Below are 57,671 nucleotides of genomic sequence, written 5' to 3'. Positions count from 1 at the left end.
ATTGGCTCACAGGTAGACCTTGCATTTGCCGCTGAACTTGCGGATATGTCACTAAAAGAGCTTCATGGACTCAATCCAGGTTTCAATCGCTGGGCTACATCGCCAGATGGCCCCCATCGCTTAGTGTTACCCGTTGAAAAAGCAGCCTCTTTTTCACAGGCACTAGCAAAAATAGATAGAAAGGAGCGCCTTAACTGGGTTCGACATACAGTTAAAAGCGGAGATAGCCTTGGCAAAATTGCCAATCAGTACCACACTACCATCAAGGTAATTCAGCAGGTTAATGAACTCGATTCATCGATGATCCGCATTGGTCAGGCTATCATGGTACCCGTTGCATTAAAGGCATTAGACGATTACGCCCTTTCGAAAGAACAGCGCCTTGCCAGCATACAAAGTAGCAACAAGTCGAAGCAAAAAGTACGTCATACGGTTCAATCTGGCGATACGCTTTGGGACATTGCACGTAAATTTAAAGTGTCAACCAGACAATTGGCAAAATGGAATGGCATGGCACCGGGCGATATGCTTAAACCGGGCAAGACCCTTGTTATTTGGCTTGAAGGCAAAAGTGATGCTGGTGTGACGAAAAAACTTACCTATACCGTAAGAAGTGGAGACTCGCTTTCTCGCATAGCAAGCAAATTCAATGTTAAAGTGAGTGACATTAGCAAATGGAATAGCCTTAACGCTAAACAGTATTTACAGCCTGGGCAAAAGCTTAAGCTATACGTTGACGTAACTAGGCTGACATCGACAGGATAGAGGTATGTTAAAAATTAACCGGGAAAACCTGCGTAACAGCCACGAAACGCCTTGGTTAATTTTAGATTTAGTCATGCTGGGCTTGTTGTTTATAAACCTAGCATGGCTAATTTTTGATGCTCTTTATGCTACTAACTTTGTCTATCAGCAACTAGGTGTACATTTTCCTGCCGTCATAGACGCCTACGACCCCATACACAACAACTTTCTACTCGTCGACTTAGTCTTTATTGGAATATTCTTTACTGAGTTTTGTTTCCGCTGGGCAGTGGCCATAGTACGAAAAGAGCACCTTCGCTGGTACTTCTTTCCATTCTTACACTGGTACGATTTAGTGGGTCTTATCCCAACTGGCGGCACCAGACTATTTCGCTTTCTTCGTATTCTTTCTATTTTGCATCGCCTGCATAAATACGAAATTATCGACCTTAATCAAACGGCCATCTTCCGCTTCTTTGCCTTCTACTACGACGTTTTTGTAGAAGAGTTGAGCGACAGAATAGTAGTAAAGGTTTTAAGCGATGCACAAAAAGATATTTCAGCTGGCTCACCTCTTCTAGATGATATTACCAACCAAGTGCTTGCACCTCGACGCCCCGTTCTCACTCAATGGATGGCGGGAATTATCAATCATCTAGGCCAGTCGATTAGCAATGACGAACATGGCGACGTTATTCGTGAACACGTTCGAAAAAGCGTTGGCAAAGCCGTTCGGGGCAACGCCCAAGTGTCTACGCTCAATTACCTACCTGTTATCGGTAAAACCATTGAAAACACGTTAGAACAGTCTGTTACCGACATTGTCACATCGTCGCTGGTGAATTTGTTGAGTGATTTAGATTCAGAGCGCATAGACCACTTTATATCTGTTGGTTTGCATGACTACACGCCTACTGCTGATGCCCTCGATGAAGAAGTGCTTAATGTGGTTAACGAGTGCCTAGAACTTGTTAAAGCACACGTGTCGCAGCAGCGCTGGAAATCGCAGTTAATGGAAAAAGAGTCGAGTGTTCCGCCACCGGTTGACCCTAAATAGACTTTTATCTTATCGACACGAGAAAGAACGCGCCTTGCAGACATCAAGTGTTAGACTATTAATAAAGCCACCTTAAAACATTTATTCACAGAAAGAAGATTACTAATGAAGTTTATTATTTTAGCCATCGTTATTGGTTTAGCCATTTTCTTATTTACCCGCCACACAGCTAACAAGAAAGTAGCGACTGAAAACATTGAGGCAGGCAAAGTATTTCTAGCAGAAAATAAAGCGAATATTGCAGTAAAAGAGACACCGTCAGGACTTCAGTACGAAGTGCTTCAAGAAGGGCAAGGTACAAAGCACCCTACCCCATCATCAACCGTAAAAGTGCATTATCACGGTACATTACTTGATGGCACTGTTTTCGACAGCTCGGTAGCCCGCGGTGAACCCATTAGCTTTCCACTAAACCGTGTAATCGCAGGCTGGACAGAAGGCCTTCAGCTTATGGTTGAAGGCGATAAATATAAATTCTTTATACCATCACACCTTGCCTATGGCGACAGCGCTGCCGGAAAAATATCACCGGGTTCGACGCTGATATTCGAAGTGGAATTGCTTGAAGTAAAATAAATTAGCACCCATTAAAAAGCCTGCTTAAGCAGGCTTTTTAAGTGTGTTTCGGTTTTATTTTTAAAACTAACTTCTACGCCAAGTGGTGCCACCAGCGCCATCTTCTAGCACTACGCCCATCGCTGTTAATGCATCGCGCGCTGCGTCGGCAGCTGCCCAGTCTTTGGCGGCTCTTGCGTCATTACGTTGCTTTATCAGCGCCTCAATCTCAGCGGCTTCATCGTCGTTATCGTTAGCGCCTTTTAAATACGCATCTGGGTCGCTTTGCAGCATACCTAAAATAGCGCCCAAGCCTTTTAGCACGAAGGCTAGCTTGCCGGCTTCAGCAGCATTATCTTTATTACGATTTATTTCGCGGGCAACATCAAACAGTACTGAGAATGCCTCTGGTACGTTAAGATCATCGTTCATAGCAGCTTCAAAACGCGCTAAATAACCACCGTGCCCTAGGTCTGCTGAATGATCAACTTCTACACCGCGAAGCGCGGTATACAAACGCTCTAGTGCTGCTTTAGCTTGAGTAATATTATCTTGAGAGTAGCTGAGCTGACTGCGGTAATGGGCAGACATCAAGAAAAAGCGTAAGGTTTCTGAGTCATGCTCTTTTAGCACATCGCGAAGAGTAAAAAAATTACCTAGCGACTTAGACATTTTCTCATCATCAACCTGCACCATCCCCGTATGCATCCATACGTTTACGTACGGGCTATCGTGGGCGCAGCACGACTGTGCAATTTCGTTTTCATGGTGAGGAAAGGTTAAATCTGAGCCACCACCATGAATGTCAAAATGTGCGCCTAGGTGCTTGTAGTTCATTGCAGAACATTCTATATGCCAACCAGGACGTCCCTCTCCCCATGGAGATGGCCACGCTGGTTCGTCGGGCTTGGTGGTTTTCCACAATACAAAGTCGAGGGGATCGTCTTTACCCTGCGCCACTTCAACACGGGCACCGGCTTTAAGTTGATCTAGGTCTTGCTTGCTTAGCTTGCCATAGTCTTCATATTTACTCACATCAAATAACACGTCGCCGCTTTGTGCTTGGTAGGCGTAGCCTTTTTCCACTAGGCGCTCAATGATATCGATTATTTCTGGCATATGCCCACTTACGGTGGGTTCTACATCGGGCTCTAGCAAATTAATTGCCGCAAAGTCTTCGTGCATCATGCCGATAGTGCGCTTGGTTAGCACTTCAAAGCTTTCATTATTTTCGTTTGCACGATTAATGATTTTGTCGTCAATATCTGTGATATTTCGTACATATTTCACACCATAGCCAAGGTGGCGCAAATAGCGAACTAGCACGTCGAAGCTTAGGTAAGTGCGCGCATGCCCCATGTGGCTGAGGTCGTATACAGTAATACCACACACATACAGACCCACTTTCCCTTCTTCAAGCGGCACAAACTTCGCTTTTTCACGGGTTCGGGTATTGTAAAGATGTAGCATAGCAAGTCTTCCTGTATATCAATTTGGGCGCAAAGTTTAGCACTGTATAAAAATAATGGTAGGGCTTTTACCCCCTATTTCGCCTGTCTAAAAAGCCAAAATAGAAGTACAAGAGTAATAACATGTTAAGACCGTCTATTTATGCGTCGGTATTTCCCCAAACTTCGCTTTTGCGCTACCATTAGCGCACTTTTTTAAAGAAAATACATAGGACCCCATAATGGTTACGTTAAAAACAAATTTTGGTGATATCACAATTGAACTGTTTGAAGATAAAGCGCCTAACACTGTCGCTAATTTTCTCTCTTATGTGCAAGACGGTTTCTTCGATAACACAATCTTTCACCGTGTAATTAATAACTTCATGGTGCAAGGCGGTGGCTTCACTGAAGATATGGAGCAAAAAGAAACCAAAGCGCCAATTGAAAACGAAGCCAACAATGGTGTAGCAAACGAGGTAGGTACTATTGCTATGGCTCGTACTCAAGACCCCCACTCTGCAACGTCACAATTTTTCATTAACGTTAACAATAACGACTTCCTAAACCACACTAGCGAAAGCGCTAATGGCTGGGGGTATTGTGCGTTTGGTAAAGTTACAGAAGGCATGGACGTAGTAGAGAAAATAAAAGCAGTTAAAACGGGCAACCATGGTTATCACCAAGATGTACCTGTAGAGCCTGTTATCATTGAGAAAGCGGTAGTTGTATAATTGCTATTGTGCCTTGGCGTTGTGACAGTCAAACTTATCTTCCAATAGGTACTCTATTACTTCGCCATACGCTTATTCGCTGGTTACGAAAAGATCAGCAATAAATGTTTTAGCCGTACCTAACCAGTACGGCTTTTCACTTTTAGATAAGATGTTTTATGCCTTTTACTTACTTCATTGCAGACCTTCACCTAAGTGCCGAGAGAGAGGACATTACTCAATGCCTGATGCGCTTTTTAAAGGAAGAAGCACCAAAAGCAGATGCCCTATATGTATTAGGCGATTTGTTTGAAGTTTGGATAGGCGACGACAACGTAACGCCTTTTAATACCTTTATTGCCGACGCTTTTAAGCGCGTTAGCCAACACTGCCCCATCTACTTTATCCATGGTAACCGTGACTTTGCAATAAGACAAACATGGCTAGATAAAGCGGGCATGACGCTGCTGAACGAGCAAGAGGTTGTAGACTTATACGGAACGTCTACACTACTTACCCATGGTGACGAGCTATGTACAAAAGATGTTGCCTATCAGAAGTTTCGTAAAAAATCACGAGGATGGTGGTGGCCGAGACTAATGCTTGCCCTTCCCTTGTGGTACAGACGCCGAGTCGCGGAAAACGGGCGCGCCGAAAGTAAAGCTAATCAACAAAACCTTAAACCCGAGATTATGGACGTTACCCCCGAAGAAGTGGTGAAAACCATGGAGAAATGGGGCGTTCAACGCATGATCCACGGGCATACCCACCGCCCTAATATTCATTCCCTTACAGCGAATAACAAGCCCGCAACCCGAATTGTGCTGGGCGATTGGTACGATCAAGGAAGTATACTGAAGGTCACGCCCTCAGAAGTAATGTTACAACATCACAATTTTTTGTAATCAATTCCGGCACTTATAATCTGGTCAGTCCACTTATTTGATAATTAATCTTTTTCTTTTTTTACCGCTCATCTTTAGGTAACCGACTCATTACTTTATAAAAAATCCTTCGCCAAGGTTAAATCTATCCTACGAAAACTCTTGAATATGACAAATGTGACAATCTTGCAATATATATGTCAAATAATTGTCACCAAGCATGCCTAACCTCCAGTCTGCGTTTCAGCACTAGCACAAAGGAAAAACCGCTTTTGCTTTGGGAACGCCCACACATACCCAAAAACCGATTTTAATAATACGTTTAGGAAACAATCATGAATCGTAACTGGAAAGCAGCATGCACTGCAGTGGCACTGGCGGTATCCGCTGGGCTACAAGCAGCAGTCTTGCCCGAGCATCAAACAAATAGCGCTTGGTTTACCGATGCGCAATCGAAATTGACTGAGAAACTAGCAACTAATAATAAATTCAAAGCCAAGAACGTCATTCTTTTTGTTGGTGACGGTATGGGTATTTCTACACTTACCTCTGCACGTATCCACAAGGGACAGTTAGCGGGTAACCCAGGCGAGGAAGGTTATTTAAGCTTTGAATCTTTCCCTCACACGGCGCTGGTTAAAACTTACAATGTAAATGCACAAACACCGGATTCAGCAGGAACAATGACTGCCATGATGTCTGGTCTTAAAACCGACGTAGGCGTTATTGGTGTCGATGAAGACATCGAACGTGGCGACTGCTCTACTGTAGCGGGCAACGAAGTGATTACTGCACTTGAGCTTGCAGAAATTAAAGGTCTTTCTACTGGTGTCGTGTCCACTGCGCGTATTACTCACGCAACACCAGCAGCAACGTATTCAAAATCAGCCGATCGCAACTGGGAAGACAACTCAGATATGCCTGAAGACGCCATCGCTGCTGGATGTGTTGATGTAGCCGATCAGCTTGTAAATTTCGAAACTTATCTTGAAAGCCGTTACAGCGGAATTGATGTTGACGGTATTGAAGTAGCAATGGGCGGTGGACGACGTCATTTCCTACCAAAAGACGCTGCGTTTAACAGCCCAGATGCGCAAAGCGACGTAGAAGGCGATCGCACTGACGAGCGCGACTTAACCGCAGAATGGCAGCAGAAATACGAAAACGGTGTTTATGTTTTCGACCAAACTGGTTTTGACGCGATTGATACAGAAACTACAGAGCGGGTTTTCGCTTTGTTTAACGAATCTCACATGCAGTACGAAGCAGACCGCAGCAACGATATTGCCGGCGAGCCTTCAGTTTCTGAAATGACAGAAGCGGCTATTAACATTCTTGATAATAACGAAAAAGGCTTTTTCCTAATGGTTGAGTCTGGTCGTATCGACCATGCTCACCACGCAGGCAACGCTGCTGGCGCACTTACCGATACACTTGCGTTTGAAGAAGCAGTAATGACAGCGGTTGAAAATACTAACCCTGAAGAAACGCTTATTCTTGTGACTGCCGACCATGGTCATGTATTCACAATTGCGGGCTATCCTAAACGCGGCAACCCTATTTTAGGAAAAGTTGTGAACGTGGGCTCTGAAGAGCCAGCAACAGCATCTGACGGTACCCCTTACACTACGCTTGGGTATACAAACGGGAGAGGCTTTTATGACCTAGGCGATGAAACAAATTCAGATGTCTCTTACGGATTAGATATTGCGGCAGGACGCGTAGACCTCACCAATATCGATACCACTACTCCAGGCTATCACCAAGAAGCACTTATCCCACTGAGCTCTGAAACCCACTCTGGGGAAGATATTTCTTTGCATGCAACTGGTCCTGGAAGTCAACTCGCGCAAGGTGTGGTAGAGCAAAATGTTGTTTTCCACTTAATAAACCAAGCCCTTGGCCTTGTTAACGAATAAGTGGAGATAAGAAAATGAATTTATTTAAATTAAGTTTAATTGCAGTAGCAATAGCTGGGCTTTCAGCCTGCTCGTTAGAGGGTGATGATGGCCAAGACGGATTAGATGGGGCAGACGGCGTTGCTGGCGTAGACGGTTCAAATGGTGCCGATGGCGCTAACGGTTCTAATAGCCTTACCGTGCAAACGCAGCTACCAGAAGGCGATGTAAACTGCCCTAACAGCGGCGTTCGTATCGACTCTGGCCTAGATACAGACAACGATGGCACATTGTCTGAAAGCGAAATCACGTCAACAAGCTACGTATGTGTGCCCGGCGCAAGCTCAGTGGACAACAGCGAAATTCTAACTAGCTTAAACAACGAATGGTTCGTTGATGGGCAAACAGAAGTAGAAAATAATAAGCAAGTTTGGATGAATGCTACTTCAGGTAATGCTGCAGCATCTTCTAATGTGAGCGTTGCTACCGTAAGTTCACAAGAAGAACTTGATGCAATGGTTCAGAACCTGCGCGGCACGGCGAAAAACGTTATTTTATTCGTTGGTGACGGTATGGGTGTTTCAACCGTTACCGCGGCTCGTATTCTAGACGGTCAGATGAAAGGTTTGGAAGGTGAGGAAAATCAACTAAGCTTCGACCGTTTCCCATTCTCTGGTTTGTCAAAAACCTACAACGTTGACGCTCAAACGCCTGATTCTGCAGGCACCATGACTGCGATGATGAGCGGTATCAAAACTGATGTGGGCGTTATAGGCGTTGATGAAGATATCGAGCGCGGCGATTGCTCTACAGTAGCAGGTAACGAGCTGGTTACTGCACTAGAGCTTGCTGAAATTGCAGGTAAATCTACCGGTATCATTTCAACAGCACGTATAACCCACGCTACACCAGCTGCCACTTATGCAAAATCTGCCGACCGAAACTGGGAAGATATCTCAGATATGCCAGAAGCAGCCGTTACTGCTGGCTGTACTGATATTGCAGACCAACTAATCAACTTTGAGAGCAATCTTGAAGCGAAATTTGATGGTGTAGACGTTGACGGTATTGAAGTGGTAATGGGTGGAGGCCGTCGTCACTTCCTACCAAGAGATCCGGCGTTTAACAGCCCTGATGCAGCCAGCAGCACAGAAGGCGATCGCACAGATGGTCGTGACTTAACAGCAGAATGGCAAGATCTCTACACCAACGGTATTTACGTGTTTGACCAGTCTGGTTTTGATGGTTTAGACACAGAAACCACCGAGCGTGTTTTTGCATTGTTTAACGAGTCACACATGCAATACGAAGCAGACCGTGCGAACGATATTGCCGGTGAGCCATCGGTTGCCGAAATGACCAGCGCTGCTATCAAAGTACTCGATAACAACGATGAAGGCTTTTTCTTAATGGTAGAGTCTGGCCGTATAGACCATGCTCACCACGCAGGAAACGCCTACGGCGCATTGCACGACACCATTGCATTTGCTGAAGCCGTAACCGCGGCAGATGAGCTAACTAACGATGAAGATACACTTATCATTGTTACCGCTGACCACGGCCATGTATTTACTATTGCGGGCTATCCTAAGCGCGGTAACCCAATTCTGGGTAAAGTGGTTAATGTAGGCGCTGAAGACGCAGCAACGGCTGCCGATGGCACGCCTTACACAACCCTTGGTTACACTAACGGTCTTGGTTTTAGAAACTTAGGTGATGTGACTAACTCAGATGCGTCTTATCTTGCTGGCCCAGACACTGGCCGTAAAGATATTACCGATGTTGATACCACTACACCAGGCTATCACCAAGAAGCTTTGGTACCGCTTGGTTCTGAAACTCACTCGGGTGAAGACGTTGGCATTTACGCTAAAGGCCCAGGTGCCTTCTTAGTGAATGGTACTAACGAACAAAGCGTCATTTTCCATGTAATGGACTTTGCTGGTGATTTCGTATCACAAGCAGAGAGCGCAATGGAATAATTGTTAGGATATAAGTACAGTAACTCAGGTCTGCTGGTAAACACGGCAGGCCAGTTTAATATGCAAAGGGAGCTGGCTCACCAGCTCCCTTTGGTATTGGAGCAAAAATGAAAAAATCACTATTACTTTTTTGTGTACTAGGGCTAGCACCGGTATTAAATAGCGTACATGCAAATGAAGTATGCGACGAAAACAGCAAGCGCTTAAAAGCTGATTACTCAATAAGTATTACCAAACACACCACCATGGGTGACAGTACACGCACCACTAACATGTCGCTTTGGCGTATGGATAATAAGGTAGCGCATCAGTACCCTGAAACAAAAATCACCGAAGAGTACACTTTGGTGCGTAACAAATTTATTAAGCCAGTACGGTATTTTGATGGCCATCAGCGAGCCATTGAGTATCAGCCTGGTGAAACCATTCACGGTAAAAAAGAAACTGACTTTTCTTATCGCTACCAACTTGTTAGTGACACCTTTCTCGATTCGATGACGCTAGTAAGTTCAACGGGAAGCGGATGTGAAAAAACAGAGACATACGAACTTAAAAACTCAGCCGGCTCATTTACGTTAACATGGCTAGTGCACCAGCAATTAATTGCCAGCTTTGAAGTAGAAAGTGGAAAAGTTCATCGAAATTGGACGTTAACTTCGACCGATTACAACGCAGACGTGAATTCGTTCTTTGCGAAGCGAGCAGACTATCAAGCCACCGATTACGCCGATATTGGCGACGACCACACCGATCCTTTTCTTACAAAGATGGTGACTCAAGGCTTCATAGAAGCTGGAGCAAGCGGCTTTTACAATGACAAAGGCCATGCTTTAGAGGGCGAACACAGCCATTAATAGTCGCTAATAAGTACTCACAATAAAGCATTTATAATGAGGCAATTATAATAAGTATTTAGTATAGAGTGCCCTGCCATTACTAGAACGGTTAGCAAGTGTTTCACAACAACTTGCTAACCCAATCTTCTCAATTTATTTAGAACTAAGGGCTTCAAAGAAAAATCGGGCCTCTCTCCCGTTGAACTTTTGTTTGAATTTACAGCACTATCACCTCATACTAATTAGTAGTATATAAGGTAAATTCAATGGATAAGGCAAACCAAAATACTGCTCAATTCGAGTTACCTCCTGAGCCCGAGAAACCACTGCGTGACGATTGCTGCGGCGGAGGCTCGTGTTGCCCTTGCATTTGGGACGTCTATTTCGAGAAGCTAGATAAGTGGCGGGAGCAAGTTCGCGCAATAGAGCAAAAGCAAAATGAGTGAGATATTAGTCTACGCTCTCACTGTTATGCTCTCGACACAATATAATAGAAATACGATAGATAAGAAAAATACATTCTCGCCGTAGCGAATTACAGGCCCTAAATACAGAGACAATAATGAAAAAATGGGGAAATATCGCCTTAGTTAAATTTGTATTGCATTGGACAAGGTACTTTACAAGGAGTCTTGTATCATGCCTCGCGTTTTGCACTCTCTTTGCAAACGCCAGTGTTGCTGCCGAACAAGAGTTAATGCAACAGCAAATCTATCGAGTGGGTGTGGAAGACATAGATTACTACCCCATGTATTCGAATAAAAGCGCTATTGATAACCCCGGCTTTTTAATTGACGTTCTCGAGATATTTGCTAAGCAGCACAACATCAAATTCGAATATATACATTTACCGACAACCCGATTTCACGAATGGTATCAAAAGGAAGATATCGACTTTCGCCTTCCCGACCACTCCCTTTGGAATAGCGGCAATGAGGGCTTAGTGTTTAGTGAGGATATAATTAACCTTCGCGCAGACACTGTTGTGTTAAAAGAAAACCGAAAGCTTCCAGAAAGTGAAATAAGAACGATTGGCACTTTATACGGTTTCATCCCAGGCCCACAGTGGGCCTCTCGCATCGAAGAAAACAATATTGAATTTGTTTATGAAGGCTCTACTCGCATTTTAATTCGCATGCTTAAAAAGGGCTTGATAGACGGGCTAGACCTTAACATTCATGTTGTAAAACACTATGCAACAGAGTTAGGTTATGATGCCAACGACTTTGCTTTAGCAAAACACGCTCCAAGCACTCAATTCAGCTATCAACTCTCTACCACTTCTCACCCAGATATTATCCGTCAGTTCGATGCGTTTCTTGAAAATGCTAAGAACGAAATCGCGGCACTGAAAAGAGCGAATAATATATACAATTAAGCTTATGCATGGCGTAGGAATAATGACTTAACACGTTAATGCCTTTTTGCATTCCTTAGTGAGTTACTGCACCTGCTGGATCATAGTATCGTGCCTGCATATAAAATAATCGGAAATACGAACCAGACTACGTTCTTGTGGAAAAACAAGTGGTTCGCTTATGGAGAGAGCAATTCGTCCTTGGCTGCTTTTAAAAGATCATCCCATCCCTCGGGAGGATAACCTGACTTTAACATTTTTTCGAATACTTTGTAAGCATCGGTCTTGCTACCGTATGCGCGTTTATTGTTTTCATCATTTACCCAAGCATAAACGATGACTTTTGACTCTAGGTGATAACGAAAAAACAAATGGTATTGCTGGAAAAACTTTGCCCGAAACCAATGCTTGTTATCATTACCTAATGTGCTTCCTTGGCGAAATTCAGCACTGGTAGGGTCATGTGGTATTAATTCAAAGATTAGCCTTTGAATAGCGGCTAATCGTTTCGTGGCGTTCTTTTTAAGGTAACCTTTTGGATCTTTTTCACGTAAAGCCTCAACTTGTGATTTCAGATTAAGGTACTGCTCTTTAAACAATGGATGAGTGTAAAGTGTCCAACCATTTACGACCATTGGTATCGTTTTTTGCAAACTTACTCGTCCTCATCCGATAACGGAGCATCTAAATCAATTTCAACGCCTTCAACCAACGCATCAACGCTTTCTCGCATACTTGCTGATAACGGCTCTAGTCTTTCAGGATGAGCCTTCATATCACGCGCTATGAATGATAAAAACTCGCTAAGTACAGGGTCACTTTCTTGCGCTGCTGCACGCGAGATAACAACGCTGCCATCAGACTGTATCGCGTATTTAATTTTGTCTTTCTTGCCTAACTGCAACGCCTGACGAACAGGACTAGGCACTGTGGTTTGAAAGCGGTCTGTAAGTGTTGATTCAGTTTCTAAAGCAACCCGTGCCATAATAGCCTCTATCTTCTTCTAGTTTCATTAGCTTTGATTTTAGTATTAACCAAGAGGTAATGCAAATGCATTACCTCTTGACTAGCTAGGAATTGCTTAAGTTGCTTAACGCCGAGAGAAGGGACTTGCAGTAGATCTCAGCAAACTAAGTGAGTGAAATACGAATATAATATCGTGCCTGTATATAAAATAAGCCCGTCGGATCGTCCGAAACATACCCTGTGAATCCTTAGTCGTTTTTATTTTCACTAGGATTGTCCAGCTTCTTACCGTAAGGAGTATAACGTTCATTCCGTCCAATGATGAACAACTGAGACTAAAGTCATCATCCCTACGAGATCAGCAAAATAAAATTGTATAAATAAACATCTCATTTACATTTGCGATAACTATTGCTACCATTTCTTAATCGATTAAGAAGCGATACTGTACTGGAGATGGAAAGCTTCCACATATCGCAGCGTATCTATACTTAAGCTAAGCCTCTACTATATTGAAAGTGACTTTAATAAAGCGGTCCATGCTTAATGGTATTTATCGTATACCAAGGCGCTTTTTTGCTCCTATCGTAAAAACCGTATTTTTGGAGAGTTTCAATGTCTATAAGCAACGGCGTTCAATTAATTACCTACGCAGACAGATTGGGTGATGGCAGTATCGAAAGCCTAAATACCCTTCTCAATGGTCCGCTCGCTGGTTTGTTTAAGGGTGTGCACCTTCTGCCATTTTATTATCCTTACGATGGCGAAGATGCTGGATTCGACCCTATCGATCACACGAGTGTCGATACGCGTTTGGGTGATTGGAGCCATGTTAAAAAAATGGGCGAATCTGTCGACATTATGGCTGATCTTATTGTTAATCACATGTCGGCGCAGAGTAGGCAGTTTCGCGACGTGCTTGAAAAAGGCCGAGAGTCAGCGTATTGGCCGCTATTTTTAACTAAGCAAGATGTGTTTACCGACACTGATGAGACAAAAACTAACGAGCAAATTGCCAACGTTTTTCGTCCAAGACCCACGCCATTTTTCAGCGATTATGAAGTTGCAGGCAGTGAAACTGTACCTTTTTGGACTACATTTACCTCGAACCAAATTGATATTGACGTTGAGTCTGAGCTTGGAAAGGAATATTTATCGTCTATTCTCACATCGTTCACTGAAAGTAACGTCGACCTCATTCGCCTTGATGCGGCAGGCTATGCCATTAAACGGGCGGGTTCCAACTGCTTTATGCTTGAAGAGACTTTTGCCTTTATTGAAGAGCTTAGTAAACGAGCTCGCTCTATGGACATGCAGTGTCTGGTTGAAATTCACAGCCATTATCAAACTCAAATTGATATTGCAGAACGCTGTGACAGTGTGTACGACTTTGCTCTACCGCCATTAGTTCTGCATACTCTTTTCACGCAAGATGCCAGCGCGTTAGCACATTGGCTATCAATTTCACCACGTAACTGTTTTACGGTATTAGACACCCACGACGGCATTGGGATTGTTGATGTTGGCCCAAGCGGCGACAAGCCAGGCTTACTTGATAACGCATCAATTGATGCTCTTGTCGAGCAGATTCACGTTAACTCCAAAGAAGAGTCGAGAAAAGCGACGGGGGCAGCAGCCAACAATGTCGACCTTTATCAGGTAAACTGCACTTACTACGACGCACTAGGAAAAGATGATTTAAACTATCTCCTTGCTCGCGCCATTCAATTCTTTAGCCCAGGCATCCCTCAAGTTTACTACGGGGGCCTACTCGCAGCCGATAACGATATGGAGTTGTTAGCTAAAACAAATGTAGGGAGAGATATAAACCGGCCTTACCTTTCAACTGCCGACGTAGAAGCAGCCATTGAGAAACCTGTGGTAAAAGGGCTTATTGAGTTAATCAAGATAAGAAACGACAGCAATGCTTTTAATGGCGATTTTTCAGTGTCGTATAACGATAAACTGCTTGCTCTTAATTGGGCCCATCATTCAGACACAGCTTGCCTTGAAATCGACTTTAACACGATGAGTGCTGTTATCGATATCACTGATGCAGGCAAGTCGACGACGATAACAATAAGTGAATTGCTAGGATAAAAACTATAGCAGCCACCTGTTGTTTAGAAGTTCAGAAGATATTAAATAGCTTAGGCCCGGAATGGTAATTTCGGGCCATTTTTACATCTGGCGCTGGTATTACTAATACGCTGATAACAGCTCTTATAGAATAACCCCATCGATGATAAAACACGCATTGATAAACAATCGCTCACGGAGCCTTAACTTTACCTTTTCATAAAATACTAACTATGTTGGTCACTAACGATGCTGGTCGTGGAAGTTTTTTCCCCAGTCGCATAGCTGTCGCAATGTAGGCTCTAACGTTCTGCCAAGGTCTGTTAATGAATACTCTACCCGAGGCGGCACTTCTGCGTAAACTTTACGATTGACAAGCTGATCACGCTCCAGCTCTCTTAATTGTTGCGTTAGCATCTTTTGCGTAACTCCCTGCAAACGGCGTCTCAGTTGACTAAATCGTAACGTCTTGTGGCACAAATGCCATAAAATGACTCCCTTCCACTTACCACCAATAATCTCAAGGGAAACCGCTACGCCGCATATATAATTCGGTGTCTGCTGCTCTAGCACGTCATTGCTGTCTTTTTTTACTGCCTCAGTCATGGCTGTTTTCTCATTTATCTGGTGTGTATTTATCTAGCGTGTATTCATCTAGCGTGGGCTGAGCTCGCATTTAGCTTTTTCTCAACTCGAACTAAGCGAACAGTTGATTTAATTCCATATTAGCTAAACTTTCCCATTAGTATCATTTTGGATACTACCCTACTAAAAAGTGCATACTTGCACAAAATAAATATACGGTCAGAATGGAAGAAACTCAGATATCAATACGGAGAGTAGAATGACTACATTTAAAGCATTATTGGTAGAAAAAGCCGAAGACAAAACGTTTACACGTTCTGTCGTTGAAAGAAATATAGATGAATTACCTGAAGGTAATCTACTGATAAGAGTGAGCTACTCTTCGTTAAACTATAAAGATGCTCTGTCTGCTTCAGGAAATCCAGGAGTGAGTAGAAACTTTCCACATACCCCCGGCATTGATGCGGCGGGTACGGTTGTATCTTGCGACGACAATACATTTAGTCAAGGCGATGAAGTTATTGTTACAGGCTACGACCTCGGCATGAACACTGCTGGCGGATTTGCTCAATACATACGTATCCCTTCAAAGTGGGCGGTGGCAAAACCAGAAGGGCTCACTCTTAAAGAAGCCATGATATTGGGCACGGCGGGATTTACTGCCGGGCTCTCTGTTCAAGCGATTGTTGAGAACAACGTGTCGCCAGAAGACGGAGAGATTTTGGTAACAGGAGCCACCGGCGGTGTAGGAAGCGTGGCGGTTGCCCTGCTTACACAAGCAGGTTTTAATGTGGTTGCCTGCACCGGAAAAGATTCAGAGGCTGATTTTCTTAAATCGTTGGGCGCTTCTCGTGTCATTACTCGAGACACTATGCTTGAAAATAAAGAACTTCCCATGCTTAAAGAGCAGTACGCCGGAGTAGTAGACACAGTGGGTGGAGAATTTTTGGCCCAAGCAATTAAGTCTACTCAGTATGGCGGCGTAGTTACCTGCTGTGGGCTTACTGCTTCTGCTCAGCTAGATGTGAGTGTATTTCCTTTCATCTTGCGTGGAGTTTCATTACTGGGGATCGATTCTGTTGAATGCCCCATGGCGCCACGTTTAAGGCTATGGGATAAACTAGCAGGTGACTGGAAGCTGAATATGCTTGATTCACTGACAACCGAAGTTGGTTTAGACGCATTAGATGAAAAAATAAATGACATATTAAAAGGTCAATTATTTGGTCGCACCATTGTAAATGTAAACCTTTAGCATTTCAGATACGGGCACAATGATTGTGTTGTGCCCTCATCAATTCAACACCAGTAGAGAGGTCTTTAGTGGCCGTATTGCTTTAACATGCCAAACAAATGATTCATGTCTACGGGCTTGCCTAGGTGACTGACAAAACCTTGTTGTAAATAGAACGCCACATCGTCGGCCATTACATTAGCCGTAAGCGCTATTATGGGTATATGCTTTTTCATCTGGCTAATTTGGCGCTGAGCTTCTACGCCATCCATTTCAGGCATATGAATGTCCATAAGAATAACGTCAAAGTCTTCTTTCTCTACCGCCTCAACTGCTTGTTTTCCGTTATCTACAATGGTTATCTCTGCCTTTGTATCTTCCAGCATGGTTTGAATAACAACTTGATTAATAGCGTTATCTTCTGCGATGAGGATTTTTTTATTCGACATCATTGGTGCTGCAAGCGACTTTTTCACACTTTTCTGTTTTTCGAGCTTTGCAGGCGCAAGGGGCAATAAAACGGTGATTGTTGTTCCCTCACCTTCAACACTATCGACTTTAATATCACCCCGCATCATCTCAACTAAGCTGAGAGTTATGGCCATTCCTAAACCGGTGCCACCGTATTTTCGCGTAGTCGTTGCATCGGCTTGTGAAAAGCGTTCGAATAACCTGTTTTGGGCCTCTTCGCTCATGCCGATACCAGAGTCGATAACGCTTATAGCGATTGCGTTTTCTCCTTTGTACTCGTGGCAAGAAACATCAACTTTTACCATTCCTTTGCTGGTAAACTTTACGGCGTTTGAAACGAGGTTTAGCAATATTTGTTTTACCCTAACTACATCACCAATCCAGCCATCTTCAAATTTGTCATCTATATCTACAGAGTAAACAATGCCCTTACTACTGAGCATTTCATCCATATCGTATTTAACAGCATTAAGTACTTCTATAAGTGAAAACGGTGCAAACTCCATACTGAGCTTATTCGACTCTATTTTTGAATAATCGAGAATATCGTTGATGATGGTTAACAAGCTCTGGGCTGAAAACGCTGAATTGTTGAGTATTGTACGTAAATTTCCCTTTATATCTGAATTTCTTAAAAGCTGAAGGCCGCCAAGGATAGCATTCATGGGAGTGCGTATTTCATGGCTCATATTGGCAAGAAAATCACTTTTTGCTTTCGCTGCTGCCTCTGCTCTTTCTTTTTCCTGCTCAAGCACCGCCATTGTTTCTACTTTATCGGTAATATCGTAGTTTACACCGATAGCTTTCACGGCTTCACCAACGTCGTTACGGAGAATAACAGCGTTGGCTTTAAGGTGTTTTATCTTCCCACTGGGCATAACCACGCGAAATTCAGTGTCGTAATTTATGTTTTTTTCGATAGCTTCATCAAGCAACTGTTTAGCTCGTTCTAAGTCATCTGGATGAAGGCTTCGTTCCCAAGCTTCGAATGCACCGGTGAATTGTTCTTTCGATACGCCGTAGAGGGAATACATCCACTTGTCCCACAGCACCTCACCTGTGACCAAATCATATTCCCACACCCCCATGCCAAGCGCATCATTAGCTACCTGCAAGCGTATCGATTCGGCAACGGCTCGCTCGCGAATCTTTTGTTTTTGGGCTTCTACTTGCTTTTGAGGCGTTATATCTTGGAAAACGCCAAACAGGCCTACGCATTCACCGTTAACAAACTGAGCCTTACCCTGTGCGCGAACCCAAATATCCCGCCCTGTTGCAGTGACAAGTTCTAACTCCAGATTCCAAGGAGTGCCATCGGCTATACTCTCTGATACCGCTCTAGTAATAAGTTCTCGACTTTCACCTTCTTTGTAAAAATTAATTCCCTGCTCAAGCGTTGGCTCGTAATTAAGTGGCACTTCGTGAATTCGTTTTGTTTGATCGCTCCAAACTACCTTGCTACTAATTAAGTCTACTTCCCAGGTCCCAATATTGGCGGTTTTTTCCAGTTCGTCCAAAAGAAAGGCTTGTTTTTTAAACGCCAGTTTTTGTTGCTTTTCTTGCTCTAGACGCGATAACTCTTGTAGTTTTAGCTCTGTTACATCTGTCTGTGCGCCCAGCATTCTTATTGGTTTTCCATTACTATCTCGAATTGCTACACCACGGCAACGTACCCAAACAGTATGTCCATTTTTGTGAGTATATCGGATGATTTGATCGAACATTGATGATGGGTTTGCATAATGCTGTTCAAGATTATCTAAAGCATCTTTCAAGTCTTCGCGGTTAACTAAATGTTGCCACTCAGAACGTAAATGACGCTTTGAGACGGGGTCGAAACCGAGTATTTTCCAGAACGTTGGGCTCATCCATCCATTTTCTGGCTCTTCTAAATCCCAAAACCAAACGCCATCGAGCGCAGAACTCTCAAGAAAATTAAATAAGCTTTCATCAGTATTCAGTAAGTTTTTTAACTCTGAAAACAGATAATGTTCGCCGTTGGTATTGGATATAGTCAAACTGTACTCACTTTTTGAAAGACACTATTGACAGCACAAGAAAACTGCTATGGATAGAGCATAGCAGTATAAAGGTACTTGTGAAAACAACCGTTTAAAACCCCTCTAGCACCAGCTTACCAACGGCTGTGCCTGCTTCAAGCTCTTTATGAGCCGCAATAAGGTTTGCGGCATTTATTTTACCGAGGTGCCTGCCCACAGTGGTCTTAATCTTGTTCTCATCCACTAAGTCAGCAACGTGAGACAGTAATTTCTGCTGCTCAATCATATCGTCAGTTTTAAACATAGAGCGAGTAAACATAAACTCCCAGTGTAAAGACAAACTTTTTTGCTTTAATTTTGAAATATCCACATGCTCAGGATCGTCAATCAGCGCTAATTTACCTTTTGGCTTCATCACTTCAACAAACGTTTCAATGTTTTCACCTGTATTAGTCAAGCTAGCGACATGAGTTACGGGGCCGATATTAAGCGCCCTAATTTGCTCCGCCATGGGCTGACTGTGATCTATAACAAAATCTGCGCCTAGAGATGATACCCAGGCTTTTGTCTTGTCGCGGGATGCCGTAGCAATAACCGTTGCGCCGGTTAATACATTAAGCAGCTGCAGCATAATAGAACCCACTCCACCAGCTGCACCAACAACAAGTATCACTTCGTCGCTTTTTTCGCTCTGCTGTTTAATTTCTAAATGATCAAACAACAGCTCGTAGGCAGTTATAGAGGTAAGCGGCAATGCAGCCGCTTCACTATCCGTTAATGAAGTAGGTGCCTTTGCTACAATACGTTCATCTACTGCTTGATATTGTGCATTAGTTCCTTGACGAGTTAGGTCTCCCGCGTAATAAACGCGGTCGCCTACGTTGAAAGCCGTAACGTCACTTCCTGTTTCAACCACTTCTCCAACGGCATCCCAGCCTAAAATTTTTGGTTGACCTTCTGGCTCTACTCGTTGACGAATTTTGCAATCTACAGGGTTAACAGCGATAGCGCTTATTTTAATAAGTAAATCTCGCCCTGTAGCAGTTGGTTTATCTACTTCAATATCTTCTAGCGCATTCTCTTCGCTAATTGCTAACGAGCGTTTGTAACCTACGGCTTTCATGTTTTGCTTCCTTAATTAACGCTTGTACATGGCAGGTTGACCTTCAAGAGGCGTGCTGCCTTTGATAAATTCGCGTAAATCTTGATTAGACTGCTTTAGGTCATCACGACGTAGATACATCATGTGCCCGCTGCGATAACCTTTAAAACTCAAGCGATCTTTCATCGCTCCGCTTTGGTCTAGCTGCCACATCGTGTATTTGGCATCAAAGTAATTTGTTGCTCCATCGTAATAACCAGCCTGAACCATTACATTTAAATAAGGGTTTTGGGCCATAGCCAGGCGCAAATTACGGCCTGTATTGTTATTGCTTCTGTCCCATGGACGCACAGGCCCGAACATGTTGTATTTAATGTCAGTTTTATAATTTAGTTCTTCACGCAGGTAATAGTTTATCGCAGGCGTAAATGAATGTAGCCAAGATGTGAGTTCAGCCCAATAGTCTGGTCTATCACCGCTTTGTTTAGCATCGATACCCAGATAGCGACTGTCTAACCGCCCCAGGGTTTTGCCTTCATCTCGCAATAACTCTTTCCAGAAAAATGCCGTGGAAACATCTAAGTTGTTTTGAGCAACAGCCTCTTCACTTAAGCCAGAGTAGCGAGCCATTTTAGCAAGCACTTGGCGTTTCTCAGCCGGATCAATAAAACCGCCCTTTGCCAAAGCAGGAATGAGTTCGTTAATAGTGAAGTCTTCTACTTCAGGTAATAGTTCGGTTAAGTCTTTGCTTTGCAGGTCTGAATCAAGTTTATTGTGATACCAGGCAGCCGCTGCAAAGTAAGGCAGGCGATTCGCAGCTTTCACCGGACCATTGCGTTCAATACCTATGTCGGTAGGTGACACTAAGATTACACCGTTTAAGTACATCCACTGACTGTTCTGGAGTTCAAGTGCAAGACCTGACACTCGAGTAGTACCGTAGCTCTCACCAATAAGGTATTTAGGAGAGCGCCAGCGATTATTTCTGGTCACAAACGTGTTCACCCATTCAGCTAGGTAGCTGATATCTGCATTTACACCGAAGAACATTTTTTTCTGCTCTTCCTGAGACGGCATTTTACCCTCGGCGTTTGGTAGAACTCGGCTGTAGCCGGTGTTTACTGGGTTCACAAATACAATATCTGCGGTATCGAGTATTGAATACGGGTTAGTTTGAACACCGTACGGTTGAACGGGGTAACCTTCATCATCAATATTGAGTATACGAGGGCCGGTATACGCCACATGCATCCATACCGAGGCAGATCCTGGACCGCCATTAAATGAGATAATAAGTGGTCTTTTCGTATCGTCTTTAACATCTGTACGCTTATAGTATGTGTAAAAAAGCGTAGCAACGGCCTCGTCTTTGGTATTCCACACAGGCTGAGTGCCCGTAGTGGCACTGTATTTAACGCGTTTACCTAAAATTTTGGTCTCGTGTTCAGTAACGACTTTACTGTCTATTTCTATGGCACGGTCATGCTCTTGGGCCACTGCATTGATGGTAAAAAGAGAAAGTAATAACAAACAATGGGCAGCAGCCCATTTGCGGGGAGTTCTGTAGGAGTTCATCATTTTCATACCGAGTTCTTTTTGTTTAGATTGTTGGCACATCCACTATAACCCCCTCGAAGCATTCTCTCTATACAGAACGACAAGTTAACGAAATTAGTCGATATATCTCTGTAAAGCTTCGCACTTTAATGAGACAGGATAAGTTTCCCATACATAGCCTACTTGCTTGTGATATAAGGTTTTTATAGACTTACTGCACTCTTTTAACGTCTGGTTTAATGGATCTTTCAAGCTTTTTTTACTGTCCTTCTATATGCTCTGCTGAATACTATTCTGTGCGCTCTTCTATACCCCTTTCATGCACATGCTCTATTAGTTGAGGGAAAAACGATAAGAACAGGCTTTCCAACTCTTCTTTGTTGCAAACAATGTCATTAACGCTTTTGTGAAACTCATTTTTAAAGCGAATTCGTTTCGCCACTACAGCAATCGCCTTTGCAATTCCCTCTTCTTTTGCATAATCATTAAACCAATTGTGAGTAATTAAGTGACCTACACTGTGCTGCATATTTCGAGGCATAACAGGCAACCGCCTTTCTAAAAGCGCAAATCGCTCGTCACAAAACAGCGAGAACGGGGTATCCGTAAAAGCGGACCAGTGTTTAATTAACAAATGATCGAAATAGATATCGATAGCAACGGGGGCAAACCTGCGGCGACTTGGGTGAAAAAGTAGCTTCGCCTGTCTCACTAACTCATGCTGATCGGTAAACTTATCGACAGTATGATGATTTTCAAGACCACGCTGTACGTTGAGAGAATATGAGGCCACATTTACACCGCGGCGAAAATCTCCCAGTAAGTTACCAAACTGAGAGTCTGCGGTAGGTTTTGCTAAAAAAAGATGCGCCAAATAATTCATGTTTTAGTTTTATAACTTATTTAAGTTGTTTCTACGGCGGCCCTTCGGGTAGTATTGCCGCCGTCAAAAACGTTGTCTTACACAGATAGCGAATCGTATCAGTTTTTAAGCTATTTCATTAGGTAAGTATCACAATGTCTGCTATTTCATCTTCAGAAATTTCATCACTTCTCACGCCCGTTACTGCTTTTTTGCAATGCAGTACACCAGATGCATGGGTAGATGAAGCAACAAAAGAAGAGAATTTGAAGATACTGCTTACAGACCATCTTATCTGCGAGTTAAAAGCAGCACAAAGCGCCATGTATTTATTGCGACGCTATGTGGCAGATGAAAAGACAAGTAAAATATTACTTGGCTGGCTTAAACCTTACGAAGACTTTACATATAGACATGAAGGTGACTGGCAATCACTCAATACCAAACATTTATCGAAAAGCGTATTTAACGTAAGCGGATTAGATACTGTTAAAAAAGACATGTTAGATAAAATGGTAATGCTTATAAAAGAAGAGTTGCACCACTTTTATCAAGTGCTGGAGATAATGCATCGCTTGGGTTTTGAGTATAAATCGGTAACCTCTAGTCGCTATGCAAACGGATTACTTCGTCAAGTTCGCACTTACGAGCCAGAAAAGTTGGTGGACAAGCTTATTTGCGGTGCCTACATTGAAGCGCGCTCGTGTGAACGATTTGCAAAGCTAGCTCCCCATGTGTCTGACGAACTAGGCAAGTTTTATATGTCGCTACTGCGCTCTGAAGCCCGTCATTTCGAAGATTATCTTACGCTTGCGGCTAATATTTCCTCCACTGATATTACAGAGCGTGTAGCACTGTTTGGTGAAGTGGAAAAACAACTTATCGTCAGCGAGGATATCGAGTTTCGGTTCCATTCTGGAATACCAAGCGCAGCGTAAGGTAATCCATCTTTTCCTAACAACCGCTTTTAATTCAAAGGCTCAATTTAGCCGTTTTAAATAGACGATTAATTAGACAATATTCATTGACGCAGGAGTGATCTTACTGCACACTGAAATTGTAAAAATATTGTTAACGGCAGTTAAACGCGCGTCCTAGTAGCGTGTAACAAACACTTTTACTTTGCTACAGCAAACAACCAGCAGTGGTAAACGCGCTACTTAATCTCCACTGCGCCTAATTAGTATTTAGGGCCAATTTTTTAGAATCACACTGCCAATAAAACAATACTCTTTTATTTTTAATAACTTAACTCTAAAAACTAGAACGTTAGTTAAAAGGCAGGGACTATGATTTTAAATCACCTCGTTGGTATTTACACTCATCCGAAAGAAGAGTGGCAAACAATTGATACAAAGCATGAAAACTATTTTTATGCACTCACACATATAGCCTTTATCGCGCTTATTCCCTCTGTAGTAGCCTATTATTCAAGTGCACATACTGGGTGGAGCATTGGGGCCGGCGATATTATCCGCCTCAGCGAAAATAGTGCAATTATGATGGGCATGGGCATGTATTTCGGTTTAATAGCGGGTGTTATTGGACTAGCTATATTGATACACGAGCTAGCCAAAGCATTCGATGCCACACCTACCTACACACAATCGCTTGAGTTAGCTGCATATACGGCCACACCTTTATTTATGGTTGGATTTGCGGGTCTTTACCCAGAGCTGTGGGTTGTTATGACCGCCCTGTTGGTTGGTATCAGCTATTCGGTTTATCTTCTTTATTCTGGTGTCCCTATTCTTATGCATATGCATGAGGACAAAGGGTTTATCTACTCGAGTTCAGTTGTAACCTGCGGATTGGTACTTCTGGTTATTCTGATGACAGGCTCAGTGCTAGTTTGGGGCATGTTTGGCGGGCCGGTATTTATTCACTAACGTCTGGGTTTGAATAAAGCTTTCTAGCAGAGCTAAGCTTACAAACAGACAAAAGCCTCTATTATACAGATACAGATACAGATATGGGTACAGATACATAAAAGGCCGCTTTGAGCGGCCTTTTATTTGGGTTAATATTTCATGTAGCTGCGATGCTATTTAGTTAGAACCCATGTTATGCACATCTAAATTACTCAATTCAGCCTGCATAGTAGGTGCCTGATTCGACTTTTCACCTCTAGACATATCTATGCGCTCTAAATACTCTTGGTCGATATCTGCCGTTATGTAGTTTCCATCAAACACAGAAGTTTCAAAGCGCTGAATACTGTCGTTTTCCTCACGAACAGCTTCAACAAGATCAGATATGTCTTGGAAAATAAGGCCGTCAGCTTGGATAAGATCGGCAATTTGATCAATTTCGCGGCCGTAGGCAATCAGTTCATTTGCCGATGGCATATCTATGCCATATACATTTGGAAAACGAATTTCAGGCGCAGCAGACGCAAAGTAAACTTTCTTAGCGCCAGACTCTCTTGCCATTTCAATAATTTGTCCTGACGTTGTACCTCGAACGATAGAATCGTCGACTAGTAGAACACTCTTACCTTTAAATTCAGAAGATATAGCGTTGAGCTTACGGCGTACTGATTTTTTACGCAGTGTTTGTCCCGGCATTATAAAGGTGCGACCAATATAGCGGTTTTTCACAAAGCCCTGACGGTAAGGCAGGTCTAGCGTTGTCGCAATTTGTAGTGCCACATCCATAGAGGTTTCAGGAATGGGGATAACGACATCAATATCTAAATCTGACCACTCGCGCTTAATTTTTTCACCGAGCTTTCTTCCCATGTTTACCCGTGAGGCGTAAACAGAAATACCATCGATAAAGCTATCTGGGCGCGCGAAATAAACAAACTCAAAAATACACGGAGACGTAATTGGATTATCGGCACACTGGCGAGTATGCAGCTGACCTTCTTCAGTAATAAATACAGCTTCACCTGGCGCTACATCGCGCACAAACTGGAAGCCCACAGCATCGATAGCAACACTTTCTGATGCTACCATCCACTCTTCCCCCAGCTCTGTCATGCGCTTACCTAAGGCAAGAGGACGAATACCATGAGGGTCGCGAAATGCAACAATACCTTGACCAATTATAGCGGCAACAACAGCGTAAGCACCGCGAATTTTTTTGTGTACTTTTGTTACTACTTCAAAAATATGCTCTGCGCTAACGCTAAGCCCAGCCACTTGCTGAAGCTCATGGGCCAGAATATTAAGCAGTAACTCAGAGTCTGAAGTGGTATTGATATGGCGACGAGCAATGCGGAACACTTCCTCTTGAAGGTCGTGAGCATTGGTTAAGTTACCATTGTGGGCAAAAGCAATACCGAAGGGAGAGTTAACATAGAAAGGCTGTGCTTCTGCAGAACTCGACGTACCAGCAGTTGGGTATCTCACGTGTCCTATACCCATATTACCGGTTAAACGCTTCATGTGGCGAGTGTGAAAAACATCTCTCACTAAGCCATTTGCCTTGCGCAGGTTAAACATATTTTGATCGATAGTCATTATACCCGCAGCGTCCTGCCCACGGTGTTGAATAACCGTTAGACCGTCGTAAAGAGACTGAGCTACGGGGGTTTTACCAACTATTCCGACAATACCACACATGTGCGTTACCTATTTTATACGGGATTTAAAAAACTGGAGGAGTCTTTAACATACGTAAAAAACCACTCAATAATGACACCAAACTCTGGTATGAGAATAGATGACTGCCACCATAATGCGGCGGCGGCACCTGTAAAGGTATCCATAAAAAAGAGTAAAGCGCTCACGATGAGTACACCGCGCAAAGCGCCGAATACGATACCAAGCGCACGATCAGTGCCCGACAATCCTGTTGCTTGGACTAGTTGACCAAATACAAAGTTCACCATGCCGCCGAGTATAAGTGTAGATACAAATAATGCCGCAATTGCAGCGCCATTTTTAATGTAGGTATCGTCGATGGCGGTGAAGTAAATAGCAAGGTCTGCATAGAAATTGCTGGAAATAAAGAGTGCAGAAAACCAAACCACAAGCGAAATGGCTTCTTTAACAAACCCTCTTATAAGGCTTATTAAGGTTGATACCGCAATGATACCCAGTATGGAGAAGTCAACCCAGTTCATCGTCTCTTTATTGCGTTGATGTTGCCTAAACTCATGCTAGACAAGATGCCGTTGGCGAGATGGCGCGCATTCTAACAGAAGCCAAAAATATTACCAGTATGTAATAAAATAGCCTTTTGTATAACATCTAGAACGCAGCCAAAATATTTACAGGTTAATTAACACTAAAGGTAGTAACTTTGCCTTTAAGCCCCGTAAGCTCTTTTAAGTGCGGGAGCGCCGAATCGAGTTTCTTTTTGTCTAGATCTGGGCCAACAAACACTTTATTGAGCAAACCTGAACTAGTTTGGATTTTTCGACTGAAGGCTCGATACCCTGCTTTTTCTAACTTACCGAGTAATGTTTTGACATTCTTTTCATGTCTGAAACTACCTAACTGAATTACCCAGCCCGCATCTTCCTCAACAAGTCGGTTGGTACTTTCAACAACTGTTTGGTTGGCAAGTTCATCGTCCTCTTGTACGGCAGGCTGCGATACTTTTGATGCGGTATCAGATGCTCCCTCGCCCTCTGCGTTAATGCTTGCGGCTTCCTGATTTTCAAAAACATCGTCAAGCGCTTCGGCTTCTTCTATGTCAACCGCAGGCACAGCGGCTCTAGCCACACGCTCTGAAGGAAATGGCTCTGGCTCTACAATGGGTTTAAGAGGTGGGTTTGCAGGCACCGAAACGAAAGGCTCACGGTTTTGCTGCTTTTTTCCATCGAGAAAGTCGGGTAGGAAAATAACGGCAAGCGCCACAACGATAATGGTTCCTACCAACCTATTCTTTAATGCCGATGTCACTGATATCTCCTGGCTGAATGCCTTCACGCTTATACCTTGTTAGAAACAAGCGGATTGTTAGTTGGTTTTTACGAGTACGTCTGCCACGGTAACAAAAGACCCAAACACTAAAATGAGTTCATCGGGTTGATAATTTAACAGCGCACTCTCATACGCCAAGGTAACATTGTCGTATGTGCTGATATTCTCTATGGTTGTGCCTGCATTAACAAGTGCATTTTTAAGCACATCGGCATCACAACCTCTCGCGCCTTGCGTACTTGCCACATACCATGTCGCTGGTAACGACGCTAGCGGTGAAAGCGTTTCAGCAATTGACTTATCCTTTAGCATTCCTACCACAATACGGTATTTATCAACCTTGTAACGCCTTAACCATTCACGCATAGAGGTCGTCGCTTGGGGATTATGAGCAACATCGACCACAACGAGAGGCGAATCGCTTATTTTTTGCTGCCGTCCTGGCATGGTAGTTTTACAAAGTACTTCTTTAAGCGCATTGTGCTGAGGCAATAAATTTAGCGCCTCTAGCGCAGCGAGTGCCGTGCTTGCATTTTGCAGCGGTATATTGGGGTAAGGAAGGTCACTGAAAGATATCGTCTTCCCTTTCCACTCCCATTCACTTTGGTCTGAACTGACAACACTCGTGAAATCTTTTGTCGCCCAGCATGCGTTTACATTTAGTTCGTTAACCACGTCGTATAGCGAAGAAGGCGGAAACAAGTCACCAATTACCGCGTTACCGCCCAAGCGCATAATACCCGCTTTTTCCCGCGCTATTTTCTCACGCGTATTGCCTAACCAATCTTGATGATCTAAATCGATTGTGGTGATAACTGCCAAATCAGGGTCAATGATATTGGTTGCATCTAGTCTGCCACCCAGCCCAACTTCTAAAATAGCAATTTCGACCTGCCAATCTTGCATCATTTTCATTGCGGCAAGTGTACTAAACTCGAAATACGTAAGAGAGATATCTCCTCTTGCTCTCTCGATACATTCAAATGCGTCAACAAAAGTATCGGGCGCTGCAAGGTCGCCGTTGAAGCGAACCCGTTCACAATAGTCGATGAGATGAGGAGAGCTATAAACCGCGACGGTTTTGCCTTGCGCAAGCAGCGACTGCTCTAGCAGGCGACAGGTCGTTCCCTTGCCGTTGGTGCCAGCCACGGTAATGACAATAGAGTCTGCCAAGCTCAGAGACATTGCATCGGCAACGCGCTTAACTCTTTCAAGGCCCATGTCTATGGCACTAGGATGGATAGATTCTAGGTAGGAAAGCCACTGGCTCAGGCTTTTTTTAAAGGGTGAAGTCACCCGCTCTGAGCCACTGTTGTTATTATTTTCGTTATTCACTAATTTTTATTATGCAACTTAACCAATAAGCCGTGTAATTTATCACGCATATCTCTGCGGTCAACAATCATATCAATAGCTCCCTTCTCTACCAGGAATTCGCTGCGCTGAAATCCTTCTGGAAGCTTCTCTCTAACCGTTTGTTCAATCACTCTTGGGCCTGCAAAACCAATCAGGGCTTTGGGCTCTGCCACATTAATGTCGCCAAGCATGGCCAAACTTGCAGATACCCCACCCATTGTTGGATCGGTGAGTACCGAAATATAAGGCAGTCCTTTTTTGCTCATTTTCGCTAGCGCCGCAGAGGTCTTTGCCATTTGCATTAACGACATTAACGCCTCTTGCATACGCGCACCGCCACTTGCAGAGAAGCAAATAAGCGGCGTGTTATTCTCAAGGCACGCATTAACTGCAGCAACAAATCGCGCACCAACAACCGACGCCATTGAACCGCCCATAAAAGCAAACTCAAAACACGCTACCACTACAGGCATGCCTTTTACTTTACCCTGCATAACGACTAATGCATCTTTTTCATTCGTCGATTTTTGCGCAGCGGCAATGCGATCTTTGTAACGCTTAGAATCCTTAAACTTCAACAAGTCTTGTGGTTCGTGTTCGGCACCTAATTCAACGCGATCGCCCTCATCTAAAAATGCATCAATACGACGGCGCGCCGTAATACGCATATGGTGGTCGCATTTAGGACAAACTTCTTGTAGCTTTTCTAGCTCTGTTTTGTATAAAACGGCCTGACAAGAACCACACTTTGTCCAAATACCCTCTGGAACATTACCCTTAGAGGTCGTTTGAGTGCGTGGAAGTATTTTTTGAATCCAGCTCATGGAAATTGAATCCTTTGTTTTTTAGAGTGTCGGCATTTGTTTTTAATACGGTTCATATTGGTTACCAACAACACATGAATTATATGTCTTTGACAGCGTTACAAAGAAAACGTGCGTAACCTATCAAAGCGGCTATCTAATATAGCGCGCTATTAGACCACAATACAACGAAATGGAAAAAACAAAACTGGTCTAAGAAGTTACACTCCGACCAGTTTAAATTGAGCTTGCATTAGTTTTTAATCAACGAGAGACGCTTTACCGGAGAAAATTAGGTTTCGGGTAAAAATAAGGGCCCAAGTGGTTTTTTAGGCAAATCGTGTTCTTCTGGGTAGGTAACATCTACCAGGTAAAGTCCATTAGGCTTTGCAGTCGACGCCGCTTTACTTCTATCTTTCAGTGCAAGCAGCTGAGAAATCCACTCTATTGGTTGCTCCCCCGCCCCAATTTCAACAAGCGACCCTGTTATATTGCGCACCATGTGATGCAAGAATGCGTTGGCTTTAATATCAATAATGACATACTGCCCCTGTCTATAAACAGTCACATTAGTCACATTTCTAAACGGGGTTTTACTTTGGCACAGAGACGCTCTGAACGAAGTAAAGTCTTGTTCGCCCAGTAAGGCTTGAGCAGCCTCGTGCATTTTTTCTTCATCTAAAGGCCGGTGCACATGGGTAACACCATGGTGAAGTATAGCGGGTCGCATTTTGCTGTTGTGAATAATGTAGCGGTAGCGGCGATGCGTCGCAGAGAAACGCGCGTGAAAATCATCGCTTACATTCTTAACCCATGTTACTGCTACTGAATCTGGAAGGTTGGCGTTAACACCTAATGTCCAAGCACGGTCTGGCCTGGGCTCGTCACAATCAAAATGAACCACTTGGCCTGTAGCATGAACGCCCGCGTCTGTGCGCCCGGCACATTGCACGTGAATAGGCTGATTAGCGACTTTCGATAACGCTTTTTCAAGATACTCTTGAACACTTGGCACTTCTTGTTGGCGCTGCCAACCGTAAACAGCAGCACCGTCGTACTCAATCCCTAAGGCAATTCGCCCCATGATTCTGCTACCTCTAAACTAAAAGCCGCTAAGTGTAGTCATATGCCAACTAACATGCAATTAGCCGATGGATTTCAATATCGTTTCAGCTTCTTGCCTTTGCTCTTCGCTTCCCTCGTTAAGCACTTCTTCAAGGAGCTCTTTGGCAGCGTCAACATCTTCCATTTCAAGGTAAGCGCGGGCCAAGTCTAGGTTTGCATTTTGGCCTGCATCTTTATCTATATCGATAACCGAATCGCTGTCATTTACACCAGTGAAGTCCGAGAGGCTTACATCTAAATCTAGTGGCTGACTATCGGGATCGTCCATGGTGTCATCGTCGCCGTCATCCATAAGCGCTTCTACATCTAAGAAGTCTTCACGCTCATTGGTTTCACCTCCCATCTCAACAGAGGGCATATCGCTGAGCAGAGCTTCTAGGTCAAGGTCAGGGTTATCAAGTTTAAGATCGTCGTCTTTGAGGTCGTTGCTCTTGGGCTCCTGATCTTTTTCTAAATCACCTTCCTCTAAATCAGCTTTTTCTGATTCCTCTTCTACCGCTGACGCCTGTGAATGGTTGTCAGCGTTACTTTCGCTGTCGTCGTCCATGTCGACATCTGGTAATGATAAGTCGTCTAGGTCGCTATCATTGTCGTTGTCGCTATCGCTATCGTTGTCGTTGTCGTTGTCGTTGTCGAAAGTATCATCGAGCAAGTCATCCGCAAGGTCTTCATCGCCAAGCTCGTCAATGTCTTCTAGTTCAAAGGTATCATCCTCTAGCGGAAACTCATCATCCTCATTATTCGACTCTGCTCCTACTTCCTCTTGAGCATGGTCCGCTGCGCTAGCTTCATCTTCGATAGGTTGTTCTACTTCGTGCGAAGCTTCTTCGGTTGGCTGAGGCTCCTCGTTTGCCTGGGCATCATCGGCGTCTTGATTCTCGCTATTGGCCTCTTCCAGTTCGCCATTTTCTCCGCTCGGGTCGCTATCTAGCTGTGAATCTGCGTCAGATGGAGTCTCAGATTCTAGGCTTTCAAGAAGTTCTTCGAATTCCGCGCTGTCGAGTTCATCCAAGATTTCCTCGTCTTGAATGTCATCGTCGCCATCGCTACTTAACCAATCATCGAGGCCGGGGACATCGCCAAGTTCATTTATATCTTCATCGTTAATAGCATTGTTTTCGCTAGTATCATCAACTTTTGACTGTTCTGGCTCTTGTTGAGGCTCTATTCCATCCACTTCTTGTTCTAGTGCGAAAGAATCAACGTCATCAAAAGCATCATTAAGAATGCTGTCATCGTAATCGTTTTCGTCTTGTTCAACATTCTCTTCAGAGTCGGGCTCTGCAGCATCATCTTGTGTTACTTCATCAGTTGATTCAAAATCGCCAAAAGACGGGATATCATCCATCATGTCTTTTTCAAAGGCTTCGAGTGCATCATCTAACGGATCGTCTGATTCAGCTGCGGGTTCTTCTTCGGCTGCAAAGTCTTCCTCAGCTGTAAGTTCCTCGTCTGCTGCAGGCTCTTCCTCGACTACAGATTCATCCTCGGCAATAGGCTCATCTTCGTCAGCAGGTTCTCCCTCAGCTACAGGCTCTTCGTCTGCGCTAATGTCTTCTTCGGCTGCAGGCTTCTCGTCCGCCGCAGGCTCTTCCTCGACTAAAGATTCATCCTCGGCAGTAGGTTCTTCCTCAGCTACAGGCTCTTCGTCTGCGCTAAAGTCTTCCTCGGCTACAGACTCCTCGTCTGCTGCCGGCTCGTCCCCGACTAAAGATTCATCCTCGGCAGTAGGCTCATCTTCAGCAGTAGATTCCTCTTCAGCGGCAAGCTCTTCTTCAGATGCAGGCTCTTCTTCGGCTACAGGCTCTTCCTCGGCTGTAGGCTCTTCCTCGGCTGTAGGCTCTTCCTCGGCTGTAGGCTCTTCCTCGGCTGTTGGCTCATCTTCGGCAGCAGGTTCTTCCTCTGCTGCAGGCTCATCTTCGGCTACAGGTTCTTCCTCAGCTGTAGGTTCCTCTTCGGCTGCAGTCTCTTCTTCGCTTGAATCAGATTCTAGCTCTGCCAATAATTCATCTGTTAGCGGGTCGCTTATTTCTTCTTCAAACGCTGATTCGTCGACGTCCGTTTCAGGCTTTTCAATTGCTGAAGGCTCTTGCCCCGCTAAAGGCTCCTCACCAGCGTCACTGCTATCAACATCATAAGTGCCGTCTTCAAGCTCTGCTTCTAATTCGGCTAGCAGGTCGTCAGAAAGAGAATCGTTAAAATCGTCAGAATCATCAGATACGCTCTCTTCTTCTGCGGCTTCGGGTTTACTTACCGCCTCATCGTCAGATGTATCGTCTTCATCATCTGGCATTTCGCTTTGCAGTTCGGCAATTAGTTCATCCGAGAGCGGGTCTGAAAAGTCGTCTTCAATTTCGTCGTTTAAAATTTCATCTAAGTCGTCGGTAATTGAGTCGAAGTCTTGAATAGACTGAGGCGAACCTGAGCCCGATATAATTTCGTCTTCTAGTTCTTCGTCTGCGTCTTCTTCGTCATCAAGGCCGCCCATCATTTCAATTTGCTCAATTTCGCTTAGCAAATCGTCTGTAATTTTGTTGATCTCGTGATTTTGCTGATTGATTTCATCGTCTAGCTTTTCAAGCATCTCTTCATTTATGAGATCATCTTTGCTGTCTAGCTCGTCAGTAAGCGCAGTATCAGGTGCATTTTCCTCTAACAGGTCGTCTATGCTTATCTCTGGCTTTTCATCTTCGTCATCAACACTCGGTAAAGACGCTGTCTCAGTTGCACTATCGAGTAAATCATCTATGTCGTCCTGAGAGGGCTCTGCGGCATTGCTATCAAGCAACGCATCTATATCATCAACATTAACGTTCTCTTCAGCAGAAGACTCTTCTTGCCCACCGTTGTCCTCTTGATCTAAACCAAACTCGTTTAAAATGTCGTCGGGATCTACGTCTTCTGAAGCTTCGCTGTCTTTTGAGGCTTCTTGGCTTTGTACATCGTCTAACAGGTCGTCGATATCAAAATCGTCATCTGACGCGTCCGACTGTTCCTCAACTTTCGATGAGTCCTCACTGGCATCATCACCGGTTTCATCGAAAACATCATCATCTTCAGATAGGTCAATGCCGTCTAAATCTTCAGGTTCATTCTCGTTAAGTACCTTGTCAGACAAATCATCATCGTCAAATAAACTGTCTAGTTCGCTTTGGTCTAACTCATCTGCACCGGCTTCAAATAAATCGTCTGAATCATCATCGGGTACCAACAAGTCGTCTTCTAAATCTGCAAAGCTTTCTAATTCGTCATCTAAGCTTTCTTCTAAATCTGACGTTAGTACATCATCGAGTAAGTCGTCGTCGTTAAATAGGTCATCGTCGGTCAGTTCGTCTTTTTCATCTAAATCTGGCGCAAGTGCACTAGAGAGGTCGCCTAAGTCGCTTTCAGGAACAGGCACTTCTTCATCATTAGATGTGTTTGTAGCCGAGGGACTTTCTTGAGGTTTGCTATTACGCTTGAGTAACCACGTAATTAAGCCGCCAACTAGCAGTAACGTTAATAGGCCCGAACCTATAAGCAGGCTCATAGGACTCATTAGCTTATTCAACAGAGAGTCTCGTTTTTCAGCCGCCCTTTCAGCCTGTTCGGCTCTTATCATATCCAGCAGCTCTTGCTGTAAGGCCACCTGCATATCAAGCTGTTCTTTTACATCACCTTCCACTTGGCCTCTTAGCGACTCAAGCTCACCATTTACAGCTTCAACTCGCTCATAGAGCTTTCTATTTTCATCGAGGATTTCTTGAACATTATTTAACGAGGCTGCGAACTGCCTGCGCAACTCGTCGAATTGACGGGTTTGCTCTGCATCTAAACGCGTTATTTTTTGCTCAATGTCGTTTTGGGTTTGTGACAGATCTTGTTGATTTACTAGAGGAGACGCTGGCTTGATGTTTTTTACACTGCTACCAGGCTTATTGAGCGCTTCAGCAAAAGCCCGCTCATCTCTTTCGGCACGCTGTTGTGCTTGTTCTTTGCTGATTCGAGCAATGTAGCGCTCGGAGGGTAATTTGAGAACTGCACCGTTAACGAGAAGATTGAGGTTTCCGTCTTCGAATGCGTTTGGATTGAGTTCGTAGATTGCGGTCATAACCTGATAAACGCTCAGGTTATTATTTTGTCTATATCGCTCTGCTATGCGCCATAAAGTATCATTTGAGTCGATGGGACCATACTCTAATCCAGAGTATTGATCGCTCGCATCTTTAGGTCCCTTGAGTAAGGTTTCCCTTTCCTGCGCATTCACTGAAGTGATGGGGGCATACACACATAAACTAATTAATAGTAAGCCCGTCAAATGCAATTTCATAGCAGTCCTATATGCCCTCAAGCGTAAATACCACCTTTAAAGGTTGATGTATTTTAATGCCAACTGATATTTGGCCGACTAAACAAGTCGCCTGCGTTGGCTTTGTTTTTATTTTCTTACTCTTTGCCGTCATTTTGATAGCAAATTAAGCGCGCTTACCTGTGACTTAGCCTATACACCTCAAAAGTCTTTCCGCATATCTCGTGGGGATGCATGAAACTAAGCTAAGTGTCTGACCAAGTGTTACTTTTCGTATGTTTAAAAACAACATCCTCAAACTATAAACCACTTGTGGTAGGCAATCTAGTTAGCGAGTACGTTTTACGGCGCTTTTTAAACAAAAGCATTAACAAAGACCGTCACATCGTTCAAATGCACTTTGCCTTGCCAACTCACCTGATTTGCCCATTTAACCATTTAGCTAATCTGTTGGCTCATCTGCTCTTTTGATTCCCCTGCCAATAGATTCATATCGGCAAGAAACTAAAAATGTTTATCTTTTACTTATCGTTACAACAACCTAGCAGCCCTGCTACTCCTTTAACAGGACAATATGAATAAATTGTGCGACCAATTTTTACATATAGTCGCGAATAAGTGTCTCTGCAATTTGAATGCTATTTGTGGCTGCGCCTTTTCGAATATTGTCTGATACAACCCACATATTGATCCCGCAAGGATGAGTAATATCATTTCTAACTCTTCCAACATGAACCATATCGTTCCCACTAGCACTGCTTACTTGTGTAGGAAACTGTTCTGCGCCCTCGTATAACGTAACGCCAGGAGCATCTGAAAGTAACTGTTTAACCTGCTCTGCATCAATCGGAGAATGCGTTTCTAGGTGAATAGCTTCAGCATGACCATAAAATACCGGAACGCGCACCGCAGTTGCATTAACCAAAATCGAGTTGTCACCCATTATTTTCTGCGTTTCCCACACCATTTTCATTTCTTCTTTGGTGTAATCATTTTCTTGAAACGCATCAATTTGCGGAATTGCGTTAAAAGCAATTTGGCGACTAAACGCATCGGGTTTTACTTCTCTAGCATTAAGCAAGCCAGCAGTTTGTTTTGCAAGCTCTTCCATGGCCTCTTTACCTGCGCCCGAGACAGACTGATAAGTACTTACATTAATCCGCGATATACCCACCGCATCTTGAATAGGTTTAAGCGCCACCATCATTTGAATAGTTGAGCAATTAGGGTTGGCAATAATATTGCGATTACGGAAATCGGCTAGGGCGTGGGCGTTTACTTCAGGAACCACTAATGGAATGTCAGCTTCGTAACGAAATTCCGATGTATTGTCGATAACTATGCAGCCCTCATCTGCTGCTAGCGGAGCATATTTGGCTGATATACTGCCACCCGCTGAGAAAAAACCGAACTGAACAAGAGACCAATCGAAGGCTTCTGCATCTTCTACTTCGATCTCTTCACCTTTAAAGGTAACGGTGCTGCCTGCAGAACGTTTACTTGCTAAAGGATATAGACGATTAATTGGAAAACCACGCTCTTCTAAAAGCTCAATCATAGTTTGCCCAACTAAACCTGTTGCGCCTAGAACTGCAACATCAAACGCTTGCGACATAATACTGTTTTCTCCTAAAAATGAATGTGTAAGCCTAAAATAGGCTTATCGAAATTTATGAATTTTATACTCTACAAAAGGCTCGCTTAGTGCTTGTGCCTTTTAAATGTAAACTAAACCCTGTTGCTAAGTTTCTTAATGGGCTGTTCCACTGTCTCTTAATTAGCCTTCCTGAATTAGCCTGCCTGAATTAGCCTGCCTGAATTAACTGGGCAGAGAAGCCTAAATCTTTAAAGGTTTTCTGAATTTCTTTGCTGGTGTTTGCTGGCAGTAATAAGGTGTGCGCACTGCACTCTCGCCTTTCTTGACCTTTTACTCGATAGTTTTTACGTAATGAGGCAAAGTGAGCCCCCACATTTAAACCAGCATCGCCGGAATGAACACCATCGTTATCGGCAATGGCCGTTCTCATCTCATTATCGTCTACAGCAACGTTATACACACGGTGAAAAACGTTAATAAGATCTTCAACTGATAGCCTAGTTGCTGTTGGATTTTGTAGCGCTACGGCTAGAGGGGGAACACTATCTAGAAAATCTGACAGTTTTTTAGTGGCTGGCTGACCTGCTCGCTCGCAAATCTGCTCATAAATCATTTGAGTTCCGCGCACCTTCCCCTCTACGGAGTGCCCAGCAATATGAGGCGTGACAAACCAACAATGTTCAAACAGTGCTGTATTGATGTTAGGCTCGTTATCGAAAACATCTAATACTAAAACTGGCGGGCTAGGTTTATTAAACCGCGCAAGTAAGGCGGCCTCATTGATTACTTCGCCGCGGCAAGCATTAATAAGCAGCTGATGTGCGCCAAGCTTATCGAGAAACCCTTCACCTATCAGGTTTTCTGTTGGGTAAGGCCCTTTGCTAACAAAAGGTACATGGAGAGTAATAATATCGCACTGCGCTATATCGTTCATTTCAACAAAAGAGCGCTTATCCCCCGCCTCTTTTTTCAAAGGGTCGCACAGCATGTAATTAACGCTCAATGCGTCAAGTAACCTCGTCAACGCCGTTCCCACGTTTCCGGCACCTACAATGCCTACTGTAGAGTGATACAAATCGAGTTTTTTAGTTTTATGCGCGTGTAGCAATACGCTTAACACGTACTCAGCCACAGCAACTGCGTTGCAACCTGCTGCTGAACTATGCGCAATGGCACTGCTGTCTAAGTAGCCCTTATCTAAATGATTTGTACCTGCTGTGGCGGTAGTCACAAACTGCAGTTTATTGGCATTTGTGAGTAATTCAGACGTTACCTTTGTGGTGCTGCGAAGGGCAAGTATATCAATGTCGATGAGATCGTTTGGCGTTATGTTTTGCCACGCATACGTGCGAACCTCACCTATGTCATCGAGATAACGCTGGCCAAAAGGTATAGTGTCTTCAAGAAGTATTTTCATGGCACTAAGTTTAACCCAAATTAGGCGGTTAGTAACCCAATTAAGCGGGCTAAACTTGTGCTCGTGTTGTGAGAATGAAGATTTTTTAGTGGCTACTCGTCAAAACCAGGAAAACGTCTCTGCACACGACGCTTGATCCCGGGCCAAGCGAGTGCCCCACCGGCCTGCTTAGTTACCTGGGCAGCTTGTTCACGAATGCCTTGTAAAATTGCCGAGTGGATTGGAATAAGTTTTTGTCCGGTTGCCTGGGCTTTTAATTGTATTTCACAGGCGCGCTGTAAAATAAACATAAACAAAAAAGCGTCTGCAATATTGTCTGCGCAAGTTAACAGGCCGTGATTTCGCAAAATCATAAATTGGGTATCGCCTAAATCTCGCACCAAACGTACCTTTTCATCTGGATTAAGCGCTACGCCTTCATAAGAGTGGTAAGACAACGACGCTAAAGGAAATAGAGACTGCTGAGAATAAGGCTGAAGGCCATCTTCAAGCACAGACACAGCAACGCCTTCTGCGGTATGCAAATGAAGTACGCACTTCGCATCGTCGCGAGCTTCATGCACCGCGCTGTGAATGGTAAAGCCAGCTGGGTTTATATCGTACTCACTCTCCATTACCTTATTGCCATGCAAGTCGACTTTCACCAAACTAGAGGCAGTTACCTCGTCAAACATCATGCCGTATGGGTTAATCAGAAAATGATGCTCTGGCCCTGGAACCCGAGCGGATATATGAGTAAAGATAAGGTCGTCCCAGCCATACATTGCAACAGCACGATAGCAAGCCGCTAAATCGCCCCGTGTCTGCCACTCTTCTTCGCTCACTTGAGACTTTACAGAATCACTCATTATTTACCCCTTACAAAAATATGAATTGGCTCTACCTTACCGTTGAAAACAAAGATAAACTGTCGCCTTAACGACATTGTAAGCATTTTGTTAAATGAATAATTTCAGGTCTGTTTTAGCAAGTTCATCGTGGTTTAGCTCCCTACCCGGCCATTTAAAAGAAGCACTGTTGAGCAAAGTACGAATTAAGCATTTAAAATCTGGTCAGCAGCTACATGCCAAAGGTGAAGAGGGTGTTGGTTTTTATGGTATCTGTGCAGGACGACTTAGAATTGTTACTGTAAACGTAGACGGCAGTGAGATGTTGCTGGCGCTGTTAGGCCCCGGCACCTGGTTTGGTGAGATATCTATGTTCGACAACCTCCCCCGAACTCATGATAGCGTTTGTGAAATAGACAGCACAGTTGCCATTATTCCTAAAAGCGCTTTCAATGAGTTACTGCGAAAGTTTCCAGAGCTTTATCCTCATTTCACAGCGTTACTGTGTGCGCGAGTAAGAAGTGCATTTCAATTCATCGATTCAAGCGCTGGGCTGAGTTTGAAGCATCAATTAGTGAAAAGACTATTAATGCTTACCACCAGCTACGGGCAACACATTCCCAAAGACAGTGCTATCACGCTTACGCTGTCTCAAGAATCGCTGGCTCAAATGATAAATAGCTGTAGGCAAACAGTGAATAAACTTCTAGGCGAACTTCAGAATGAGGGATTAGTAAAACGACATTATGGAAAAATAACTATTCCACAGCCCAGTGAACTGTTTAAAAACTATTAACCTTCAATGCGACTAAACAAAAAGCCCCAGCGTTAATTGCAACGGCTGGGGCTTATAATCGTTTTTGTTTCGTTTTTAACTTGTAATGAAACTAACGTCTCATTTTAGTCTTGATAACGCTGCATCACTAAGGTTGCGTTTGTACCGCCAAACCCAAAGCTGTTAGACATCACCGTATTTAGCTGAGCGTCTCGCGCTTCGGTAACAATGTCTAAGCCTTGTGCTGCGTCGTCTAATGTATCTATATTGATTGACGGTGCGATGAAGTTATTTTGCATCATCAGTAAGCTGTAAATTGCTTCATTTACACCCGCCGCGCCCAGTGCATGCCCAGTAAGAGACTTTGTTGCACTTATGGGAACACCAGAGCTTCCAAACACTTCTTGAATTGCTGCTAGCTCTTTAACATCACCCACCGGCGTTGATGTTCCATGCGTGTTCAGGTAATCGATAGGACCGTTCACATTTTGCATGGCCATTTTCATGCATCGAATAGCACCTTCACCTGATGGAGCTACCATATCGAAACCATCTGAAGTTGCACCATAGCCTACAACTTCTCCATAAATGGTGGCACCGCGAGCAAGCGCATGCTCAAGTTCTTCAACGACAACCATACCGCCACCGCCAGAACTGACGAAACCATCACGAGCAGCATCGTAGGTACGCGACGCTACCGAAGGGTTATCATTATACTTTGAACTTAGTGCACCCATAGCATCAAACTGGCTTGAAAGAGACCAGTGCAATTCTTCACCGCCACCTGCAAATACAACATCTTGCTTACCAAGCTGTATAAGCTCTAATGCGTTTCCAATGCAGTGTGCGCTTGTTGCACACGCAGATGCGATTGAGTAGTTTACACCGCGTATTTTAAACGGCGTTGCTAAACAGGCTGAAACTGTAGAGGCCATGCACCGCGGTACCATGTAAGGCCCTACGCGCTTAACGCCTTTTTCGCGAAGAATATCGGCAGACAGAACTTGGTTTTCAGACGACGCACCGCCCGAGCCCGCAATAATGCCCGTGCGCTCATTTGAAATATCGCTCTCTTCAAGTCCAGAGTCGGCAATAGCTTGCTGCATTGCGACGTATGCATACGCCGCAGCATCGCCCATAAAACGCATGGCTTTGCGATCGATATGCTCTTTCAAATCAATGTCTAAATCGCCCCAAACCTGACTGCGAAGGCCCATTTCGGCGAACTGCTCTGAAAATGTAATTCCAGACTTACCTGCTTTTAACGATGCAAGTACGTCTTCTTTATTTACGCCGATGCTCGATACAATACCAAGACCGGTGATAACTGCTCTTCTCATAGTTTACCCTTTGCGTTGATGCGGCATATGTTAACGATTTTACGTCGTAAAGTGGTCTGCTTTGCACTTCAACACAAAACTGACTCTTTTTACACCCGTAAAGCGGTTCTCTTTATGTAACGTTTTTATAATTAGGCATTAACTTTTTGTCATTGATTCTTTGAGAACGCGCTTTTATTCGCCGCAACTCGTTATTAAGGTATCACGGATAGCAGAAGCATTAGTTCTATATGCGCAAGAGCGTTACAAATTAAAAAGTTTTACAGAAAAGTGATTAGAGGCCTTGTAGAATATGCTGACAGTGAATAGCGTCAGTACTATTGCAATGCCCTAGTACGAAAAAAGTGAGTGGTCATAAGGGGCTTTAATAGACCGACGTTGAAACAATCACTGCAAAAAAACTCTCGATAATATAAATCCCCCCAAACGTCTGTTTAAAAAAGAGGTAAATGCGGTAGTGAAACCTAAACATGCACAAGTACATTTTAATGAAAACGGAACGCCCGTTGCCGATCATTTTGATGACGTTTATTTTTCTAATGACAGTGGCATTGATGAAACACAGCATGTATTTATCGAAGGAAACGATCTGCATCAACGTTGGACATCGTGGAACAAACCTAATTTCATAATTGCCGAGACAGGTTTTGGAACAGGTCTCAATTTCTTGGTAGTAATGAGCGAATTTAATGCCTTTCGACAAGCAAACCCGCAACATCCGTTAAAACACCTCTATTTTTTAACCACTGAAAAATTTCCATTGCCCAAAAAGGATATTGAACAAGCGCTATCAAGTTTTCCTTCCCTTGGGGCGCAAGCAAGTGCGCTTACAAAAGTCTATCCAATGGGTCTTGATGGCTGTCATAGATTACATTTTGAGGATTATGCCACAACGTTAGATTTGTGGATTGGTGACGTACATCAATTGCTTCCTCAATGGCATAGTCCTGAAGACGGGCTTGTGGATGCATGGTTCTTAGATGGCTTTGCCCCTAGTAAAAACCCGGACATGTGGACAGACACCCTATTTTCGCAGATGGCAAGATTATCCAAAGACGGCACAAGCTTCGGTACGTTTACCGCAGCCGGCATAGTGAAACGCGGTTTAGCGAGCGTTGGGTTTACTATCAAAAAGCGCCCAGGCTTTGGCCGCAAACGAGATATGCTGACGGGAAGTTTTAATGCTAATGTAAACAATGACACCCCAACGACCGAAATGTCAGAGCACAGCTCGATTGCTTCTGAGTCGCTGAAAACAATAAAGTCGAAGCTGCGAAAACCGGAAGGCCCTTACTATCGCTATAACACTGCGCCGCTTTGCTCCTCTAGCAATGTGGTAGTGGTAGGCTCTGGTCTAGCCGCGGCAGCTGTGTGCCTAGCGCTAACAAAGCGCGGTGTATCTGTTACCCTATGCTTTGATGGTGACACTCTTGCTCAGGGTGCATCAGGTAACCCTCAAGGCGGCTTTTACCCACAACTTCACAGTGAAGCCAGTATTGCTAGCCGACTTCAAGCCCATAGCTTTTTATACGCTAGACGCTACTACGACGGCATTTTTGCCGCCGTTGAAGATGCTGATACGGCAGCAAGCCGTAAAGATACATCGAGTTCAAATACACATGATTTTTGCGGCGTTGTTCAATTAAGCTTTAACGACAAAGTGGAGACGCGCCAAACTAAATTGATCAACAACGATGTTTGGCCCCCAGAGCTAATAAGGCATATAAACAACAAAGAACTCAGTGATATTGCAGGTTTAACACTGCCCTATGAAGGTTTATATATTCCAAGTGGTGGGTGGCTCTCTCCACCAACGTTGGTAAACGACATTGTCGATTCGGCCTTTGCAACTGGCCTGTTAACGCTGAAACCTAACCATATTTTCGAGCGTTGCAATAAAACGTCAGAGGCTAGCAAGACGGAAGTTGTATTCAAAAGTGGTGAACGTATTTATGCAGATCATGTGGTGTTAGCACTAGGAGCTGGTGCAGTACATTCGGAAGCCTTCGAGGGGTTGCCACTAAGGCCCGTGCGCGGACAAGTTGAAGCCATCCCCACTCAATCGCCTATTGCATCACTCAAAACAGTACTTTGCCATAAAGGATATATGACTCCCGCTATGGACGGACGACATGCTCTTGGTTCTACCTACGTAAAAGATGACTTAAATGTAGAGCCTAGAAAAGAAGAAACTCAACAGAACCTTAGCACTCACGAACAAGCGCTTGCTCATACCGATATTGTCAGTCAGCTTAATCACGATGATGCAGCTAGAGCGGCAATAAGGCTTGGCTCTCCAGATCATCAGCCTGTTGTTGGTGCGCTGCATAACTTCACGGCGCTGAAGCCAGACTATGCCGATTTGGCTATAGGTAAGCCATTAAATCAGGTGAAAACACTGCCAAACGGCAACGTATCGACCTTAAGTTGCTTGGGTTCTAGAGGATTAACTACAGCCCCACTGATGGCCGAAGTGTTGGTAAGTTCGTTGTTTCAAGAGCCATTGCCATTGAACAACGATTTGCTAAATGCTGTAAATACATCGCGGTTTATGGTGCGAGAGGCTATTCGCGGCAATATTTAATGTTTGATGGGCTAAGCGCAACAAATGTAGGTTGCGCTTGTCAAAAAATTAGCAAGGTCGGAGAATGCGCTAGTCAGCGACACTTGCTGTCTCTTGCATAATTCTTATTTAGGTCTAGTTTTGAACCGTTGCAGGGGTGACGCGCGCCATTTTGTTGAGATCCATAACGATAAATGCCGGAATGTATACGTCTGCGCTAGCCACAATCTGTTTATTCTCAAGCGACACAATTCTAGCGTTAACACGAACGCCCCTGTCATCCTCTATTATCGTTCCAGTTACAACGTGGTCCATTTCAACACTTTTTGCCAAATATTGACTGCTGCGCGACATAACAAAATCGCCCTGAGGCGTGACCGTGATACCGCTTGAAAGCTTGAAGTCGACAACGGCAAGACCAAAGTCTTGTAACTCGGTAATCAGGTATTCAGATAGTTGGTTACCTAAAACTGTACTGTCGTTAAGACCCGCATTTAGGCGAACAAAACTAGCAATTCCAACAGCGTGTTGATGGGTTAAACGCGTGTTGTTGTCCATTAGTTCCATGGCCAATTGCGCCGCATATTCATTTAACGCTTTGTGGGTTTTCGTTGGGAAAAAACCGCTTCTAATAGGATCTTTGTAGCCGGGATCGACTGCTATATGCTGTTGATACTCTCTATCTCTAGAATCTGGTGTGTAAACAAGCCCTGAACGATTGGGCACAGCGACTGGTTTAGAGTCGTGCCTTATTTCGCCGTCTTCCCCTAACCAAAACGATCCTATCGAATCTGTGCTAGAGCAGCCCGATAACAAGGTAATGCTAACAAGTGCTGCTAATGAGTAAAGAATATTTCGGTTCATAATTAGCCCCGACTTAACTTCACGCCGTCACGCATTCCGCTTCGCTCACTTCCGTCACTGGGAATGAGTGCATCAACCACATAAAATGGCACTAACATCTGTGCGCTGGCAACCACTGCCCGCGACTCCATACCTAAAATGCGAGCATTAACCAGTACCCCACCCTGGTGCTTGGTCATGGTACCCGTGAGTACATATTCAATAGGCAAGCTACTGCTTAGCTCAAGATAATCTCGACTTAATACAAAGTCGCCTGCATCAGTAATGCGGATATACTCGGTAGCTTTAAAATCGATAACAGGTACACGAAACTTATGTAGTTCATGAACAAATGATTCTGCCATTTGACGGCCTAACAAATCTGTTTGCTGAAGGTCGGTATCTAACAACGCAAAATGCGTGACGCCGATAGCGGTTTTTGTGTTCACGTATTCCATATTCGCAATGAGGTCTTGGGTCATGTTCTTTACATAATCACCAATGTGTTTGGTAAGCGGCCTACCTTTGTAAGCACCTTGAACACTTGAGTAAAGCGGCGGCTGGCCAATAGCACCATAAGCGTCCATCCCTTGATCTTCGCTTTCCTCATCATTTGATGCACGCTTGGCGGGAGCACGATCTTGCGCGGTAATATCAATTACATTCATTGAGGGGCGAACTGGCGTTTGCTCTGCAACCTCTTCGTCGTCCATCATCATAGAGCAACCGCTGAGGGTGAGGAACGATGCTGATAGCATAAGCGCTATTGTAGTCTTCATTTTTTTCATGGGCTTACCTTACACCTTCAGTTCTATACAACATGCCATTACGGGTAGTGACTTGCTCTTGCTGCCAAAAAATTTCCGCGGGAAAGAAACGGGTTGCAGCAGCAACTACATCTTTATTTCGGGCATCGATGATACGCGCGTTTACCATAGCTCCAGATTCCTGATAGACCATGGTACCTGTGATATAAAAATCGACACGCTCGATACTAGAGAGCTTTTCAATGTCTCGTGTCAGTATTCTGTCGCTTTCTTCACTTACAATTATATCGTTCGATAACTTAAATTCTTGAGTAGAAAAACCTCTTTTCGTGGCCTCAGTCATCATGCCCTGCTCAAGTTGATGCCCTAACAACATAAGAGGATGCTGATGCTCTGGGCTATATTCCATTTTGTCCACGGGCACGAAGCCTACCACGGCATAACGAGATTGCCTTGCCGCACGCACATCTGCAAACAGCTCGTTTGCAAGCATATAGGTATAATATTCTACGTTGCCTAATGCAGAGATTGATGGGTCGGATTGAATTCTCTGCGCATTGTCTGTTGATGACGATGAGCACCCTGATAAGACCATAGATGTTGCAGCAACTAATGTGACAACGTTGCACGCCATAGATTTTAGCGGATTAAACATAATATATTTCCAAATGAAGCGCCGTATTGAAAAAGAAATATTCCTGTTTTCTGGAATCTGTCAAAAAAGCAGCATTAACAAACCAAAACAATGCGCTAGGCCATACTATTTTTGCATTATTTACTCCATTCTAAGCAAGTTTTACACCAAGGCATTAAAAGGAGTATTGGTTCCAGGTTATTTATTAAAGTTAGAAACGCTTGTGCTTACGCACTCTCAAAGGGTAGAGAAAGCTATCACTATGCAGTTAAAAGTAACCTATTTGATAATTAAACGACGTAGAGCGACTAAAGCAGGTCTAAAAGCGGAAGATAGTTGCCGCCTTTTTATCTTGGCGTTCTACCCAACAGTGCCGCCGAGGCACCTAAGAAATACCGTAAACGAACTAAGGCTCAGCTCTTATTTTTAACTAATCTTTTTAAAGTAGACAGCGTTTAGACAATGTATTGGCATTGTGTGATCAACGTGTTTCTATAGTTTGATAAACGAGGTTATCGAATTTCAATTATTTGATAAGTAAAAAAGGACTAAACACATGCCGAAAACATCTGTTAATTGGGGAATACTGTCAACCGCGAGAATTGCTCACACATTTGCGAAAGACATTGTTCATTGTGCACAAGCCAACTTATATGCAGTTGGCTCGCGGCAGCTTGACAGTGCGCAAAAATTCGCTGCAACCTTCGACATTCCAAACGCTTACGGTAGCTACGAAGACCTGTTAAACGACTCAAATATTGATGCTATTTATATTGCCACGCCACATACCCTTCACGCCGACAATGCTATAGCAGCGCTAAAGGCAGGCAAACATGTATTATGTGAAAAACCTGTCACGACTTCACCTGAAGATTTAGAACGCATTATAAACGTAGCTCAAGTAGAAGAACGCTTTTTTATGGAAGCCATGTGGACTTATTTTTTACCCGCAATTAATAAGGCAGTTGAATGGGTTACTGCCGGTAGAATAGGTGACTTAATTCATACTAAAGCAAGCTTCGGGTTTACTATGCCCTACTCTGCAACCAGCCGAGAATATGCCCGAGAACTCGGTGGCGGTTGTCTATTAGACATGGGCATTTACCCAGCAGCATTTGATGCTTTATTCAATCACACCGACACGCCTCCTATTTTGTTACACAGCGATGTAGCACCAAATGGCGTCGATAATGACGTATTGTGGATGTATAAAAATAGTAAATCTGTGTCGTTGTTGCACAGCAGCTTTAAGAGCAATTTAGGTAATGATGCGTTACTTATTGGCACAAAGGGGACAATAAAAATACCTGACTTTTGGCGCGCAACAGAATGCACACTATTCAAGGGACTCGATAAAGAAGATCATTTTGCAGATAATCGCAAAGGCAGTGGGTTTGAATTTGAAATAAGCCATGCATGCCAGAACATACTCAATAAAAGCCACGAGTCTGATGTTGTGTCATTTACAGTATCTCGAAGGTTTCAAGAACGCTTACACAGCATTAGCAAAAACATTAATCGAAGGATTTAATTCGAAACCTGCCACTTTTTCATTAAGGGTTTACGCTCTAAAACTTGATGAATTTAAGAGCCAATCTGCAACTGGCGAATTAGCCTTAAGATACTCACTTTGGAGTTTTTCTTTTACTGTAAATAAGTACAACTTTTCAAATTTTTTAATCGACGAAAAATAAAAAGGAAACAATCCATATTTCAGCACTTTGTTTTCAGGCGCTCAGTGTAAATTATTGATGAGCGTGTGTTTTCGTGCGACAGTAACGAAAACGTCGAGGGATATGCGGAACTTTTCCACCTTGCATAAAGGATTTTTTCCGTACACTAAGTTGTTAGGCGTCATTTACTTACAGCTTTAAAAAGTAGTCTCAGCTGTGACATTCCAGCAGCAAGGCTGTTTCGCTAGGTTGTATTTACGGCTGGCTTTTTTCAGTACTTTAAACAAACTTTAGTAACGCGCTTTTAATCAACACCGCAACGCCAACATTCTGCATCACCAACTTTCTAAACTCGCTCTTTTATCCAGCAATGTCGTTAACATCTGGCATTTCGCACAGGGTTGTTTTATCTTAAATTCAATAATTTAAACATGCGGTCTATTTGGCTAGTGGTGGCAGAAAAGCTGCGTACGTTCCTTTGTACGCCTAACAAAACGCTGTTGCCACTCCCTCCGGTCGCTGGGACGCTAACACGGGGCCGCTTCGCGATTATAGCCCCATGTTAGCGCCCCAAAGCTTAGTGTTAGGCGTCATTTACTTACAGCATTAAAATGTTGGTTCAGAAGTGACATTCCAGCATCAAGGTTGTTTCGCTAGGTCGTGTTCGCGGCTAGCTTTCTCGGTTGTTTCAACGGCCTTAGCAACGCGCTTTTCATCAACATCGCAACGCCAACATTCAACATCACCAGCTTTCTAAACTCGCTCTTTTATCCTGCAATGTCGTTAACATCTGGCATTTCGCTCAGGGTTGTTTTATCTTAAATTCAATAATTTAAACACGCGGTCTATTTGGCTAGTGGTGGCAGCAAAGCTGCGTACTTTCAGTTGTACGCCTAATCGGGTAGCCGGAGGTATCTAGCCTCCAGCCCCCACAACACCCTGCATGCGGCTCCGCACAGGGCGTTTCATTTAGGATAGTGAAGCGCAACCCATCCATCACGTAGTGAATAAAGCCCTTCGGATTTTAGGTAATCAAGTGATAATGCTTGATTGATCCCCGGAGATTTTGCACTACGCCATGGCCCTTTGCTGGTGATACCACACGCTACCGCAGCTTGAACATGCACGCCCAGTCTCATTAAGTTTCGTACCTTAGTGCGTGGTTTTCGCCACTGACGCCAGTAAGCCATTCTCACTCTGCGCCGGATCCAGTGATCCAGTTCTACGCAGCGCTGATATCCACTGGCGATACCAAAGTAATTTATCCAGCCTCGTAAATACTGACTGAGTTTAAAGAGTTGGTATTGCATCGATACGCCCCAGTTGCGGTTCGTTAATCGTCGAACCTGTTGCTTAAACTTCATCAGGGTCTTCGGATGCCATTGAATGCGGCCTGCCTTGAAGGTGAATCCAAGGAATTTGCTTTCATTGGTTTTAACGACGTGGCTTTTGGTTGTATTAACAACTAACTTCAAGCGGTGGCACAGGAATCTGCTGATACTGTTGAGCACGCGTTCACCCGAACGGGGCGTCTTTACCAGTATGGTAAAATCGTCCGCATATCGTGCAAATTCGTGACCCCGTTTCTCAAGCTCTTTGTCCAATGGGTCTAGCATGATGTTTGCCAACAGCGGCGATAATGGCCCGCCCTGAGGAACACCTTCTCGACTCTCACTATAAAACTGGTTATCCCCTTTGGTTTTGCAGAGAATCCCAGCTCGTAAGTATCGTTTAATCAGTTTAAGCAGTCGCTTATCTTTCACTTTATAGCCAAGGTAGGTCATGAGTAAATCGTGATTAACGCGGTCAAAGAACTTAGACAGATCAACATCTACGGCAAAACGGCGTCCCGTTTTGATAATGCTGTTTACCTGCTTCACTGCTTGCTGCCCATTTCGATGTGGCCTGAACCCAAAACTATTATCTGAGAAGGTTGGGTCGAAAATAGGCGTAAGGACTTGGGCAATCGCTTGTTGGATAACACGGTCAACGATAGTTGGGATCCCTAATTGACGTTTTCCGCCATCAGGTTTGTCAATCTCAACGCGTTTCACCGGTGAAGGTTGGTATTGGCCTGAGCGAAGCTCAGTCATAACACGTTTCCAGTTTCCGGCGTTTGCCCAAGCGGGGAAGTCATCAATGGTCATGCCATCAATGCCAGCGGCCCCTTTGTTGGCTCGAACCTGCTTCCATGCCGACACAAGATTGGAAGGCTGGAGAAAAAGTTCGAGTAGATCTGCGCTAAAGGCTGGCTGCTCATCAGTACGCTGAGTCACGTCACTACCGGACGGCATTCGTGTGTTCAAGTCTGACAAGGCTCCTCCTTTATTCTAAATGTTTCTTGGCGCGTTGTGCAGCAACTTGGCCGTGTCCCAGCCATTACGCTGGGCATTTGGCTACTATGCCGTCTGCTGACTTCTGCTTTATCACCGCCACAGTTACCTGTAACAGCGCTATCGGTTTGCATCGAATTCGCTCGCAGTGGGTGATGCGTTTCCTCTGCGCCAAGGCACTTGTATACCAGAGCCTTACTGGTATTCACCGATCGCTCTTAGAGCAGATCTCCCCAGATAAGAGCATGGACTGTCTCTGCACTGCTGCATCATTTACGGTGGCCGTTAGATCACATGGTTTCGTTGTCTTGTGCCAACTCACCTTCAGCCTACGCCTCATATGATGTTCTTGTCCATCAGCTCGCAGATTTGCTAGCGGCTTCCTCCAGACTATCTCTCACGATTTAGCCCTTGCCATTCGCTAGTAGTTCGCGTTGAATAACAGTGTGTTAAACAACGGTGATCTTCCTACAGAGGACTTTCACCTCATTAGTTCATGCCCATGCTGGGCGTACACAAGTCAATTCAGAAGGACGCCAAAAAAACTGGCGCCTCTGATTGAAGCGTTATACACAATGCGCAAAATCAGGAAGATTAAAGTGAATAAAACCAAAACGTCTGTTCTATTTTCTGCTTTCATAGGCACTTGTTTAGTAACGATGAGTGCATTTGCTTCATCAACAATAGAAGGCGTTTGGAAACATGCAACGAAACCAGCTCTAATCGAATTCAATTTAACAACTGGTGTAGCAAGTGTTAAAGAACACTAAACTCATAAACAAAACTCTGGCCTCACAATCATCAAAAATATTGTTCAATCAACAGAAGCTGAGTGGATTGGGGAAATGTACAATGGCTACGAAGACAAATATGTTTTCGTTACAATCAAGTTAAATGGCACATCGCTATCTGTCTTCGACTCCGAAAACAGTGAAGTGCTCGAACTTATTAAGGAGTAGCCTTGTGTATAACAAAAAAATCAAGTTCGCCCGCTGCGCGGGCTGGGACGCATACACGCAGGGCGGCTTCGCCATTATGCCCCACATGTCTGCGCCCGTTATTGGAAAGTTAGCTACCACGAGGAAAATTGCATGGACGGATTATTTTTCGGGTTAATTGTAATGGTTTTTGCAGGTGCGTTGCCCTGTATCATTCTCGGCTACCTTATCGCAGTAAAACAAAAGAGAGGTCTCATTGCTGGTTGGGACGAGTCAAAAATATCTAATCCTGAAGCGTATGCAAAATTGATCGGCTTTTCTGTATTAGGTCTAGGAACGCTAATTGGGTTAATCGCATTTATTTGGTACTTGGGCTTAGTTAACGAAATTGGTATGACAATACTGCTTTGTGTTGCGTCACTAATTCCAATTCCATGTGTGCTAGTAGCAAACGCAAGGTATGGCAAACATGGTAGCTAACAAGTCAATAAACACACTCACTGCGTTCGCTGGGACGCAGACACGCGGGGCGGCTTCGCCATTATGCCCCACATGTCTGCGCCCCTTATTTAAAAGTTAGGCATTAAGGAGTATATTCAGATGGACCCGGACTACTCAAACTATGATCTCACGGAGCTCCTAGAAGCACGAGAATCAATTGATCGTAATGCTCACATCCACCGGTACTTTAAAATCTGCCAAGAAATCGACGCTAGAGTTATTCACCCCAGAGAAATACAAAGGCTTAACAGTCGAAATAACTTCTCTAAATTAGTACTTGTAAAAGTAATTTTTTCGCTTTTGAGCATATTTTTTACACATAAGCTTTTTATTGCATTTATAGACGGTTATATATCTTGGAAAGGCAAAACAAACTACTATGCTCAACAAAGCCCTGGAACTTTCTACTTATTGATCGCAGTAAATGTATTCTTTCTGATTTTCTGCGTGTACTTGGTAGTTACAAACCGTTGGGCTAATAAGCTCAATGCCTAACAAAACGTTGTTGTAATTCACTTCGTTCGCTGGGACGCGTTGTGTTGCAAGGTAATAACAAGAGGGATTTTTTATGATGCAAAATGAATTAACAGCGAGAGGAATTCTTTTACTTCTTTCTTTAGCTCCTGCCGCCTATGGCTATTACACACTCGTAAATCTAGATAGTTTTCTCTCTAGTTTTTCTTTTTTTATGCTGTCCGCCTACTTTGCCGCTGACCAATTTAACATCGAGCAATATCTCATCAAGAAACCTGTAAGAAAGCGAAAAGTTAAGATGATACAGAATGTATTTTCTGCTGCGTATTTAATTAGTATCGCGGGGCATTTAACGCTTAGTGCATAACAAAAAATTGTGTCACACGCAGGCGAGCTGGGACACAAACAGGCAGTCGGCTTCGCCATTACAGCCTGCCTGTTTGTGCCCCATATTTAGGTGTTAACTGCTTGGCATACTAATGGCGTTGCACTGGCGGGTGTTTGTCGTAACAAAAATAAGGACTATTCCTCTACGATATAGCTTTATTGTTCAAAGGAATAGAAATATGGAAATGAAAATTAACTCAGAACTTGTCGTTAAGCTCAGAAGAGAGAAAGGATGGAGTCAGCAACATCTGTCTCTTGTCTCAGGTGTAAGTCTACGAACTATTCAAAGAGTCGAAAACGAAGGAAATACATCTATAGAAACACTAAAATCTTTAGCATCAGCATTTGAACTTGACTTTAAAAACCTAATTATTAAATCCCCGAAGCCGTATAGGCTGCTAAAAAACTCAGTAACTTCTTTTGCTCTGCTTTTTAGTTTGGTAGTGAGCATTTTTCTTACATCATCAACCACTGCTTCAACAGGTATTGAGATCCAAGCTGAAAAGTTAACTATTTCTAGAGACAAAAAAGAGACGACCTATATGGGCAATGTGATTATGGTTATTCCCTCTGCTGTTCCATTTGAGATTTCAACGATTGAAAATCACTCGAGCGAGGGCTACCAACTCAAAATCACTACTGATGGCTCATCATTTTTAGCTTTGGACGCTCGAATCACGAGAGTAGATAACGGTCTAGAGGTTAGAGCAGTAGAAGTGTACGCAAGCAACGCGACAGAATAGTGATTGCAGCTAACAACCCAATCAACACACTCACTGCGTTCGCCGAGACGCATACACGCGAGACGGCTGCGGTATTATGCCCATGTGCCTGCGCCGATATTGAAAGTTAGCTCTACACAAGGATAGTTTGCATGCAAACGCTGGAAATTGCTTTACTGTCTACACTGCTACTATTTCCACTAGTTGATTTAGTCCTGGAAAAATATAAATTTAAAAGTAAGTGTGCTGAATATATAAAAACCTCAGCCATGTTGTGGGTTGTCACGGGATTCTTGTTTTTTTGCTATTTAATTGATGTGTTAAAAATAGATCCTCCTCAATATCTACCTTCTGATAGTTGGAAGGTTTATTTGGCGATCTTTATCTTTGCAGTATTTATTGCGTATATGAAATATGTGCTTTCTTCTATCAATAAAGATGCAAATGTCAGACTTCAGGTTTTAAACGCATTTGAAGATGGCGGAAAATCATTTCTAGAGATACTGCCCTCGTCACGTAGAGAGTTTTTACTTTTTACACTGCTGGTCTCAGTTAGTGCTGGAGTGTGCGAAGAGCTTATTTTCCGCTGGTATTTATATAGCTCCATTGAGCAACATACAGGCGAGTTCGTTGCCGTTATTGGTAGTAGCATCATTTTTGGTCTTTGGCACATATACCTTGGTTGGAAGCATGTTATTAAAACAGCTGTTGTAGGCGTTTTGCTGTGTGGAATATATTTGTATTTCGAAAGTATTGTTGTTGCTATAGTGGCTCACATATTTATGGATGTGTACTCGGGGTCAGTCGCATTTATTGCGAGGAGGGCGCAAGGTGCAGAGCTAACAAACGCATAAACCCGCTCTCGCGGACATGCTGGGACAATAACACGTAGCTCCCCTAGCTTTGCACGGTATTTTAGCCCACGCGCTAGCGCCCCTTAGCTTAAAGTTTTATGTGCGCCATTATTGAGTAGAATCTCATGAAAAAAATCATCTATACCACTTTAATAATTTTACTGGTTAGCATTGCCAACCCTTCGTTTTCAGCTAACACAATTAGACAGGAGAAAATAATGCTCGCTAAAGGACAATTTGAAGTTAATCTCGAACCTCAAAAGGATGAAAATTCACCAGCAGGAAGAATGATTATTAACAAAACTTACAGCGGAGATCTTGTTGGTTCGGGTGTGGGGCAAATGATTAGTAAAAGGACTGACACTGGTTCCGCAGTTTATTACGCTATTGAAGAGTTCACTGGTACAGTTCACGGAACAGTTGGAGCGTTTACGATAGTCCACAAAGGATCTATGAGTAAAGAGTCACAATCGTTGGATGTTGTAATACTTGATGGCTCCGGAGATGGTGAGTTAGTAAATATTACTGGTTCAATGAAAATCATCCAAGATGGTGGAAACCATTCTTATGAGCTTAATTACGAGCTCTAATACACATAAAAAACAGTCAAGGTGACCTCAAGAAGCGTCGCGCTTGCCGTTGGCATCATATTCTTAGGAGTAGATTTGAACAAATCGTATCTTAAATTAATCGTATTAATGGTAGGGTTAAGTAATAGTGCCTGTGTGAGTTTGCCCGATAAACCAACAGATGCCATGGTTCTTTCAAAAATTAATGCTTTGGCTATTCAAGCCCAATCATGCTTAGATTCAGAATATCAAAGAAGTGAAGACTGCTTATCATTTGCCCGTCAATATAAGAAAAGTGGATTTGAAAGCATGGAATTATTCAAGGACAGATTGGCAGCTATTTTTAAAGAAGATCCTGATGAAGGATTAAAAGCTACTGAACAAATTATAATTATAGGGAATGCAGTTGTCTTTTTGGCACCAACATAACAAACCGGACAAGATTACTCCCTTTGGTCGTTAGGACACATACTCACCTACTCGTTTCACATTTTCGCAAATAAGCCTTGTGGACCTTACCGGGACGTTAGGCGTCATTTACTTGCAGCATTAAAGTGTGGGTTCAAACGTGACATTCCAGCTCAAAACGTCCATACATCAATAAAAGGAATTATTATGAATTTAAAACCTTTCCCAAATATAAAGCCTAGAAATCTAGGACTATTGTTATTTATTGCTCGTATGCTTACGTATTTCGGAGTTGTATTAATTTGTCTAGCAACAGCATTATTTGCTGCTACGCTCTTCAATTATTTATTTCCAACACCACCAGTAAGCGACAGTACAGAAGTTTATAGTGTTGGTCTTGGTGCAATTAAAGCCGGTTTTATTATTATTGTTTTAGGCCTTTTTGCAGTTGCGCTATCAAACATCTTCGCTGCAATTGTGTCTTGGGAGAGCTCACTATCAGGTGCGGGGCATGATGGCACAAAACAGAAAATTTAAGTTCGCCCGCTGCGCGGGCTGGAACGCATAAACGCGGGCTGCTTCGCCATTTTCTGCAGCAAGCAATTGCCCGTTATTGGAAGGTTGGCCACTAAGAAGGATTTTTTATGGAAACAGGTTCTCTAATTCTTTTTATATCCTGCTTAAGCGGCTTTATATATTTAATCATTGGTTATCTGCTTAGCTTCAAGCAAAAAGCAGATGTACTTAACGGCATCGACTTTTCTAAAATTGCCGAACTACCTGCTTTCTGCAAATACGTAGGCAATTGCTTTTTATTATCTGGTGTAGTAAAAATTTTAGTTGGGGTGTTCGCTTATTTAGCTTTTTTAAACCTATTGCTGTTCCTAGCTATTTTTGTTCTCTTCTCGACATTGCCCATTATTAATGTGGTCAGAACTATCCGTAAGTTTCAAAAAAGCACTTCGTAAGCAATGCGTGGCTAACAGGCCAATCAACGCGCTTACTGCGTTCGTAAGTAACCGATCATTTTAGACCGTTCTTGACCGCCTGACTAAGATCGAGTTTAGCAACGCTAACCGCAGTTACTATGCCAGCCGGCACCTTGTGATGCGTCTTGCCATTGTTGTTAGCAATGAGCACCGTTTTTCTATTTTTCTTAAGTAACGTGCCGGTGATAGTTTTGCCATCATGAGCATACTGCACTTTCATGCCTGGGCGCAGTTTAGCAAGCGCTTCTCTATCTTGTTTTGCTCGTAATTCATCAATGCGGTTAACGACCGCTTCATTGAGTATATACAATTGGTCGAGAGTGAGTTGGCTAATATCGATGGTCGTTTTCGTTTCTTTTTCGGTCATAGCGTCTTCACTTTTCTATGTCTGAGCGCAGGCGTTTATCAGCGAACAGTGCTTTCCAGCGTCTAGGGGTTAAGTCGATGATGTCTTTGGCTGGATGTTGCGATACGCGTTGCAGTACATCGACTAGGTAGTGGTATGGATTGATGTTGTGTAATTTGCAGGTCACGGTGAGTGTATGCAAGGCACCAAGCTGTTTTGCGCCCAACTCACTCCAGCAGAACAAATGGTTCTTCTTACCCATAGGGATAACGCGTAAGGCCCTTTCTAAATGATTAGTGTCGATATTCACTTGTGCGTGCGTCAGGTAAGTCTTTAACTCATGATGACGGTCATAGGCATAAGCTAAGGCTTTGCTTAACGGATCTTTAGGTAATAATTCTGGGCGTTGGCGTTGCTCGTATAGCCAATGAAACAGAGCATTGATGACAGGCTCGCTGTGTTTGAGGCGATATTGCACGGTATCCTCGGCATTAAGCGCGTGTTTTCGTATGTGTGCTTCCACTTTATACAGCTTTTGTATTTCAGCCAAGGCGTATTGTGCCTCTTTAGGATGATAATCCAATGCTTTTTCGAAGTAGCGGCGCGTATGCGCCCAACAGGCTGCATGGGTGATGTGTTGGCCTTGGCTGTTTAGCGTATCAATGATTTGGCTATACACCGCATAACCATCGCTTAGCAAGGTGCCATTAAAGCCAGTGAGTTGCGCAATCGCATGTTGTTTGCCGCGAGAAGATGACCAGGTAAAGGCCACTTCATCTTGCTCACCATAAATGGGCCAGAAGTAGGTTTGTTTCATGGTGTTATGTTTGCGGCGAGTCGAGGCTTGTCGACCCGCCTTCATCGGCGTTTCATCCATGCTGATGTTGCCCCCACTCAGTATATTACTCAGCACTGCTTGTGCGATAGGGATAACTAAATCAATGCTTTGACTGACGTAGTTGATTAAGCTCGCCCGCGATAAAGTCACACCCGATTGCAGCATACGTAAATGCTGTCGGTGAAGGGGTAAATGGAATACGGCTTTATCAACCATGAGGCCCGCTAATAGTGATACATCCGCATACGCCCCTTCTAACACATTATCGGGAGTTGAGGGGGACAACATGTTGCCCGTTTCTTTGCTTTTAAAGACTTTTTTGCGATAAATTAAGACTTGGTAGCTACCTGGCAGTTGCGCTAAGCGATGGGTCTCTTTCGTGCCAATAATTTCATACTTATCAGCATCCTCACCTTCAAGCTCGGGGCAAGGCACATCAATCACTTTTGTGGGCACGTCATCAGTAAAGCGAAGGCCGGTATCATTGACGTTATTGTCATCTTTTTGTTTAGTGGAGCGGGCATAGCCTTTGACGGCTTTTTTAGGTGCTGGCGGTAAATCTTCATTCGTCGCTTGGCCAAACAACTGCGTTTGGTCAGAATTCTCTACTATGTGCTTTTCTGACTTACGCCCAAACAACTGACGCTTAAACCAGTCGACTTGTTGTTGCAACTGCGCGGCGTGTGCTTGTGACTCAGCCAGTTTTGCACACACATTAGCATATTCTTCTTGTGGAATATGAGGTGTGTTTTGTGGCAAATCGGCAGCGCTTTTCATGCGGCTAAGTATAGCAAATTCAGCTACTTAAGTCGCATGTTTTGTTTGCCTTTTTGCCAATAAACACCATCAATCAAACACTGTAACTGCGCGGTGTTCAGGGCGATTTTATGCCCATTACCTGACACTTTACCGAAGGTGCCCCGCTCCAATCTTTTCGACCATAAACAGTAACCGCCTTGATGGTAATACAGCACTTTTATCATGGTGCGTTTGCGGTTCACAAACACAAACCAATCGCCGAGCTGTGCTTGCATCTGCAACTGATTGTTCACCAACGCCGCTAAGCCGTCGAACTGCTTGCGCATATCGGCAATACC

52 protein-coding genes (2 of these 52 running past the window's edge) are annotated in these 57,671 nt (G+C 43.8%); 26 read left to right on the top strand and 26 right to left on the bottom strand.

Annotated features, from left to right (window positions below; translation table 11 throughout):
- The 3 genes from CW735_RS07510 to CW735_RS07500 form a co-directional block, all read left to right on the top strand.
- Window positions 1-765: the 3' end of a lytic transglycosylase gene (locus CW735_RS07510; protein WP_100971521.1), read on the top strand. The gene continues 900 nt to the left of window position 1, outside the view; the window shows 765 of its 1,665 coding nt (coding positions 901-1,665); the start codon falls outside the window, past its left edge; it ends in the stop codon at window positions 763-765.
- A gap of 4 nt (window positions 766-769) precedes the next feature.
- Window positions 770-1,801, top strand: coding sequence for a hypothetical protein (locus CW735_RS07505; RefSeq protein WP_100971519.1), 1,032 nt, complete (start codon window positions 770-772; stop codon window positions 1,799-1,801).
- A 105-nt stretch (window positions 1,802-1,906) separates the two neighbouring features.
- Complete coding sequence (locus tag CW735_RS07500; protein ID WP_100971517.1) at window positions 1,907-2,377, top strand: FKBP-type peptidyl-prolyl cis-trans isomerase; 471 nt, start codon at window positions 1,907-1,909, stop codon at window positions 2,375-2,377.
- A 66-nt stretch (window positions 2,378-2,443) separates the two neighbouring features.
- On the opposite strand, the gene cysS is transcribed toward CW735_RS07500, so the two are convergent.
- On the bottom strand, window positions 2,444-3,826 hold the full coding sequence (gene cysS, locus CW735_RS07495) for a cysteine--tRNA ligase (protein ID WP_100971515.1): 1,383 nt from the start codon (window positions 3,824-3,826) through the stop codon (window positions 2,444-2,446).
- A gap of 220 nt (window positions 3,827-4,046) precedes the next feature.
- On the opposite strand from cysS, the gene CW735_RS07490 reads away from it, so the two are divergent.
- From CW735_RS07490 to CW735_RS07460, 7 genes are all read left to right on the top strand, one after another.
- Window positions 4,047-4,538, top strand: coding sequence for a peptidylprolyl isomerase (locus CW735_RS07490; RefSeq protein WP_071979959.1), 492 nt, complete (start codon window positions 4,047-4,049; stop codon window positions 4,536-4,538).
- 158 nt (window positions 4,539-4,696) lie between these two features.
- Window positions 4,697-5,422: a UDP-2,3-diacylglucosamine diphosphatase gene (lpxH, locus tag CW735_RS07485; protein ID WP_100971513.1), complete on the top strand. Its 726-nt coding sequence runs from the start codon at window positions 4,697-4,699 to the stop codon at window positions 5,420-5,422.
- A gap of 314 nt (window positions 5,423-5,736) precedes the next feature.
- Complete coding sequence (locus CW735_RS07480; RefSeq protein ID WP_100971511.1) at window positions 5,737-7,320, top strand: alkaline phosphatase; 1,584 nt, start codon at window positions 5,737-5,739, stop codon at window positions 7,318-7,320.
- Between the two features lie 14 nt (window positions 7,321-7,334).
- Complete coding sequence (locus tag CW735_RS07475) at window positions 7,335-9,281, top strand: alkaline phosphatase (RefSeq protein WP_100971509.1); 1,947 nt, start codon at window positions 7,335-7,337, stop codon at window positions 9,279-9,281.
- Window positions 9,282-9,388: 107 nt separating this feature from the next.
- Window positions 9,389-10,135, top strand: a complete 747-nt coding sequence (locus CW735_RS07470; RefSeq protein WP_232368388.1) for a hypothetical protein — start codon at window positions 9,389-9,391, stop codon at window positions 10,133-10,135.
- A 248-nt stretch (window positions 10,136-10,383) separates the two neighbouring features.
- Window positions 10,384-10,563 carry an oxidoreductase-like domain-containing protein gene (locus CW735_RS07465; RefSeq protein ID WP_071979964.1) on the top strand — a complete coding sequence of 60 codons (180 nt, stop codon included), beginning with the start codon at window positions 10,384-10,386 and terminating at the stop codon, window positions 10,561-10,563.
- Window positions 10,564-10,814: 251 nt separating this feature from the next.
- Window positions 10,815-11,495, top strand: coding sequence for a hypothetical protein (locus tag CW735_RS07460; protein ID WP_157812658.1), 681 nt, complete (start codon window positions 10,815-10,817; stop codon window positions 11,493-11,495).
- 158 nt (window positions 11,496-11,653) lie between these two features.
- On the opposite strand, the gene CW735_RS07455 is transcribed toward CW735_RS07460, so the two are convergent.
- A complete protein-coding gene (locus CW735_RS07455; protein ID WP_100971505.1) occupies window positions 11,654-12,109 on the bottom strand; it encodes a type II toxin-antitoxin system YhaV family toxin in 456 nt (151 codons plus the stop codon).
- A gap of 20 nt (window positions 12,110-12,129) precedes the next feature.
- Window positions 12,130-12,459: a type II toxin-antitoxin system PrlF family antitoxin gene (locus CW735_RS07450; protein ID WP_100971503.1), complete on the bottom strand. Its 330-nt coding sequence runs from the start codon at window positions 12,457-12,459 to the stop codon at window positions 12,130-12,132.
- 596 nt (window positions 12,460-13,055) lie between these two features.
- Here CW735_RS07450 and gtfA point away from each other — a divergent pair.
- On the top strand, window positions 13,056-14,540 hold the full coding sequence (gene gtfA / locus CW735_RS07445) for a sucrose phosphorylase (RefSeq protein WP_100971501.1): 1,485 nt from the start codon (window positions 13,056-13,058) through the stop codon (window positions 14,538-14,540).
- A 222-nt stretch (window positions 14,541-14,762) separates the two neighbouring features.
- On the opposite strand, the gene CW735_RS07440 is transcribed toward gtfA, so the two are convergent.
- The gene (locus CW735_RS07440; protein WP_100971499.1) at window positions 14,763-15,125 is read right to left on the bottom strand and encodes a winged helix-turn-helix transcriptional regulator; all 363 of its coding nucleotides are present in this window, start codon (window positions 15,123-15,125) and stop codon (window positions 14,763-14,765) included.
- 238 nt (window positions 15,126-15,363) lie between these two features.
- On the opposite strand from CW735_RS07440, the gene CW735_RS07435 reads away from it, so the two are divergent.
- Window positions 15,364-16,359 (top strand): YhdH/YhfP family quinone oxidoreductase, encoded by a 996-nt coding sequence (locus CW735_RS07435; protein ID WP_100971497.1) that lies wholly within the window; start codon window positions 15,364-15,366, stop codon window positions 16,357-16,359.
- A gap of 65 nt (window positions 16,360-16,424) precedes the next feature.
- Here CW735_RS07435 and CW735_RS07430 read toward each other — a convergent pair whose 3' ends face one another.
- From CW735_RS07430 to CW735_RS07415, 4 genes are all read right to left on the bottom strand, one after another.
- Window positions 16,425-18,827: a PAS domain-containing hybrid sensor histidine kinase/response regulator gene (locus CW735_RS07430; RefSeq protein WP_100971495.1), complete on the bottom strand. Its 2,403-nt coding sequence runs from the start codon at window positions 18,825-18,827 to the stop codon at window positions 16,425-16,427.
- A 94-nt stretch (window positions 18,828-18,921) separates the two neighbouring features.
- Entirely contained in the window at window positions 18,922-19,932 is a 1,011-nt protein-coding gene (locus CW735_RS07425) for a zinc-binding alcohol dehydrogenase family protein (RefSeq protein ID WP_100971493.1), read from the bottom strand.
- 15 nt (window positions 19,933-19,947) lie between these two features.
- Window positions 19,948-21,495, bottom strand: a complete 1,548-nt coding sequence (locus tag CW735_RS07420; protein WP_442855886.1) for a S10 family peptidase — start codon at window positions 21,493-21,495, stop codon at window positions 19,948-19,950.
- 262 nt (window positions 21,496-21,757) lie between these two features.
- Window positions 21,758-22,351 carry an acyl carrier protein phosphodiesterase gene (locus tag CW735_RS07415; RefSeq protein WP_100971490.1) on the bottom strand — a complete coding sequence of 198 codons (594 nt, stop codon included), beginning with the start codon at window positions 22,349-22,351 and terminating at the stop codon, window positions 21,758-21,760.
- A gap of 134 nt (window positions 22,352-22,485) precedes the next feature.
- On the opposite strand from CW735_RS07415, the gene miaE reads away from it, so the two are divergent.
- Together miaE and CW735_RS07405 are read left to right on the top strand one after the other, a co-directional pair.
- Entirely contained in the window at window positions 22,486-23,268 is a 783-nt protein-coding gene (miaE, locus tag CW735_RS07410; RefSeq protein WP_071979978.1) for a tRNA isopentenyl-2-thiomethyl-A-37 hydroxylase MiaE, read from the top strand.
- A gap of 351 nt (window positions 23,269-23,619) precedes the next feature.
- On the top strand, window positions 23,620-24,219 hold the full coding sequence (locus tag CW735_RS07405) for a Yip1 family protein (protein WP_071979979.1): 600 nt from the start codon (window positions 23,620-23,622) through the stop codon (window positions 24,217-24,219).
- A gap of 159 nt (window positions 24,220-24,378) precedes the next feature.
- Here the strand turns inward: CW735_RS07405 and purF are convergent, their stop codons facing one another.
- The 10 genes from purF to CW735_RS07355 form a co-directional block, all read right to left on the bottom strand.
- Complete coding sequence (gene purF, locus CW735_RS07400) at window positions 24,379-25,899, bottom strand: amidophosphoribosyltransferase (protein ID WP_071979980.1); 1,521 nt, start codon at window positions 25,897-25,899, stop codon at window positions 24,379-24,381.
- Between the two features lie 14 nt (window positions 25,900-25,913).
- On the bottom strand, window positions 25,914-26,402 hold the full coding sequence (locus CW735_RS07395; RefSeq protein WP_071979981.1) for a CvpA family protein: 489 nt from the start codon (window positions 26,400-26,402) through the stop codon (window positions 25,914-25,916).
- 154 nt (window positions 26,403-26,556) lie between these two features.
- Window positions 26,557-27,186 carry an SPOR domain-containing protein gene (locus CW735_RS07390; protein ID WP_071979982.1) on the bottom strand — a complete coding sequence of 210 codons (630 nt, stop codon included), beginning with the start codon at window positions 27,184-27,186 and terminating at the stop codon, window positions 26,557-26,559.
- A gap of 57 nt (window positions 27,187-27,243) precedes the next feature.
- Window positions 27,244-28,542 (bottom strand): bifunctional tetrahydrofolate synthase/dihydrofolate synthase, encoded by a 1,299-nt coding sequence (gene folC, locus CW735_RS07385; protein ID WP_071979983.1) that lies wholly within the window; start codon window positions 28,540-28,542, stop codon window positions 27,244-27,246.
- Window positions 28,542-29,387: an acetyl-CoA carboxylase, carboxyltransferase subunit beta gene (gene accD / locus CW735_RS07380; RefSeq protein ID WP_071979984.1), complete on the bottom strand. Its 846-nt coding sequence runs from the start codon at window positions 29,385-29,387 to the stop codon at window positions 28,542-28,544. Before accD ends, folC begins: the two co-directional genes overlap by 1 nt.
- Before the next feature lie 271 nt (window positions 29,388-29,658).
- Window positions 29,659-30,450, bottom strand: coding sequence for a tRNA pseudouridine(38-40) synthase TruA (truA, locus tag CW735_RS07375; protein ID WP_071979985.1), 792 nt, complete (start codon window positions 30,448-30,450; stop codon window positions 29,659-29,661).
- A 60-nt stretch (window positions 30,451-30,510) separates the two neighbouring features.
- Window positions 30,511-34,800, bottom strand: a complete 4,290-nt coding sequence (locus tag CW735_RS07370; RefSeq protein ID WP_100971488.1) for a FimV/HubP family polar landmark protein — start codon at window positions 34,798-34,800, stop codon at window positions 30,511-30,513.
- Window positions 34,801-35,377: 577 nt separating this feature from the next.
- Window positions 35,378-36,394: an aspartate-semialdehyde dehydrogenase gene (locus CW735_RS07365; protein ID WP_071979987.1), complete on the bottom strand. Its 1,017-nt coding sequence runs from the start codon at window positions 36,392-36,394 to the stop codon at window positions 35,378-35,380.
- Between the two features lie 190 nt (window positions 36,395-36,584).
- Entirely contained in the window at window positions 36,585-37,793 is a 1,209-nt protein-coding gene (locus tag CW735_RS07360; protein ID WP_100971486.1) for a 4-phosphoerythronate dehydrogenase, read from the bottom strand.
- A 92-nt stretch (window positions 37,794-37,885) separates the two neighbouring features.
- Window positions 37,886-38,641, bottom strand: coding sequence for a class II aldolase/adducin family protein (locus tag CW735_RS07355; protein WP_071979989.1), 756 nt, complete (start codon window positions 38,639-38,641; stop codon window positions 37,886-37,888).
- Window positions 38,642-38,735: 94 nt separating this feature from the next.
- On the opposite strand from CW735_RS07355, the gene CW735_RS07350 reads away from it, so the two are divergent.
- Window positions 38,736-39,416 (top strand): Crp/Fnr family transcriptional regulator, encoded by a 681-nt coding sequence (locus CW735_RS07350; protein ID WP_071979990.1) that lies wholly within the window; start codon window positions 38,736-38,738, stop codon window positions 39,414-39,416.
- A 104-nt stretch (window positions 39,417-39,520) separates the two neighbouring features.
- Here the strand turns inward: CW735_RS07350 and fabB are convergent, their stop codons facing one another.
- Window positions 39,521-40,735, bottom strand: coding sequence for a beta-ketoacyl-ACP synthase I (gene fabB / locus CW735_RS07345; protein ID WP_071979991.1), 1,215 nt, complete (start codon window positions 40,733-40,735; stop codon window positions 39,521-39,523).
- Between the two features lie 457 nt (window positions 40,736-41,192).
- On the opposite strand from fabB, the gene mnmC reads away from it, so the two are divergent.
- Window positions 41,193-43,319: a bifunctional tRNA (5-methylaminomethyl-2-thiouridine)(34)-methyltransferase MnmD/FAD-dependent 5-carboxymethylaminomethyl-2-thiouridine(34) oxidoreductase MnmC gene (mnmC, locus tag CW735_RS07340; RefSeq protein WP_100971484.1), complete on the top strand. Its 2,127-nt coding sequence runs from the start codon at window positions 41,193-41,195 to the stop codon at window positions 43,317-43,319.
- Between the two features lie 114 nt (window positions 43,320-43,433).
- Here mnmC and CW735_RS07335 read toward each other — a convergent pair whose 3' ends face one another.
- From CW735_RS07335 to CW735_RS07325, 3 genes are read right to left on the bottom strand one after another with little or no spacing between them, the layout of a single operon-like run.
- Window positions 43,434-44,162, bottom strand: a complete 729-nt coding sequence (locus CW735_RS07335; protein ID WP_100971482.1) for a FlgO family outer membrane protein — start codon at window positions 44,160-44,162, stop codon at window positions 43,434-43,436.
- Between the two features lie 2 nt (window positions 44,163-44,164).
- Window positions 44,165-44,929 (bottom strand): FlgO family outer membrane protein, encoded by a 765-nt coding sequence (locus tag CW735_RS07330; RefSeq protein ID WP_163112746.1) that lies wholly within the window; start codon window positions 44,927-44,929, stop codon window positions 44,165-44,167.
- 4 nt (window positions 44,930-44,933) lie between these two features.
- Complete coding sequence (locus tag CW735_RS07325) at window positions 44,934-45,542, bottom strand: FlgO family outer membrane protein (protein ID WP_420809560.1); 609 nt, start codon at window positions 45,540-45,542, stop codon at window positions 44,934-44,936.
- Window positions 45,543-46,098: 556 nt separating this feature from the next.
- Here CW735_RS07325 and CW735_RS07315 point away from each other — a divergent pair.
- Window positions 46,099-47,073 carry a Gfo/Idh/MocA family protein gene (locus CW735_RS07315; protein ID WP_100971478.1) on the top strand — a complete coding sequence of 325 codons (975 nt, stop codon included), beginning with the start codon at window positions 46,099-46,101 and terminating at the stop codon, window positions 47,071-47,073.
- A 1,107-nt stretch (window positions 47,074-48,180) separates the two neighbouring features.
- Here CW735_RS07315 and ltrA read toward each other — a convergent pair.
- A complete protein-coding gene (ltrA, locus tag CW735_RS07310; RefSeq protein WP_100970866.1) occupies window positions 48,181-49,530 on the bottom strand; it encodes a group II intron reverse transcriptase/maturase in 1,350 nt (449 codons plus the stop codon).
- 617 nt (window positions 49,531-50,147) lie between these two features.
- Between ltrA and CW735_RS07305 the strand changes: the two genes are divergently transcribed.
- The 9 genes from CW735_RS07305 to CW735_RS07265 all read left to right on the top strand — a co-directional run bounded on the left by CW735_RS07305 (window position 50,148) and on the right by CW735_RS07265 (window position 55,369).
- Complete coding sequence (locus CW735_RS07305) at window positions 50,148-50,318, top strand: hypothetical protein (RefSeq protein ID WP_157812657.1); 171 nt, start codon at window positions 50,148-50,150, stop codon at window positions 50,316-50,318.
- 321 nt (window positions 50,319-50,639) lie between these two features.
- Entirely contained in the window at window positions 50,640-50,966 is a 327-nt protein-coding gene (locus CW735_RS19530; RefSeq protein ID WP_157812656.1) for a hypothetical protein, read from the top strand.
- Window positions 50,967-51,555: 589 nt separating this feature from the next.
- On the top strand, window positions 51,556-51,828 hold the full coding sequence (locus CW735_RS07295; protein ID WP_100971468.1) for a hypothetical protein: 273 nt from the start codon (window positions 51,556-51,558) through the stop codon (window positions 51,826-51,828).
- A 199-nt stretch (window positions 51,829-52,027) separates the two neighbouring features.
- Window positions 52,028-52,591, top strand: coding sequence for a helix-turn-helix transcriptional regulator (locus CW735_RS07290; RefSeq protein ID WP_157812655.1), 564 nt, complete (start codon window positions 52,028-52,030; stop codon window positions 52,589-52,591).
- A gap of 131 nt (window positions 52,592-52,722) precedes the next feature.
- A complete protein-coding gene (locus tag CW735_RS07285; protein ID WP_100971464.1) occupies window positions 52,723-53,424 on the top strand; it encodes a CPBP family intramembrane glutamic endopeptidase in 702 nt (233 codons plus the stop codon).
- 125 nt (window positions 53,425-53,549) lie between these two features.
- The gene (locus CW735_RS07280) at window positions 53,550-54,014 is read left to right on the top strand and encodes a DUF3224 domain-containing protein (protein WP_232368387.1); all 465 of its coding nucleotides are present in this window, start codon (window positions 53,550-53,552) and stop codon (window positions 54,012-54,014) included.
- Window positions 54,015-54,089: 75 nt separating this feature from the next.
- Entirely contained in the window at window positions 54,090-54,422 is a 333-nt protein-coding gene (locus CW735_RS07275) for a hypothetical protein (RefSeq protein ID WP_157812654.1), read from the top strand.
- A 186-nt stretch (window positions 54,423-54,608) separates the two neighbouring features.
- The gene (locus CW735_RS07270; protein WP_100971458.1) at window positions 54,609-54,938 is read left to right on the top strand and encodes a hypothetical protein; all 330 of its coding nucleotides are present in this window, start codon (window positions 54,609-54,611) and stop codon (window positions 54,936-54,938) included.
- 107 nt (window positions 54,939-55,045) lie between these two features.
- Entirely contained in the window at window positions 55,046-55,369 is a 324-nt protein-coding gene (locus CW735_RS07265; protein ID WP_071980024.1) for a hypothetical protein, read from the top strand.
- Window positions 55,370-55,424: 55 nt separating this feature from the next.
- Here the strand turns inward: CW735_RS07265 and CW735_RS07260 are convergent, their stop codons facing one another.
- The 3 genes in view from CW735_RS07260 to tnpB are tightly spaced (at most 23 nt apart) and all read right to left on the bottom strand, a layout consistent with a single transcriptional unit that may run on beyond the window.
- A complete protein-coding gene (locus tag CW735_RS07260; protein WP_100970760.1) occupies window positions 55,425-55,757 on the bottom strand; it encodes a hypothetical protein in 333 nt (110 codons plus the stop codon).
- 7 nt (window positions 55,758-55,764) lie between these two features.
- On the bottom strand, window positions 55,765-57,351 hold the full coding sequence (gene tnpC, locus CW735_RS07255; RefSeq protein WP_198520977.1) for an IS66 family transposase: 1,587 nt from the start codon (window positions 57,349-57,351) through the stop codon (window positions 55,765-55,767).
- Between the two features lie 23 nt (window positions 57,352-57,374).
- Window positions 57,375-57,671, bottom strand: partial view of an IS66 family insertion sequence element accessory protein TnpB gene (gene tnpB / locus CW735_RS07250; protein ID WP_100970759.1) — the 3' portion only. It continues 39 nt past the right edge of the window; only the last 297 of its 336 coding nucleotides appear in the window; its start codon lies off the right edge, out of view — the gene reads right to left on this strand; it ends in the stop codon at window positions 57,375-57,377.

The sequence above is a fragment of the Alteromonas sp. MB-3u-76 genome (assembly GCF_002831605.1).
GTDB lineage: Bacteria > Pseudomonadota > Gammaproteobacteria > Enterobacterales > Alteromonadaceae > Alteromonas > Alteromonas hispanica.
Note: the sequence above shows the minus strand (reverse complement) of the source record. Positions and strands in the feature narration are given on the sequence as shown.

Bases quoted from the DNA above. Each gene is read 5' to 3' on its own strand.
- CW735_RS07260 (WP_100970760.1), bottom strand. From the start codon at position 55,757: ATGACCGAAAAAGAAACGAAAACGACCATCGATATTAGCCAACTCACT.
- CW735_RS07325 (WP_420809560.1), bottom strand. From the start codon at position 45,542: ATGGCGTGCAACGTTGTCACATTAGTTGCTGCAACATCTATGGTCTTA.
- CW735_RS07370 (WP_100971488.1), bottom strand. From the start codon at position 34,800: ATGAAATTGCATTTGACGGGCTTACTATTAATTAGTTTATGTGTGTAT.
- CW735_RS07450 (WP_100971503.1), bottom strand. From the start codon at position 12,459: ATGGCACGGGTTGCTTTAGAAACTGAATCAACACTTACAGACCGCTTT.
- CW735_RS07460 (WP_157812658.1), top strand. From the start codon at position 10,815: ATGCAACAGCAAATCTATCGAGTGGGTGTGGAAGACATAGATTACTAC.
- CW735_RS07475 (WP_100971509.1), top strand. From the start codon at position 7,335: ATGAATTTATTTAAATTAAGTTTAATTGCAGTAGCAATAGCTGGGCTT.
- CW735_RS07265 (WP_071980024.1), top strand. From the start codon at position 55,046: ATGGAAACAGGTTCTCTAATTCTTTTTATATCCTGCTTAAGCGGCTTT.
- truA (WP_071979985.1), bottom strand. From the start codon at position 30,450: ATGGGGCGAATTGCCTTAGGGATTGAGTACGACGGTGCTGCTGTTTAC.
- CW735_RS07500 (WP_100971517.1), top strand. From the start codon at position 1,907: ATGAAGTTTATTATTTTAGCCATCGTTATTGGTTTAGCCATTTTCTTA.
- CW735_RS07415 (WP_100971490.1), bottom strand. From the start codon at position 22,351: ATGAATTATTTGGCGCATCTTTTTTTAGCAAAACCTACCGCAGACTCT.
- CW735_RS07465 (WP_071979964.1), top strand. From the start codon at position 10,384: ATGGATAAGGCAAACCAAAATACTGCTCAATTCGAGTTACCTCCTGAG.
- CW735_RS07490 (WP_071979959.1), top strand. From the start codon at position 4,047: ATGGTTACGTTAAAAACAAATTTTGGTGATATCACAATTGAACTGTTT.
- CW735_RS07315 (WP_100971478.1), top strand. From the start codon at position 46,099: ATGCCGAAAACATCTGTTAATTGGGGAATACTGTCAACCGCGAGAATT.
- CW735_RS07365 (WP_071979987.1), bottom strand. From the start codon at position 36,394: ATGTCGCAAGCGTTTGATGTTGCAGTTCTAGGCGCAACAGGTTTAGTT.
- accD (WP_071979984.1), bottom strand. From the start codon at position 29,387: ATGAGCTGGATTCAAAAAATACTTCCACGCACTCAAACGACCTCTAAG.
- CW735_RS07420 (WP_442855886.1), bottom strand. From the start codon at position 21,495: ATGAAAATGATGAACTCCTACAGAACTCCCCGCAAATGGGCTGCTGCC.
- lpxH (WP_100971513.1), top strand. From the start codon at position 4,697: ATGCCTTTTACTTACTTCATTGCAGACCTTCACCTAAGTGCCGAGAGA.
- CW735_RS07295 (WP_100971468.1), top strand. From the start codon at position 51,556: ATGATGCAAAATGAATTAACAGCGAGAGGAATTCTTTTACTTCTTTCT.
- CW735_RS07335 (WP_100971482.1), bottom strand. From the start codon at position 44,162: ATGAACCGAAATATTCTTTACTCATTAGCAGCACTTGTTAGCATTACC.
- CW735_RS07405 (WP_071979979.1), top strand. From the start codon at position 23,620: ATGATTTTAAATCACCTCGTTGGTATTTACACTCATCCGAAAGAAGAG.
- CW735_RS07350 (WP_071979990.1), top strand. From the start codon at position 38,736: ATGAATAATTTCAGGTCTGTTTTAGCAAGTTCATCGTGGTTTAGCTCC.
- CW735_RS07440 (WP_100971499.1), bottom strand. From the start codon at position 15,125: ATGACTGAGGCAGTAAAAAAAGACAGCAATGACGTGCTAGAGCAGCAG.
- gtfA (WP_100971501.1), top strand. From the start codon at position 13,056: ATGTCTATAAGCAACGGCGTTCAATTAATTACCTACGCAGACAGATTG.
- CW735_RS07330 (WP_163112746.1), bottom strand. From the start codon at position 44,929: ATGAAAAAAATGAAGACTACAATAGCGCTTATGCTATCAGCATCGTTC.
- tnpC (WP_198520977.1), bottom strand. From the start codon at position 57,351: ATGAAAAGCGCTGCCGATTTGCCACAAAACACACCTCATATTCCACAA.
- CW735_RS07280 (WP_232368387.1), top strand. From the start codon at position 53,550: ATGAAAAAAATCATCTATACCACTTTAATAATTTTACTGGTTAGCATT.
- CW735_RS07395 (WP_071979981.1), bottom strand. From the start codon at position 26,402: ATGAACTGGGTTGACTTCTCCATACTGGGTATCATTGCGGTATCAACC.
- CW735_RS07505 (WP_100971519.1), top strand. From the start codon at position 770: ATGTTAAAAATTAACCGGGAAAACCTGCGTAACAGCCACGAAACGCCT.
- CW735_RS07270 (WP_100971458.1), top strand. From the start codon at position 54,609: ATGAATTTAAAACCTTTCCCAAATATAAAGCCTAGAAATCTAGGACTA.
- miaE (WP_071979978.1), top strand. From the start codon at position 22,486: ATGTCTGCTATTTCATCTTCAGAAATTTCATCACTTCTCACGCCCGTT.
- CW735_RS07435 (WP_100971497.1), top strand. From the start codon at position 15,364: ATGACTACATTTAAAGCATTATTGGTAGAAAAAGCCGAAGACAAAACG.
- CW735_RS19530 (WP_157812656.1), top strand. From the start codon at position 50,640: ATGGACGGATTATTTTTCGGGTTAATTGTAATGGTTTTTGCAGGTGCG.
- CW735_RS07355 (WP_071979989.1), bottom strand. From the start codon at position 38,641: ATGAGTGATTCTGTAAAGTCTCAAGTGAGCGAAGAAGAGTGGCAGACA.
- CW735_RS07360 (WP_100971486.1), bottom strand. From the start codon at position 37,793: ATGAAAATACTTCTTGAAGACACTATACCTTTTGGCCAGCGTTATCTC.
- CW735_RS07455 (WP_100971505.1), bottom strand. From the start codon at position 12,109: ATGGTCGTAAATGGTTGGACACTTTACACTCATCCATTGTTTAAAGAG.
- CW735_RS07470 (WP_232368388.1), top strand. From the start codon at position 9,389: ATGAAAAAATCACTATTACTTTTTTGTGTACTAGGGCTAGCACCGGTA.
- cysS (WP_100971515.1), bottom strand. From the start codon at position 3,826: ATGCTACATCTTTACAATACCCGAACCCGTGAAAAAGCGAAGTTTGTG.
- fabB (WP_071979991.1), bottom strand. From the start codon at position 40,735: ATGAGAAGAGCAGTTATCACCGGTCTTGGTATTGTATCGAGCATCGGC.
- CW735_RS07290 (WP_157812655.1), top strand. From the start codon at position 52,028: ATGGAAATGAAAATTAACTCAGAACTTGTCGTTAAGCTCAGAAGAGAG.
- CW735_RS07285 (WP_100971464.1), top strand. From the start codon at position 52,723: ATGCAAACGCTGGAAATTGCTTTACTGTCTACACTGCTACTATTTCCA.
- CW735_RS07425 (WP_100971493.1), bottom strand. From the start codon at position 19,932: ATGAAAGCCGTAGGTTACAAACGCTCGTTAGCAATTAGCGAAGAGAAT.
- CW735_RS07480 (WP_100971511.1), top strand. From the start codon at position 5,737: ATGAATCGTAACTGGAAAGCAGCATGCACTGCAGTGGCACTGGCGGTA.
- purF (WP_071979980.1), bottom strand. From the start codon at position 25,899: ATGTGTGGTATTGTCGGAATAGTTGGTAAAACCCCCGTAGCTCAGTCT.